Genomic DNA, 57524 nt, shown 5'->3' on the forward strand with positions numbered 1-57524 from the left:
TAACGCTGAGCGGTCATCGCTGATACGTTAGTGTTTACATTCACTGCCATGGTGATTTCTCCAATTGATTTTCCGGTATAGCGGTTTCCGACGTCTCGGAAAACCAAGTAGTTCTCTCAAAGTTACTTTTATTAACGGCGCTCAAACTGATTTCTTTAGGGAATTCTTTGGATTTTTTTGAAAAAAGTTCATTTGGAGAAGGAATCGTGATGAAGCAGATAAAAAAGCAAAAAAACGTCAAACTTTCGCTAAAGCTTCTTTTCGAGCTGTCGATACAGGCAGGTTTTGCGTTAAATTCGAGCGAGGTCGATCATTAGCCAAGTAAGGTTAATGCTAGGTTTGGCGCTTGTTTTGCTTGTGCAAGAATAGAAGTACTGACCTGCTGCAAGATCTGCTGCTTCACCATTTGCGTGGTTTCTTTCGCGTAGTCAGTGTCTTGGATACGACTGTTGGAAGCGGCTAAGTTTTCGTGGATGTTATCCAGATTATTGATCGCGTGATTAAAGCGGTTTTGATACGCGCCTAACTCAGCACGATGGCTATCAACGTACTTCATCGCAGTATCTAGGACGGCCACGGCTTGTTGCGCACCACCGACAGACGTAATATCGATGTTATCAACCGCATCGTAACCTTTTAGCTGTAACCCCAGTTCACTCGCTAAGTCACCTGAAAACGATAAAGTGCCTGAAGTTTCTTCTCCTGCCATAAATAGCTGTAACTGACCTTCTTCATTCACCGATGCCGTGACTTTGTCAGTTTGACCATTGATATAAGTCGCAAGCTCTTCGATATCATCGCCAGCTTTGGCATTAATTTGAATGGTTTCCGTCTCACCAAAACGATTCGTAAATGACATACTAAGATCATTCGCACCGTCTTTTACTTTCCAATCAGAGCTTGCACGTCCGTTTGCAATGTAACTAAAGCCGCCCATATCAATGCCATCACTGCGCATCGACTTTAATTCAACTTGCACAGCTTCACCTGACGCTGCACCGATTTGAAATGCCGACTTACCAAAGCTGCCATTGAGCAGTTTACGCCCACCAAAGGAGGTCGTTTCGGCAATGCGGTTTAGCTCATCGTTAAGTGCCGTCACTTCTTCTTGCAGTGCAGTGCGTTCCGCTTTGCTGTTTGAAGCATTGGCTGACTGTAGCGACAAATCACGCATACGTTGCATGATATTGGTCACCTCATTCATCGCCCCTTCGGCGGTTTGCATTATGGAAATGCCGTCATTCGCGTTGCGAACCGCAACATCTAAACCACGCATTTGTGATTGCAAGCGGTTGGAGATTTGCAGACCCGCAGCGTCATCCTTTGCGCTGTTAATACGCTTCCCTGAAGACAAACGCTCCATGGATTGGTTCAGCATGTCAGTTGCACTGGTCAAATGACGTTGTGCGACAAGTGCTGCAACATTGGTATTAACGGTGATAGCCAAGAGACACAGACTCCAAATAAATTAAGGCTTTGGATACTTATCGACCAAATAATCGAAAGGTTTAGTCTTTTTTGAAAAAGTCTGTGGAATAGAAAAGAAGAAAATAAAAGCCCTCCAATTGGAGGGCTTAAGAAATAAAGTCTGAGAACTTACTTGATGGCTAGCTCTGCTAGCATTTCTTGTGATGGAGCGAAGAAGTACGCACCAGTTACCGCTTTTGTGAAACGAAGCATTTGGTCTGTTTTACCATCTGTCACGCCGTACATACTTTCTAGCATCACTTTAATGTTATGAAGTGTATTGCAGTAAGAAATAAACAGCAGGCCATGAGGCCCTGTTACCGTCCCGTATGGCAAGCTATGACGAACAATCTTGAGACCTTTTCCTTCTTCTTTAATATCAACGCGACCAACGTGTGATGCAGCAGGAACGTCTTCTAGCTCGATAGAGTCTGGTTTGGTACGACCAATCACTTTTTCTTGCGCTTTGACATTCAAGCGATTCCAAGCGGCAAGGTTATGTTCAAAGCGTTGAGCCATGACATAACTACCTCCAGCAAATGGGCCCTCTTTTACTAGAGCCACATCAGCGCGAGCCTCCCCTTTCGGGTTTTCTGTCCCATCAATAAAGTCTGTCATATCACGAGCATCAAGGTAACGGTACCCATACGTTTCGTCCACAATGGTGACATCTTCTGCCGTCTCTTCTAGAAACTTACGCAGAACATAAAAGTGCAAGTCGTGACGAGTAGAGTGACAGTGAATCAGCACATCGACATCCGATGCAGGCGCTACGATGTCCCCTTCGCCAAGTTGAGTAAAATCAATAAGCTCTTCTGGCGCGTCTACATTGAGGTGTTGCCAAAACGATTTTGTGAATGCGATAGAAAGGGTCAGCGCCGCGCCTGGCTGAGTAATATTTAACTCTTCCACTAACTTTGGTAGTGCTTTCAGCTTATCCAATACGTTTTCACGGTTTTGGTTCACTTTAAGTTGAGTGTACAGTGCAAATGGCCCTGCTTCTGGCACGATCGCCGTTTGAGCTTGTGACATTGAGGTTTCCTCTATACTTTGCCCCGGTGTGGGAAGTTATTGTTTTTAATTCTTCGAAGGCTGTTCTTCATTGCGCTCCAATTGTGGCACATGAAAACAGTCTTTTACCCATCTTCCATTTAGAAGATAGATCATAAACCAAGCTAATAAGGTAATGGTAAGGGCGTTTGCCCAGTTGAATACACCATGTTCCAGATACACATGATACATGGTCTGAGCCAGTTGGATACCGCACAAGATCAAAGTGATCTCTCGACCATAGCGAGTAATTCTGTTTACCCATCCTCTATCGGGGTGACGGAGCCCCATCAACCACATGAGAAGCAGGCTTGGAATGCCCATCGCCAAACCCAAATACAGCGTACTTGAGTCTGGGTAAACAATAGCGAGTAGCTTACTGCCACTATCACGACTTACGCCTGCCATCGCAAACACAACCCATGAACGCACAAGAAACATCCATCCAAACCATAAAATAATCGGCGCTTTTAAAAATCCATGGGCGTCATATTGGTCAAACGAGTAGCGCACAACATCTTCTTCTTAATGTAATAAGACGCCACTTTAACCTATCATTTCAGAGTTGCAAGCCAGCAAAGATGAGAACTAAAGTTCATTTCATCATCTTACACAGGTAAACTAAACAAAGATTTACAATGACGTTGATGAGAAACATGAAAAAAAGAACTCCAGCTACCCCAGCGCCTTCTCAAGAAACTCAAGCCGAAGCGATGAGAATTGCCAAATCCACACAGAAACCGGGGCAAACCAAAGAGCAAACCAAGCTGATCGCTCAAGGTATCGAAAAAGGCATCGCTCAATATAAGAAGCAGCAAAAAGAGCGTAATCGTCAAGCCGATAAAGCAAAGAAAAAACAGCAACGTGAAAAGCAACGTCAGCATGAAGAAGCTATCGAACAAGACAACATCACCAACGATGTGCCAAACTATGCATCAAGCAAACTGCCTTGGATACTGCTCGCTCTGAGCTGGATTGGCTTTGCTGCTTACATAGTATTGGGGAAATAGCTGATGAGACGCCTGTTACTTGGACTTTTTGTCGTACTTCTCTCTGGTTGCACGATGCCTTCTCACCTTACTCATGCTCAAAGCCAAGATGTTCATATTCGCATTGACGCTCAGTTCAATCCTGATCGATGCGAATACAAAGGCGAAGTCACCGGAAGCGAGGGTCATTGGTATAACTACATTTTCATGACCAATGACGCGATGATGCAAGGCGCGATGAATGATTTAAAAAACAATGCCGCGGCTATCGATGCGGACACCGTTTTTATGGTCTCCCCGCAAGATTTTATCACCTCATTTAGCGTGCTGGGCTCCGCTTACCGCTGCAATGGATGACGCCTTAATATGAAAAAAGCCAGCAATTGCTGGCTTATGCACGAAATCCAAGACTGCTAGCGATATCTCTCTCCCGCTCTAGAACCCATTGGCTATCAAAAGGCCCCCAATCTGAAAGTTGATAATAGCCGTCATTATGACGTCGGCCATCTTGAACGAATATGAGTTCAATGCCGATCCCAGGTAACGCCTTGAGTACATCTTGAATTGTACGACGAGGCCACCCCGTTTTTTCGATCAACTTTGGCACATTCGGCCTTTCTAGGTTTTCCACCAACAAGGCCAAATATAGCCGCCTTGCAAAAACAGGACTCAATTCCATTGACACCTCCTAAAATTGTGCTGATTCATTATTTCGTTTTTGCTCAGCGAGATGTTGCGTTTGATCAATAACTCGACTTTTCCATTTGATTTAGACGATTTTTTATTCGATTTATAGTGCATTCATCGTAAATAAGTTACGTAACATCAGTTATCTCAATCTATCTGAAAATATTTTCCACCGCATTTTGTCAGTTTGATTGCTTCTTGATAGGATGCTATAGCAGCCCAAATAACTTAAGTGCGTCTTAACCGCGCCAGTGAAAAATAGAACAAAGAAAAAAGGAAACACTATGTCGATTACCATGTTTGGTATTCCCAACTGCGATACGATCAAAAAAGCCAAAAAATGGTTAGAAGCTGAGGATATTGCTTACGATTTCCATGACTACCGTAAGCAAGGCGTTGATGTAGCTATGGTAAGCGAATTTTGTCGCGCTTTAGGTTGGGAACAGGTGCTCAACAAACGTGGCACGACCTACCGCCAACTGACAAAAGAACAGAAAGACACGCTTAACGAAGAAAACGCGATCGCTCTTTTGGTAGAAAATCCGGCGATGATCAAGCGCCCAATTTTAAAAGTGAATGATCAACTTCATATCGGTTTTAAAGCTGATCAATACGCTACCATTTTCAACTCTTAAATAAAGGAATACTCAAGGATGACAGACAGTCCAGTATTGGCACTTGCTAAAGATCTGATCAGTAGACAATCTGTAACGCCGGAAGACGCAGGTTGTCAGGATTTGATGATCGAGCGCTTAAAAGCACTCGGGTTTGAAATTGAAGTAATGGTGTTTGAAGATACCACGAACTTCTGGGCTCGCCGTGGTTCAGAAGCGCCACTATTTGCATTCGCTGGCCACACCGATGTGGTACCTGCTGGCAAACTGGAGCACTGGGATACACATCCGTTTGAACCAACTATTATTGATGGTTACCTACACGGTCGCGGTGCAGCGGACATGAAAGGGTCGCTAGCTGCTATGGTTGTTGCTGTCGAACGCTTCGTTGCAGAGAACCCAGACCACAAAGGCTCAATCGGCTTTCTAATTACGTCGGATGAAGAAGGACCATTTATCAATGGTACTGTTCGTGTTGTAGAAACGTTGATGGCACGTGGCGAAAATATCGACATGTGTATCGTCGGTGAACCATCCAGCACCGAAGTGGTTGGCGATGTGGTGAAAAATGGACGTCGCGGCTCTATCACTGGCGATTTGACGGTAAAAGGAACACAAGGCCACGTGGCATATCCTCACCTAGCCAATAACCCTGTGCACGAGTCTCTACTCGCGATTCATGAACTCGCAACAACCGAGTGGGACAAAGGAAATGATTATTTCCCACCAACCAGCTTCCAGATCCCGAACGTATCGGCTGGCACTGGTGCGTCTAACGTCATTCCTGGCGAGTTTCATGTTCAGTTCAACCTACGTTTTAGTACTGAGCTTAACAATGACGCAATTGTTCAGCGTGTTACCGAAACATTGGACAAGCATGAGCTGGACTACGACCTAAAATGGACATTCAACGGCGACCCATTCCTGACCGATACGGGCGCACTGCTAGACGCGGTTGTAGCTGCTGTGGCCGAAGTCAATGCTACGAAGCCAGCGCTACTTACAACTGGCGGTACGTCTGATGGTCGCTTTATCGCTCGAATGGGTGGTCAAGTCGTAGAGTTAGGCCCTGTTAACGCTACGATTCATAAAGTGAACGAATGCGTGAAAGTGGACGATCTAGAAAAGTTGACTGACATGTACGAGAACACGTTGAAACACCTGTTAGCGAAGTAATCAGCGAGAACACCATGACACCAGAGCAACTCACCGGCACCACAGATTCTCATCTGCAATCCACTTTAGTGGGTCAAAAAGCGTTTCTACTCCATCCTGAAGTGGCTGACGATCTGCTAAAGATGATTGAAGCGGCAACAGAAGCAGGTTTTAAAATGGAAATCGCCAGTGGTTTTCGTGACTTCAACCGCCAAAAAGCGATCTGGAACGGGAAGTTTTCTGGTGAGTTGCCAATTCTCGACGTCAACTCCCGCCCTTTAAACAAAGCAGAGTTAAATGACGAAGAGAAGTTAATGGCCATTTTGCGCTGGTCGGCACTGCCTGGAGGAAGTCGTCATCATTGGGGTTGCGATTTTGATGTCTATGCGCGCAATTTATTGCCTACTGACACTAAACTCAAGCTGGAGCCTTGGGAGTACCTTGAAGGCCACCAGCAAGCGTTCTACCAATGGTTAAAAGCCAACCTTGGTCGATTCGGCTTCTTCTTCCCTTATCAGCAAGATTTAGGTGGCGTTTCGATTGAGCCTTGGCACATCAGCCACCGCACTGTCGGGCAACAGTGCATCGCGCAATTGACGCCTGATGTACTCAGAAGCCAGTTGATTCAGCAGAATCAGACCGACAACATTGCAGGGATTGACGTCATACTGAATAATTTAGATAACGTCGTTGCCAAATTTATTCACAATATCACGCCGCCGGAGGCTCTATGATAGAAATACTCACCAACCCTTGGGTCATTATCATTGTAGTGTTGAGCGTGGTCATTGGTAACATTGCCGCACTCAAATACACCGCAAAAATGAAGTTTGGTCAGATGGATAAAAGCCGTAAGAACGATTTAGATAAGCTGAACACGTTGGATAAACAGCGCTCCGCTGACGAGGAGAGCAACAAAGACGAGCCTCGTTAGTTAAACACCTACTTTATCCCGACACGCCGAATATAAGCATCAAAAAAGGGACCACTGGGTCCCTTTTCAATTATTGTGTAAACGTATCGCGTTAAGTTCGCTTTGGTTACTGCTTCACCGTCGCAGCCAATACAGGCGCTAGTGATTTCAAAAACTCTTCTTCTACTGGCTTACCAGAGGAATCCGTAATATTGATAGACGTACGGTTGCCTAAATCGCCAAGTAAGAATGTGTACTTACCAGCGTCTAACTCCACTGGTTTAACGCCGATATCGTTCCAGAATTCATCATCCGGAGACGCATATTTCGCAGTGATTGTGCCCTGAGACTGGCTACGCTCTTCAATCTTAAAGCCCATCTTAGGTAGAATATTAGGCAGACGTTGCCAAAGCATGTTGTATTGCGCGCGCGCGACAATCACAGGAAGCCCACTACGGTCTTTACCCATTGTAATTGGGATCTGTTTAACCAACTCTTGCGCTTTACGTTGTGCTTCTTCACGTACTTCTTGATCGTAGCGAGCGGTTACCAAGTTCGTCATGAACACATTGTAGCGCTCACGGTTGGTCGCCGTTACTTCTTTCACTTGATTGCCTTCACGCCAGTCAATAAGACTAACTTTAAAGCCGTGTCGACCATTTGCTTCAGCACGTACGATCTCATATCGGCTACCAATTTCCAGCTCTTCGTCTGGCGAATCCCACGTCACCCAACCCGTCTCGATGCGAGAATCTGTTTGGCTTTCAACTGGAATCTCGTTGGCCGCGACCATGTTTTGTACCGTTTGCCAAACTTTATCTAGTTCATCTTTACGAAGTAGCCAAAGTGTCACTTCACCATCACTACTGCGGTCCAGACGTGCACCAGGAATAAGCTCTAGGACTTGTTGAGGTGGACGAATGTCGACATCTTTACCTACACCACCAGCATAGTTACCCTGAGGGATCTCATAGTTCGGATAAAACTGTGGCTGTGCGCCTTGTGGGACATTCCACTCACCCAAATTGGGGGAGTTCAAATACTCGAAGTCATCTTTTGCTTGACGACGTTGATTGGCACCACCTGAACAGGCAGTCAATACGAATACAGCTAATGAACTTAACACTAACTGGCTTGAAAGCTTCATCTATACTCCTAAAACACCGAGGGCGCTTTGGCCCCCAGTATGAACTTCAATCCTAGTAACTCAATCTTAATAGCTCAATTTTAATAAATACCGGCGTCGGTTAACGCCTGTTCAACGATCGGCTGCGATTTTTCAGAAAGTGTGGTTAAAGGAAGACGCAAACCACCTTCTTCAATCAAACCAAGCTTTTGCGCTGCCCATTTTACTGGGATAGGGCTTGCTTCAATGAAAAGGTTTTTGTGTAGAGTCATCAAGCGTTGGTTAATCGCTTCTGCTTCTTCATACTTACCTTCACTTGCCAAATGGAACATGTCTGCCATGTCTTTAGCTGCAATATTGTTCGTTACCGAGATAACACCATTGCCACCAAGTTTCACAAAATCGAGACCCGTCGCATCATCGCCACTTAGTAAGATAAAATCTTCGCCACAAAGTTCACGGTGAATTGCAATTCGGTCCAAATCGCCCGTTGCATCTTTTAAAGCCACGATATTATCAAGCTTTGACAAGCGTGCCACTGTTTCTGGCTGCATATCAACAGCAGTACGGCCTGGTACGTTGTATAAAATTAGAGGCACATCACTCGCTTCAGCAATTGCCTTGTAGTGCAAGAACAAACCTTCTTGAGTTGGTTTGTTGTAATACGGTGTCACACTCAGGAAGCCAGCAATACCAGAATCAGCCAGTAATTTGCTAAATGTTACTGCCTCGTGGGTTGCATTTGCACCCGTGCCAGCAATCACAGGGATGCGACCGTCGGCAAACTCAACAGTTTTATTAACGACCTTTACATGCTCTTCAATGGTCAGTGTCGCTGACTCACCTGTTGTGCCTACCGCCACAATACCGTCTGTACCCGCTTCAACGTGGTACTCTACTAGCTTTTGCAGACTGTCAAAGTCTACTTCGCCATCTGCTTTGAATGGCGTAATCAGCGCTACGATACTTCCTGAAAACATGTTTATCTCCCTCATTTAACTCTTTCTGCATGGTACTGTAATGCGATTGAAAAACACAAGAGCGTAAACTCGCTTACAAAGTACAAATGAATGAATAATTATCAGTTGTTAGAGGTCTAGCAACTTAATTGCTCTATTTGGTTTGATTAGCGGCAATATTGATAATCGTGTTGGGCTTTCGAGTGACTTTAGAATCTATCAGTGATTTGGAAAATACTGAAGTGCACAAGCCAGGAAAATATACTCTTTGGTCGTGCTCACCAAGTCAGACCTGAGTGAATAAAAAGACCAAACAACACGCAAGCACATCATGCAAACGTTTTATTCCCTCAACTCCCTCGTTTACTGCTTGCCTCCAATCGTTCACCTCAAGAGCCAACCTGCTTTTTTGTAAACTAAAAAAAGAACTGACTCGATATTTCTCCGCAATATCTGTGCTAACATCTCTCTATTGAAGAAAGGACAAGAAGCTCATTTATGAAGCAACATCTGGTACTTACAGCAGTTGGAACGGACCGTCCAGGCATTTGTAACCAAGTCGTACACCTCGTTACTCAAGCCGGTTGTAACATAGTCGATAGCCGTATCGCTATCTTTGGAAGTGAATTTACGCTGATCATGCTCCTAACTGGGAACGCCAGCAGTGTGACTCGAGTAGAAACGCAATTGCCCCTACTTGGCCAAGAGCATGACCTGATTACGATTATGAAGCGTACGTCGGCGCACGAATTGCTCGACAACAGCTACACAATGGAAGTGTTTATTGAGTCTGAAGACCGCCCAGGTCTGACTGAAAAGTTTACTAAGTTCTTCGCGGATCAACAGATTGGTTTGGACTCTCTTAGCGCCCAAACTATCAGTAAGTCGAAAATTCAACTTGATGCCGACCAATTCCACATTGCGATTACCGCATCAGTAAGTGCGGATTGTAACTTAATGCAATTACAAGAAGATTTCGATGAACTTTGTCAGTCGCTCAACGTACAAGGTTCTCTGAATTTCATTAAAAACACACTATAAAGTAAAGGAAATCACCATGAATACGCTGACAGCAGGCTCGCCAGCGCCAGCCTTCTCTTTGCTCGACCAAGACGGAAATACCGTTTCTCTTGAAGACTTTAAAGGCAAGAAAGTACTTTTCTACTTTTACCCTAAGGCGATGACGCCGGGTTGTACTACACAAGCAAAAGGTCTACGTGACATCAAAGCTGAATTAGATGCGCACAACGTGGTTGTACTTGGCGTAAGCATCGACCCTGTAAAACGCCTAGGCAAATTCATCGAGCGTGATGATTTAAACTTCACCCTGCTTTCTGACGAAGATCATGCCGTTGCAGACCAATTTGGCGTTTGGGGCGAAAAGAAATTCACCCTTGGAAAAAATCTATGACAAATAACCTTGGGTATTATCTATGACATACTGACTCTCGGTTAAACTGTCTTCTTGGTCACAATGGTCGTAGTACTTAAATCTTAAATAAAGCGGGACTGTTCTAACAACGTTCAACATCAGTAATTGTTCACTTCTCGGCAATATAAAACCTTCCTTTTTTCAACTCATAATCAATCGCTGTATATTACATATTACACGATGAGCGCAAAGTTTGAGTTTGAGCACGTTACAGGTTTCAATTCTTTGATATCTTGAGGCTGGGTTTTTCGCCACCTAGACTTGGCTCACTGGTCAAGGCGAACATATTTTATCTTCCTTAGTCTAATTGGGTGCTTTGCGTGAGAGCCACATCGCAAACGGTGAACGCCCACTCGGATATGAGGTAATAGAATATGTACACGCAGAAGCTTCCTATCTTCCCATCCCAGTTAACTGACTTTAAAGTTAAAGCTAAGCAATTCTCATCAATCATTGAGGATATAACTGGGTGTAAACGAATTTCATCATTCAATCGCAACGATTGGCTGGCAGTAGCCATTGGGTACAAGGGCCACAGCGATCTCGTTCAAACATCAAAGCAGCGAACTCTCACAGACAGAAGCTCTCAACTAGTTATTTTTTCGAAAAGTCACTACTTTTCTTCGAAAATTAAATCTACTTTTGCCTCACAATTATCTGCTACTCAAGCAGAAATAGAACTTGCTGTGACAAAAATGGGGCAGATAGAACGTAAGGAACTCTTGTTATCAGGCCGATTAGCTGAGCGAGCCGCTCTCCTTCTCAATCAAATAAAAAATGACAATCCGGATTCTATTTTTCCATTCGACTCAGGCTCAAAAGCAAATGCTGCTCCAATAAGCGCGTCTTACGCAATCAAATCATTTAAGAATCTACCTAAGGGGCTCTGTCAAAGCATAACTGCACAAAATGCAAGAACCACTGACATATATTATTGTCAGCGAGGGCCTGCAGAAAACCTCTCAATGTCAGGTTTATTATGCCATAACTGCGTGAACACGGTGAAGCACTCGGTAACCTAAAGTCAAAGCCCTATAGGCACAGGCAAGGCGAGTAAGAACTTCTAAAGAACTCCCATTTTATCGCACGTAAAGCATTCTAGATTCACGCTCTGAGGCACACTGAGCATTAGCTGGCAGGTGTTTATGTATATAGAACACAAAAGTGACAATCAAGGCCCTGAAAATGATTTTTGGTTGCTAGAAATAGCAGTTGATACCCTTGCTAAACTAAAAGTCACGGAGATTATAAAAAATGATTCTGGGGAAGTGGTCTTGACGCCACAGTTGTCCCCATCCAACCTACAGTCACGCCTAAAGAAAACCAATATCATCATTGCACCTGATGGGGTTGTTGTTTACCCACAATCTCTTTACTTAGTATCTAAATTGCGTGGTAAAGGTGCGGTCAAAGACACTGACTCAATGGCAAAAGGCTTGCTAGCTTTTACTCGTTATTTAGATTCGACTAACCGCTCTCAAGTTGATGAAAATGGTAACGAAATACCACCTGAATATCTAACTTATAAAACCCTATCAAAGTATGAAGAAGAAGGTGCGCCTTGGCGATTTGCTGAACACCTTTTAGCAAACTGCCGAGCCAAAGGGGAAGCTACTGGTGACGAAGCATACTCGCTTAGCTCTGCAAGAAGTTATATGGGCGCTGTTATTGGTTTTTATAAGTGGATGCAAAAAAACGGCTACCTCAAAAATGATGACGAACATGTTCTGACACACTTCAGCAAGGTTGAGGTTTACGAAGGCGCGCCCGATCAGCACGACATGCTTACCCATACCAAGCCTACCCAAAAGCGAGTGTATGAAATATCAAACATCATGAAGATGTTCCCAAAAAACGATCAAACGCCTACTTATCAAAAGTTGAAGCCTATGTCGCTCAATCACAAAGAACTTTTCTCTCAACACCTTGATGCGTTGCCTAAGGCCATTTCCCTAATGCTGAGGTTGTGTGAAGAGTCAGGGCTTAGGATTGATGAAGTCACCCATTTTCCTGCTCGTAATATTGGTGACAAGGATTGCAGTGAGCTAGACGTTGTGCCAGTACACATTACACATACCAAAGGCAGTAAGCACCGCACGATTGAAATCCCTATTGCGCTGTATGAAGAACTAGAGCAATTCAAAGAAAGCAATCAGAGACAAAAGAGCCTAACTCGCCGAAAAGCGCTGATCGACTCTAAACAAGAACAGGACACCACTGATTACCTCTTTGTCTCCAACAAAGGGCGGCCATACACAGAAAATACTTTGGAAGTGTACTTTAGCGTACTGAGAAAGTGCATACGATCAAAAGAGCCTAGCTGGTACTACCGAATCCATGATCTGCGTTCAACCTTTGCCACACATTGGCTTTGGAATGAGTCTCAGGAACGACAGGTTGACTATGAGTACTTAATGGACGAGTTAGCCTTGTTAATGGGGCATTCAAACACAGCCACGACGGAAAAGTACATCAAGTTCATAAATAAATTTGATGAGCAGTTAAGGGTAGCAGAGAGCAAAAATAACAAGATCAACAAAGGATTGTAGTATGGCAAAAAGCCCACTAGCTAAGAACTCAAAGACGGTTAAACACGTCAGAAACAATAAGAATATTATCCCGTTTAACTTCCTAATTCCATACAAAAACATGAAGCAAAGTAAGGTAACAGAGTTTGATATTTCTCACTTGTTGCACTTAAGAGCAGATAAAAACAACTGCAAAATTGAAAGTCGCACACCTTATTTAAAAAACTTTTGTCAAAAAGCACAAAAGTACGTTGATAACAATAAGTCAGCATCGTCAGTAACAAAGGCTTATGAAAACTTAAAGCCCTTCATTGTCTTTTGTGATTCAGTGAACGTTAATCCATTCTCCGAGGAAGGATATTTAAAATACGCGGGGAATGATGGTGAGCTACGACATCGCATTAAAATGTATACCCCGTCAAAAAAATTATGGGAAAGACACCACGGAGATGAACTTGGTATTAAGGAACCAACAGCTGCTAGTTCCCTTACACAACTTCGCATTGCACTTACTTGGTGTGGCTTACCCGCTGATTCATGGACAAGGCACCATAGGGGATTCTCTCGTTGGCCTACCCCCAAAAAAGGCTACTCTGAAACCGAAGAAGAACTCCTTGTCACTCGTTTGAGCGAGGTATTTTTCACATTAGCACCACAGCTTATTGCAGCCAAAAAGGAGAACTTAGCACTACCAGAAAAGTTACTTGTTGTTATTAATTTAGGTAGATATCAAGAAGTAATTTCGGTCCAAACTTCTCTAAAAAGCCAAACACTCGGGCAAAGTAAGAACGGTACATCAGTAAACCACAGTGCTGCATTTAACCTAGCAATGGGGGCAGCTTATCACCTAATGTGTTTTTTCACCTCATTGAACGACAGCAATATTAGAGCCATCGCCCACCCAATTACAATTCATACTGATGAACGTGATAAAAGCATAAAGGTAGTTAAGGTATCGAGTTTTAAAGCGCGATCAAATAAAGAAGTAGACGCAGTTCTAACCAATGAGAGTTACGAGACATTTGATGTCGAAAAGCGTGATGGAGTGAAGTTTATTAAAACTCTGGAGAAACTTTCAGAACTGTACGGTAGTGGTAAGGAAGGTACAGAGTTGATATTCACTCTCAATAATAAGGGTAATATAAACGACAAATTCAATTTGGTAAGATTAAACAAACATCTAATGGTGATGTTAAACCTTCTCTCACCCACCCGAGCATCCATTCTTCCTTGGCTAAAAGAACTGTTTTATAGCTATAAAAACCAACGAGTCATCGAGCTTAGTAAAGAAGTAAATGATATTGGTAGAAGCGTGGTACGCAAAGTTATTCGGCCGTGCAGTAAAACTGGAGCATTTCGAGGCGCAACCAATACCGCCTACTGTATTTTATCGTGTTACACAGACTTACCCCTCAAGGGCATATTACTGCCGCTGACTTATTCGGATAAAGACGCTGAGGGCAACATCATAATTTCGTTCAAATATCGGAATGGAGACAGCAATTACTTCTCTATTCCTGCCACTGACAAACCGTTAGTCCAAGATATTGAGCAATACGCCACTAAGTTAGCAGATAAGCAATGCTCAAAAAAGCATGAACGATTATTATTCAAAAGAGGTGGAGCAAATCATACCCCTCAGGACTGGGAAGGGATAAGCCCGATCTCATCCAGCCAAATGTTAACGTGGTCAATTGAACCAAATAACTACTTTATTTCACTTCAGTCAAGCCGCTGGCGAGAAATGACCAGTAACCAAGTGTACTCCGTGAGTGGCGCTGGCGGCGTTCAAAACCTCCTGCAAAACCTCCTTCAAACCATTGAGAAACACTATGCCAATGGCGACCCAAGGCTCAACAAAATCATCGTCTCACAATCTCTACAAGTGATGGAACTATTGGATGAAGAGACGGGTTTAGAGCAAGCAAAAGAGATAGTTGCAGCCAAACTTGGCATCACAATGCTGACGCATGATGAATGGAAAAAGAAGCAAGAGGAAGAAAGGGCAAAAACCAATCCCAATGGCATTCATTGCAATGGGAAACAAATCATTGCAGGTGGAAAAAACACTCAGCGTGAAACCAATAACGCCATCAAGCTACAGCTACCTTGTGCTGAGTACGACATGTGCCATAAATGCCAATCAGCCAAAGCCGTCAATGAGACTCAACACATCTATAAACTTATCTCTTTCATTGATGTACTAAGGGAGGCAGTAAACCTGTACCCTAACGCGCAAGAGGAAGTCCATGAAAGAATCGCCGCTTTTGAGTTTACCCTCGATGGTGCCAGCAAGAATGTGTACGACGGTGCAATGGCATTATTTAACAAAAACGGGCGTCACCCTCGGGTATCTATGGAGCACGCCATTTTAGCCCTACAACATTGATTGGGAGCCAATCATGATAAAGCTACCTAAGTACAATATTGACCAACAAGATGCCCTGTTAAGCGCGCAAAATCATGTTGGAGGCTACACAAACTACCTGAAGGATGTGTTAGAGCCTGCCATTAAATTGGGAGAGTGGGATAACTTTGAAGCGCTAGATATTGGTTTTAGCGTCACAGGAGAATCATTGGGTAAGGTGGGTGACAACGATGCTTGGAGAAAGCTTCAACTCTTTTTTGAACCTAACGCTACCAAAATTAATACATTAAACTTTGAGATAGATGAAAAAGTAATCGAGAGAAATCTGAGAAACCAATTAAAAGCACTCGCTTTAAAAATGATATGGCTATCACCTAAAAATTATTCATTTCAGTCTATTTATAATACCATCGTCGCCTTAAAAAAGCTTGTTCCCCCACTACTCGATGAAGGGGAAAACTGCTTAGGTTCCGTAGACTTTGAGCGGCTAGAAACATGGGTAATTACAGATTTTACTGACATAGATTTTGAACGGGAGAGCATCTATACCGCACTTAATAAATTGTACACCGAGGCAGAAGGTTTGCCTTTTGAAGTGCCATTAACTAAACGATTGACTCCCTCCATTTTTGGGTTAACTTTTAGAGAGGCTGAACAATACACCGTTATCCCTCAACGCCTATATTATATGGGGCTACAAAAGTCAGAAGCATTGGTAAATGAGCTATACCCTATTCGTGACAAACTTAGTCAGCTATCTTGTTATATTTCGACTTACTTTGATAAAGTTTATGAAGGTTATGCTAAATACCTTTTAAGTGATAAATCAAAAACTAAAAAAGGTAAAATCCATTGGCTTTTAGGCAAGACTAATACCCTTAATAAAGAAAGAACCATTGCCTTTCAAGAAGCCTTTTTAGCATTAAACTCCCCATCCGAAGCAAAAACCCTTAAGTTACTAAAAAGGTATAAGCCAGAAGTCAAAAGTAATTATATTGACCAGTTTCACCCAAATAACGAATTGAGTATTGGAACAAGGAAAATCACACATATTAAAGAAGCTCAATCACTATTTAGACATCTTAACGGTGGTTGTTGTTGGACTTTAATGTCTCGCACAGGTATGCGCTCTGATGAACTCTATCATATTCATACAGCTAACGGATGCACAACGGAGATCATATCAAAGCAAACAATTCACATTATTCATGCTGATCTATCGAAAACTATTAGAGGTTCTCAGTCAAAGCAGGATGAGTTTGTTACAACAGAAGTCGGTAAAAAAGCTTACGAGATACTACAAGCTTTACATACACCACTTAGAGAGCACAGCCCTGAAAGCTATGCGTTTTTCCACAAAACAAAAGGGGGCTGTAGTGCTATGGGGGCAAAAGATCCCAGTAGGCATGCTAAAGCTTGGTTTGAAAACGAATTGAGTGAAGAGCTTGCACTTACCAATGGCGATTTAATTGATTTGAAGGTCTCCGATCCTAACCTTTCGTTTAATGTGGGGGATGACTATAACTTCTCAGGACATCAGCTCCGCCGCTCGTTTGCCTACTACCTGATCGGCTTCGAGCTTTGTGCGTTCCCCCAACTCAAGCAGCAGTTCAGCCATGTATCGATGGCGATGACACGCCATTACGCTAAGAACGCCAGTAAATTCCAGAAAATGAGAAAGAAAAAGGAGAACTTGGCTCACGCCATTGATGAAGAAAGGATTGATCAAAAAGCGCAGGTGTACCTCAACATCTACAAGAAGCTCGCTAACAAAGAACGTGTCGCTGGCGGCAAGGGCAAAGAGTTTGCCAAAAACATGATGAAGGCTAAGCGTAACCAGTTTAAAGATAAGGTCGATGACGACATGCTCTCGCTCAACTACTGGAAAAAGCAAATCCGAGATCAAAAGCGCCACATTCATGCAGTAGCCCCTGGAATTTACTGCACGTCGACAGGCTGTAGTCTGCGCACACAGGTAAATCTTCTTGAATGTGTTGACTGTAAGAATGACTACATTGTTGATGCTGTTTTTGCGGAGTCTAAACGTAAGGAGGCTGAAATCAATATGCTATGGGATATTGTACATGATGAATTAACGCCTCAAACGGCATCAGAAGCGTATATAAAAATTACGGCTGCGGAGCGCATTATGAAAGACTTAGGCATCAACTTTGAGCCTGTTGAGCTCCCACAACAAGCTAAAGATCTTTTAATTCTTTACGAGGTAACTCAATAATGACAAAGGCGACCAAACACAAATTACTGGAAGCCCTAGAGCGACTATTAGAAGGCAAGCCTGAAAATCGTGAACTGAGGAAAAAAGCTCGTGAAGGTAGGCTAAAAATTAACAATAGTACCGTTGAGAAGGAAGCCGGCCTCTCGGTTGGCTCACTGCGCAGGCATGAAGACGTTCGAGTCATGATCAAGACTAAACTTCTTGAAGCTCGGGGGGCACAAGACGGCTCTAGCCAAACACCTATTGATGTATTACAAGCTGATATTAAACAACTAAAGCAAGACAAGACTCAAGCGAATAAAAAGAAAAAAGAGTATTACGACGAAGCTCAAAGCCATAAGGAGGCATTAGCTGTTCAAGCTGCCACTCATATCAAAATAGTTCAAGACCTAATGGAAATGCTTCCTGCTTCAGAGCGAGAAAAAGCTATAGATAAGGTGGTTAATGCCAGACCAGATAATATCGTTGAAGGTAATTTTAGAAAGTAACTGAGCCTCGTTTAAAGTTACTACTAGACAGCACTAGCAAGCATAGATAAAACTAGACATAAAAAGAAAGCTCGATTTAGAGTAAAGTTAAAGAAAGTAAGGATAACCCATGGCTATCGAAGCAGGACAAACCGCTCCAGATTTCACATTAAACGATCAAAACAACAACCCAGTAACCCTCTCTGAACTGAAAGGAAAAAAAGTACTACTCTATTTCTACCCACGCGCTTCAACGCCTGGGTGTACAGTCCAAGCTCAAGGACTTCGTGATACTAAAACTGAACTAGATGCTCACAATGTTGTTGTGCTTGGTATTAGCCCTGACACCCCAAAAAAGCTGACGAACTTTATCAACAAGCAAGAGCTTAACTTCACTCTACTAGCTGATGAAGAACACGAAGTTTGTGAGAAGTACAGTGTATGGCAACTCAAGAAGTTCATGGGCCGTGAGAATATGGGCGTTGTAAGAACAAGTTTCTTGATTGACGAGTCAGGCAACCTCGAACATGTATTCAACAAGTTCAAGACCAAAGATCACCATGAAGTTGTATTGGAATATCTAAACAGCAAGTAGCCAATTCAAGCTCTAACCGGCACATTCTAGTAGGGGCTACCAAGCCCCTACTCAAACAAATACTTCTAAAACCCAACAGACGTGCCACTGATAGCGGCAGGCGATCCAAGCAACCCATCTGCATCACTTATGGTGTCGTACTGAGCTGAGTTCGACCAGATTACGCATTTTTTCACAGCCAGTTCTTGAACACCATCCACAATGTACTCATCTAAGGTGAACTCAATAAACTCTATTTGAACAGGGGTAAACTCGCCCGAAATATGCACTTGGTCTATCTGAAGCGACGAGTTCTGTAATTGTATGTGTTTCCCTAGCATAAGTGACAGAACGTCGCTAATGTTCAAAAATTCACATTACTCAATTTTTGTAAGCGTTCCCCGCACAGTGAATAGCTAACAAATTGTTACCCAAGAGTGTGCTGTGCATTAATGGCAAACCTTTCTTGATTCCTTCTACGAACTAAAAAACGTATCACGCAGGTTGCGTGACGCAACTTGCGTGATGAGTTTGCTCTTATTTGTGGAAAGGACCAAGTAATAACTAAGTAAAGATATCGTTACAATCAATCAGGTTTATATTGTCTTTTTCTCTATTGGGCGCGTCCTCTAGACTAAAGCGCCTCCAACGCTTTAGGTGCTAACAGGTTCCTGGACAAGCAAAATTGATACAAATTGGTTGAAAGGAGATTGCATCCTGCATTTTCTACATGCGATACCAAAATTTATGCATACTTTTGGTATATATACTAAATTCAACGTTACTTTTGGTATTTGCGCTCAAATACACGACCAGAAAAGTGTGAAATACCAAAACTAGAGTTAAATTTTGGTATTGGTTTTAAATCGTAATACTTTAGGGAACACCTTAATTAAAATGTATGTACGCTAGACGTGTTGCTTCTTGGCGCTGATAATTAACACCATAAAAATTGATTCAAATATGTATTTTGACGTTAGACCACAAGGAGCACCTCAATGCGTGACCCTAAACGAATAGAAACTACGCTTTCACTTTTGAAGGAACTTTGGAGCAACAATACTGACCTTCGGTTCAATCAGTTAATGTATAACCTTCAACGAGAGTTTTCACTCGAGAACGATGGTAAAGGGCAAATCACGGAAATCTCGCAAGAGGGTATTCAGCATGTTGGTTATGATCTGTTTTACATAGAAGATGACATTTTCATTCAATTTCTAGAGAGGAAGCTAACGCAATAATAGCGCTAGTTTTTGGCTAGATAACAAAACACCTTTGAAGGCTGTGAAAGAATTATTAGTGATTGCTATTCAGCGTGAACTGCCTTAGTAAATGCAACGCACATCTGTTGTATAACATTACGGCGGACTTTCTTGATCTTGGGGGCACGATGCTCACTGACAATAACTCGACTCATCAAGCGAGTAACTGCTTCACGACGCTGTTGGTCGGAAAGGTGAATTTTTTTAGTTTCTTGTTTCATGTCATATATCTTAGATGGCGAGCCGCGGATTTCATCCGATGACGATGATAAGTAAATATAGCTTTGACATTGTTACGTGTCTACACTCATCTAAACAGGTTCAATAGGAAGCGTCTCCATTAGTTTAAAGTCCGTGATATACCATTTTTTGTCAAAGCTCATCTACATCACTTAAGTTTAGGTTCGGCAATTGGATTTTTTGCTAATTCAGCGTGAAAGTTATTGATGCAGTAGTACATGCATCGTCTTTCGTAAATCTTCTTTGCCCCACAACTTTTCAGGAAGCATAGTTCTGGCAATAGAATCAGCTTATGTGCAAAACATGCACATTGCCTATCAATCAACGATCGAGTATTCCTCGGCAGTTGAACTGTTGCAATATATGCAATATATGCAATAGTTGCCTGAGCGAGGAGAAATTTCAGTGGTTGCAAAATCAGCAACAACTACCACTGACTCCAATTGTGCAACAGCCAGTTGCACAAATTAGCCTGAATCAAAAATGTCCCTTTCTGCGCGTTAGCGTGATTACCTAGAGGCAGACCGTACCGCTGGAATCGCATTACTTTTTTTTCTAATCTCAATGTTTCGCCATGCTTTGCTAAATATTGGGCAAATTCCTTTTGTATATAACATCTTTAGAAAAAGATTTAGAACAATGGTGCAATTTTTTACTTAAATCAAAACAGCGCGTTAAAGCACTAGAATGCATAAGGGGAGTGTGAAATCGATTCGCCATGTCAATGGATTGCATGGATGGGAATCATTCATGAAATAAATGTTAGAGCGTATCATAATTAATATTTTGACAGTGTTTAAAATATCATACTATTTTTGTTTCATATTGTGTTCGTTCACTTATCATTTGGACTGTATTTACAATCGGAGAATTATTGTATGGCAAGATGTACAGCACCAGTAAATGGTCACCGGACAGCAAGTGCTAGAGCTAACTGTCCTGCGTGTAGTGGCAGTGGTCGTGGAAGTTACCGTTCATTTTCATCATACCCATCGTCTTCGTATTCTTCGTATGAAGGTAGTAGTAACAGGTCAAGCGGCTCAATCTCAAGTAGCCCTAAGCCAAGTTGGTCTAGTTCCGGTTCTTCTATTATTTATACTTCAGCTGAAATCAGAACTCTTACTCCAGTTCGGAAAAATGTAGAAAGGCGCGCTTCTAAACCAGACCTTCGTGATATTTTCCTATGTCACGCTTGGGATGACCGTAAGGGAATTGCCAAAGAACTACATGATTTACTAGAAGCGAAAGGTGTTTCGGTTTGGTTTAGTGAAAAAGATGTTTTACTTGGCTCTAACTTGATGCGTGAAATCGATAAAGGTTTAGCTAAATCTAGAATTGGTATCGTCATGGTCACTCCTTCGTTTTTGAAGCGTATAGACGGTGAAGGTATTGCAGATAAGGAACTATCAGCTCTACTTTCTACTGATTTACTTGTACCAATTGTACACGGTACAACATATGAAGATCTTCGTGATATAAGCCCGTTACTTGGTTCTCGAAGTGGTTTAGATACAGCGGAAGATCCATTAGATAATGTTGCTGGTAAACTTGCAGAGTTAGTCGCGCTTTAACAAACGCTTCACTGTGGCCTGAAATGCGGGCGTTATACGTAAGGAGAGGATGATGTCATTACCAAGGACTTTTGTAGGATTCAGTAGCACCGATATTCACTATTGGCGTCTGATGCAAGCGTGGAAAGCCAATAAAAATATTGATTTTAATTTTGCTAATTGCCAACTTCAGACTGAAGTTAACTCTGTAAATGAAGCTTACATTAAGCGAAAGTGTAGAGAACGAATTAATATGGCAGGAAAATATGTCCTATTAATCGGGCAAGATACTAAAAGCAAGCATAAATACGTTCGTTGGGAGGCAGAGGTTGCCATAGAAAAGGGCTGTACGATTATAGGGGTTAATCTAGATGGTTCAAGATCTATGGTTAGAGATACATGCCCTCCTATTATCAGGGATATAGGAGCTATTTTTGTCCCTTTTTCACCCGCAATAGTAGCTCACGCAATCCAGAATTATGAAATGCATAATGATAACAACAATTATCACTACAAAGATCATGTATACACAAGCTTAGGATATCAATTGTGACTATAAATGAGGAAGATTTTCCAGCACTGTACAATTCTGCGGATAGTGCTTCTTTAAAAGCTCAAAGCGCATATTTTAACGCTTTAAGATGCTATCTTATTCTTTTAATCATAGCTGCACTCGTGTCGTTTTCTTATCCGGCAGATGTATACGCTGCTATAGCATCTGCTTTGTTATTCCTGATTACTTTAGGTATTCTAATTTGGCTAAAAGTTCAGAAGCCGGAGGACACTTGGTACAACGGAAGGGCTGTCGCAGAATCTGTTAAAACACGGACGTGGCGTTGGATGATGAAAGCTGAGCCATACGAATCAGATGGACCAAATCAGCAAGTTCAAACAGAATTTCTCAATGACCTTAAAGCAATTCTAGATCAAAATAGGGCATTATCACATGAACTGGAATGGACTCCCGATTTAGGAGAGGCAATTTCAGATGTAATGATTGATGTTCGATCGTTACCTTGGGAAAAGCGTCTAGAAGTATATGTTTCAGAAAGAATTGATAACCAGTCCCTCTGGTATTCAAACAAATCTCAACTCAATAAACATTTAGCAAAAAAATGGTTTGTTTTTTCTATAGTTTTGCATTCCTTGGCAATACTATTGCTGCTCTATCGTATCAAGGAGCCATCAACCTTCTTACCAATTGAAGTCGTTGCTACTGCAGCCAGTGCTGTTCTTACTTGGGTGCAAGCAAAAAAACATAATGAGCTTAATTCCTCATATGCTTTGGCTGCTCACGAAATTGTCCTGATAAAGGGAGAATCTGTTTCTGTAACAGAGGAGAGCCGTCTGTCCGAGTTTATAATCAATAGTGAGTATGCTTTCTCAAGGGAACATACACAGTGGGTTGCGAGAAAAAACGTATAACAGATGCCGGCAGCAGGACGCCCACAAGCTCGCACTTCTGCTGCGAGCGTCATGCATGATTGGAAACTATGTATAGGAAGATTAATGTTTAATCTGATTGTTAACGGCGGAGGTTGGGCAGAAAGTCGAGATACTTTTACCCTTGGCCGCATGCTCGAGTACACATCTGACGATCTAGTCGCTCGTTTCAAGCCCAATGGAGTTCTAGATTTTGAGGCGATACGAAGTCTCCCTACCTTATTTATGGAGGAGTCTTGGGGCTCGGAGCAACAATACGCAAGAGTCGGGAGAATCATTGAAGTATCTGAATCTAGAGGCACTATATCCCTTGAGTATTTCTATGATCCAGAAATAGCTCCAATCTCCAATGAAACTCTAGAGCGAATTGCAAGGGAACTTGATATAGCTGATTTCGAGTTCAGCCGCACTCATTGGGCAATAAAAAGCCAAGATCTTTTTCGAGTGCTATTACGGCATGCGAATCCAAAAAGAAAACAACCAAAAGTCTTTACTCTAAGTGATCCTGAGCAGATCGAGCCCCTTTTGGTTTCTGCAATGATGCCATTCTCCCCCCAGTTTAATCAGGTCTATTCAGCTCTCCAACAAATATCCGAACAATATGGTTTGAAGTGCCGTAGAGCCGACGATATTTGGGAAAATCCAGCTGTGATGCAAGATGTAGTCTCACTAATAGACAAATCACGAATCGTGATTTGTGACTGTACGGGTAGAAATCCAAATGTCTTTTATGAGGCAGGCATTGCACATGCTCTTGGTAGATAAGTTATCTTAATCACACAGGTAGAGAGCGATATTCCTTTTGACCTAAGGCACTTGCGTTACGTCTCGTATCTGAATAATGGTGAAGGTCTACGAGACTTACAATTAAAATTAGAACAAAGAATTTCATCATTAGTGGGAGCGTAGCAATAAGTCGCTGAACTTCATTATGACCCCAAAAAGAGTTAACTCGTTGTCTGTGGCGCGGTCAAACGCAGACTTTCTCGCCTACAAATTTTCATCCATTTCACTCAAATGTTGCAATTCTTTGCAATGCCTAAAAGTTGGGCAGGCATGCAGTCATATTGAAATTATGACGATTTTTATCTCAACTTCGTGCGCGTTTTTCCAGATGGTGAATTTAGCAAAATACTGATAAGTTCATTACATACAGATAGTTAACTGTGAGGGTTTTCACTAGTCCAATAAGGTAAACGCGCATGCGCACTAATAAAATGTTAGATTCAATCGAGGAAAGTGATGGCATCGGAACAAGTATTAGAAATTTTAAAATCTGGCGCTGAAAATTGGAATAAGTGGCGCCTCACTGAAGAAGGAAGAAGAGCAGATCTAAGTGACGTGGATTTCGTACGAGCTTGCCCAAGTGATGGTGGATTCTATGACCTTCCTGAGTTTCATGGGTTTGATTTTTCCCACATGAATCTAAATCGCGTATCTATGAGGAATAGTACTTTTATAGAATGTGACTTTACTGATAGCCATTTTCATTTTTCAGATTTGGTGGATTCATACTGTTTAAAATGCAACTTTAGTGGCGCTGGTCTAAATGTATCGAAAATTGGGTCAGCAAATTTCATAGAGTGTAATTTTACTGGCGCTGATCTTTCCTACTGTAGTGCTGAGGAGACAAATTTTACTGGTTCATATTTAGTAAACACCAATCTAAGTAATATGAGCTTGGTAAAGACAAATTTTTCTAATGCACGAATAGAAAATTCTTGCGCATATGGTATTTCTGCCTGGGATTTAGTCCTAAATGACTGTAAACAATCAAATATAGCCATATCCGAAACTAGCAATTCAATTACAGTGCCTACCATTGAGTTAGCACAATTTATATCCTTGTTAATTAAGAGTAAAAATCTTCGGCAAGTCATCGAAACGATAACATCAAAAGTAGTATTAATCTTAGGTAGATTTACTCCCGAGAGGAAGGCTGTTCTCGACGAAATTAAAAGTCAATTAGATGAACATGGTTATCTTGCTGTTCTTTTCGATTTTGAGGTTCCATCTAGCCGAGACATAACCGAAACGGTTATTACCTTAGCGGCATTGTCCAAATTCATCGTTGCTGACTTGTCCGACCCTAGAAGTATTCCCCAAGAACTAACTTCTATTGTTCCACACCTCCCATCAGTTCCGGTGCAGCCTATCTTAGAGTTAGATGACCAAGAGTACGGAATGTTTGAACACTTCAAAAATTATCCTTGGGTTCTTCCAATCAAGACATATGTATCGAGTGATTTATCTTCATTGGTTGAGCAAGTAGTTTTAAGCTGTGAGGAGCATTTAGAATCATAAATCTAACAAGTGCGTCAATTAAGACGCTCGCCAGCTCGCGCCTATTACGCAGGCGTTAAGCCATAGACATTTTTATCCGAAATTCTCCTGATAGTGCCGACGCCCTAACTCAGATATGTCCATCTTCGAGCTAGCTGATGTGGCTAGCTCAGATCTGCCCCAAAACGATTTTGAGGCATAGTTATAGTTTGTTGGAGTGCACCTAGGTTGAATTAATATTTCTTATGAATTGCACCTGTTTTGCCGAAATTTTCCCTGTCAATCATCACATCGTTTGCAGCTTTTCTTCTTCTCTTAACGTGAGAACCTCATATCCTGTACCAGTGACAAGTACTGTATGTTCAGATTGAGCTGAGAGTTTTTTGTCTCTAGTGACCACCGTCCAACCATCTTTTTTGGTTTTTATCTTAGCAGTGCCCTGATTCACCATTGGTTCGATAGTAAAAATCATGCCCTCTTTTAGTGTGAGTCCACTATTTGGCTGACCGTAATGAAGTACCTGTGGTTCTTCATGCATTTCACGACCTATTCCATGTCCACAATATTCCCTTACGATACTGTATCCATGGGATTCTGCATGTCGCTGTATCGCATGACCGATGTCACCAAGTTTTGCCCCAGGTTTTACTTGCTTAATACCTTCCCACATAGCCTTATAGGTTGTTTTTACCAGTTGAATAGCAAGCGGTGATGCTGAAGGCATTACATACATTTTACTTGAATCGGCAATAAATCCATTCTTTTCTAGAGTAATGTCTAAGTTGATAATATCGCCACTTTTTAAAATCTCAGTCTCTTTAGGAACTCCGTGGCACACAACTTCATTAATCGATGAATTTAGTACATATTGATAATCGTATTGACCTTTACTTGCAGGTCGAGCATTGAGTTCATTAACAATATACTGTTCAACTTTATTATTAATATCCATCGTAGAGATGCCAGGTTGGACGTATTCGTCGAGCATCTTAAAAACCTGCGCAAGTAACTTGCCGGATTCTCGCATTAACGAAATATCTTCTTCAGACTTAATCATTACTTGACTATGCATCACAATGTTCTTCAGTTGTTGAGATGTTTGTTGCGGAAACATTCGCGGATTGCATCAGATTCGCCATGATTTGATTGAATGAAAGTTGAGGATGTAGCTCAGCCAACATGCCCATTTTGATCCAAAACTCTGCTTGTGAGTTTATTGAACGTGACATGACCGAACTTGCTTTACGAAGTTCTTCATGCAGTTCTTCTGAAATTTTAACAACACCCATAGATATACGTTTTACATATGAAACATATACGCATTGTATTTTTTAGGAGTTGTCGTGTCAAATCTGTCGGAGATTATAGGATCTCATGATTAAGTTGATATGTATCCATTGACTAGCTTTTGCCCCATTGTGAGTTGAGACGAAACCTCACTAGAAAACGATAGCAGTGAGGTTTCAATACATTTTCTTATGACTATTTCTATAATACTTCCGAAAATGTTACTAGAGGTACTCGAGGTGATGCTGCATTCAAAGCAATTTTATGAATCATCGAATCTGTAGTTGTGCAACAATCTTCAATAATTGAAACTTTATATTTTTCTGCTTTCTTTGATATAGCAGTATGCGTAACGCAATTTTGTGTCATCATCCCGCATATCAGTAACTCATCAATATCAAATTTTTCCAGTGATTTCTCTAAATGAGTTTGATAAAAGCTATCTGCATGCTGTTTCTGTATGACTTCTGCATTAGGACATATCGCGATTATTTCTGGGTGGATATTCGCTCCTTCACTACCTTTTTCAAAGAAAGGTGCCATTCCCTTAGGAGCTGAAGATACGTGTTGGATAAGAAAGACAGGAATATACTGTTGGTTAGCTTTAGCAATTAATTCTTTAATGTTTATCAGGATCTTATCTGTATTCCATAATGGGAGTTTACCTTTAGGAAAGTAATCATTTTGTATATCAATTATAAGTAATGCAGTTTTGTTCATTTTTGATTTCCTTTTGTTTTAACTTTTTGCTCAGGAAAATTATGAGCGACTTGATGTAGTCTTTTTAGTGGTTAAAATGACATAAAAAGGGCAAAAACCGACATATGTAGAGAGTCGTATGACAAAAATATCCATTGGAATTTGTGAGTATCCTTCAGTATTGAAGTCTGCGGTTTTTGGTCTTGAAGAGATGTTTTTGCTTGCAAGCAGAGTTTGTCGAGAACAAGGGATTGAGGTCTTATTTGAACCAGTCATTATTTCGCATGAAGAGTTGATAGAGGATAGTTTTACCGTTGTTTTGCTACCGCCAGCTTCAATAGACGATTATTATTTAGCTCCTGATGCCAAACTTATTGAATGGCTTAGAAAGCAATATTCCAAAGGTGCAGTTTTATCATCTGCTTGCGCTGGGGTATTTATTCTCGCCGCAACGAACTTGCTTGGTAAAAGAGAAGTGACAACCCATTGGGCGTTAGCAGAAACATTTGCCAGAACGTTTATGGAGATTCCTCTTAACAGCAATAAGATATTGATCGATCACGGTGACATAGTGACGGCAGGTGGTATGATGTCGTGGCTGGATCTCGGGTTTGAACTGGTCGCTAAATATTCGTCTCCTCGGGTTGTTCGCCAACTTGGTAAAACACTTGTTATCGATACTGCGCAGAGAGAACAGAGCTATTATCAACAATTCAAACCATCGTTCGCTCATGGTGATTTGGTGATTGTTTCGGTTCAACAAATAATGCATCAAGGTTATACGGAACCGTTATTGATACATCAGTTAGCGAAGCAAGTAAACCTTACTGAACGTACTATGCAAAGACGGTTTCTAAAGGCTACGGGTTACAACCCAAATCAGTATTTGCAGCGTCTCAGAATACAGAATGCATGTGACTACCTGGAAAGTACAAAACATTCATTTGAATGGATATCCAACCAAGTTGGTTACGAAGATATCAGTGCATGTCGAAAGGCTTTTATCAATATTGTTGGATTAACTCCACGAGAGTTTCGAAAGAGATTTTCCTGATTCAGATTTTCCAGATTTAAATTCAGTTTCTTATAGCTGAATTGATTTTGCCCCAAAATCATTTGGTGCAAATACTCTTTTAAACTTTGAAGGCATATGTTTTCCATACTAAAAGTTATACGAATCCTAAATATAGAAAAGTATTGCGTTGTGGGCTGCCACCTCATTTCTTAAATAACTATTGACTGATTTTGTATTGAAGAGCAGAGTGAAAAAACTGCATTTTTAGATCAGAAAGTGATTTGTTGCTAAAGAGAAATCATAAGATCTGACTAACGAATCTTTTCATTGAGTAACTTAAATTAGGATATGATATTTTGAATACGGCCCCAATACGACGCCTTAGACGCCTCCGCAGTTCCGAAGCTATGCGAGATTTATTAAGAGAAAATTATGTGCAGCTAGGTGATTTAATTCATCCTATATTTGTCGAGGAACATATAGAGCGAGCTGTGCCAATTTCTACTCTACCTAACATAAGCAGAATCCCAGAGTCTCATTTAGCGGATGAGGTCCGAGAACTTTATGCTTTAGGTATACGCTATGTGATGCCTTTTGGTATATCTCATACTAAAGATGCGCAAGGAAGCGACACATGGAATGATCATGGTTTACTTGCACGTATGATTAAAATAATAAAGTCTGCTGTGCCAGATATGATGGTCATTCCAGATATTTGTTTCTGTGAATATACTGATCATGGACATTGTGGAGCAATAAAGAGTAGTAAAGTGTGTAACGACCTTACGGTTGAAAACTTGGTCAAGCAAGCTTTAACAGCAGCTCGAGCGGGTGCTGACATGTTAGCCCCTTCAGCAATGATGGATGGTCAAGTAAAAGCGATTCGTCTGGGTCTTGATGCTGCCGGTTATCATGACGTGGCAATTTTGGCACATTCAGCTAAGTTTGCTTCTTCCTTTTACGGGCCATTTAGAACAGCAGTAGATTGTGAACTCAATGGTGATAGGAAAGACTATCAACTTGACTATGCCAACGGTCGACAAGCTTTACTCGAAGCTTCACTTGATGAAGCTGAAGGTGCTGATATCCTTATGGTCAAACCAGGTACACCTTATTTAGATGTGCTTTCCCGCTTAAGACAAGAGACTCATTTACCGTTAGCGGCTTATCAAGTAGGTGGAGAGTATGCGAGTATTAAATTTGCGGCTCTGGCTGGTGCTCTAGATGAAAAGTTAGTGGTGAACGAAACTTTTATTGGGCTAAAACGAGCTGGAGCAGATTTAATTGTCAGCTACTACACCAAGCAGTATGCGAAATGGTTAAGTGAAGAAGTTTAGCTGAATATTTGACTATGAATTTTAATAAGTAACATAAGTTCTCTGCCGTAACAGGACTGTGGACTAAAGGAATGCTCTTTGTCCACATTACTCAACTTTCAGATGTGGCATATTCGCAAGTGTTTAAAGCTTTAAGGTTTCAGCCCGTTCTGGCTGAAACACTTCTGCCCCGTTATCAGTCAGAGTAAAAGCTCATTCATATCGTATTAACGGGATTTTGGATTAGTTTTAGTTATACCTTTAACCTTAGTCTTTGCCACCTTGTCTTGTCAGTAACAAAATGTCACCACGAAAATGACACAATATGCATAACCAAAGTATAATTGTCTAAGTTTTTAGGCTTCATGCTGAGTGAAAGTAGGAATGCTTATTAATAAGCTGTTAGCACACAGACGTAAATTTAAATTAAGGAGAAATAATGAAAAAGGTATTTATCGATCATCTGTTTAGCAAGATAGTTGAAGGCAGATATGAGAAAGCTTTATCAGCTGCGGCGACTAAAGCAAAACTAGAGCAACTCGAAGATGTTCGCAACGCTATTCACTCAACTTACGGTGAAGAAGCCGTTCAAAATGTTCTTTGGTATCGAGAAGTTAAACGCTCATTAGAACAATGTTTAGAGTATATCGAAAACCCTCACTCGTTAGTCACTGATGCGGATTTTGTTATCTACTTAGGGTATGCAGAAACGCAGCTAAAAGAAGCAGAAAGAATCATTGACTCAGAACTAAGTGAATTAGACCTGTAATTATCTTAAGCCACTGTGTGCTGAGAAATTGTTCAAGAAGAATTCGCAACGCATGGAATTTTCACCATGCGTTGGGTTTAGTGTTTAAGGTGGTTTGCGGGGGCTTCGGTATTGCGTTACTCACCCCTTAACAAGCGTTATATTTCTAGGAGAGTTATGAGTTTAAGTTATTTTTCATATGACCAAAGCAAGAAGTTAGCCCTTCCTAGTATATCTTTGCTTTCGGAAACAATTCCTATTCTTGAAGATGAGTGGGTGCCTTTCCTTCGGTGCGAATTATGCGGTCGAAATACACATTGTCCGTATGCTGAAAGGTATGAAGATGGTGACTATGTCGGCTTCAGCGAAATCAAATGCGGTGTAATTGCTCAGTCATTAAGAGGCTTAGTCAAACTAAGCGAAAATGAATTCTCAAACTTAAGTCTAGAGAATCAGCAAAAGTATCTCGATGCGCTTTATTACTTTACTCAGTACATTATTGATTCTGATAGTTTATTCTCATCCCTTCAATCTCCTGAAGAGTTGGTAGAAAACTATGGCTCTAAAGTTGGACTGAGAATGATTGGTGGTATTTCACGCACACGTGACAACTTGAATAAAGCTTGCGCTTTGCTTCAAGGCATCCCTTTTGTTAGCTCAAAAAGAATCATGCTTTTAGTTGAAGGGGCTTCTGAAGCTGCGTTCGTTTCTCGACTGCTTATTCGCGATTCTTACTTGCTACATAATGTAGAAGTTAAAAGCTATGATTGCGAATCAAACAAAAAATACAATGTAATTAGGCTATTAATTCAAGAGTATCAGAGTAAAGGGTATCAAGTGCTCATTCAAGTAGATGTTGACGGTAAGCCTGATAACCTCAATGAAGCTAACTATTGGGGATTGAAAGAGCATGTGAGTAAAGGTTTATTGCAAGGCGATGATATTTTCCCATTTAGTGAAGATTTAGAAGCCTCATATCCACCAGAACTATTGTCCGAGTTGTTGGCAGAAACTATGGGACTAGAGCAGCACCAAATATACAAAGCGATCTTTGAACCTAAGTCAGATAAGAATACTCTGTATAAAAGATTGAAAGATGATCTTGGTTTTATGCCTAGTAAACCGAAACTCGCAAAGGATATTGCAGATTTAATCTCAGATTACGATTTAGTACATGATCTGGACTTTACTGATAATGAGCTTGTAAAATTTATTAAGTTTCTAGAGAGTCGTGCAATAGAAATATAGCAAATAAGGATATGTGTTGCGCCGTTAACAGCTGTCCGAAGTGTTGGACAAGCCCAAGCCACCATATAAGTAAATATTGGAAATATTATGAAAGGTAAAACAGAAAAGAAATTAAGAGTTACCCTTACTTTTCCTAATATCTACCAGCTTGAATAGAGCAAACCATCTAACAAGCATTTGTCCAAAAGCGAGTTGGGTGACAAGTATATGTGATCACCAAGCGCTCCCATCGTAATGACTATCAACTTCAACTTATAGCAACGACTTAGTTTTTATGACAAGTTTGCACTTGGAAAAGCGTCAAAATGAGCCCAATTTACAAAAAATTATGACAACTGCTATAATTGAGGTTCAAAAAGAGAAATTATCAACCTAACTTACTGTTAAATATAGAGTTTGTTGAAAATCGTCAAAGATTTAGTCTAAAAAAATTTCCAAAGGTACAGTTCCATGGGTAAAGTATACGATGGTCTTCACCGCATTAGCTTCCTGATCAATGAAGAAGGCGTGATTGAACACGTGTTCAACAAGTTCAAAACCAAAGATCACCACGAAGTCGTATTAAATTACCTGAACGAAAACGCATAAGCGCGATCCGTTCTCAAATAACAAAAAGCCCAGCAAACTGCTGGGCTTTCTTTTGAGCATTGTACTTTGGTAACGCCTACTCTTGTTCGACTGGTTCGTTTTCTTCCGTACTTGGTAAGGCATGCCATACGGCTTTAACTAGTGTCGCCAACGGAATGGCGAAGAATACTCCCCAAAAACCCCACAAGCCACCGAAGACTAACACTGCCACAATGATGGCAACTGGGTGTAGATTTACCGCCTCAGAAAACAGAACAGGAACCAACACATTACCATCCAGCGCTTGGATAATACCGTAAGCAAGCAGCAACCAATAAAATGGAGGCGCAAGACCCCATTGGAACAGACCAACGATGGCGACAGGCACGGTTACAGCTGCCGCACCGATATAAGGAATTAACACCGATAGACCGACAGCTACGGCAAGCAGCGCCGAATAGCGAAGATCTAAAATGGCAAAAGTCACGTAGCTCACGCCACCCACGATTAAAATCTCGAGCACTTTACCGCGAATGTAATTGGAGATCTGCTCGTTCATTTCATGCCAAACTTTATTCGCGAGTTTACGGTTTTTCGGCAAAACACCACTCGCGATTCTTAGCATCTCTTCTTTGTCTTTCAGTAAGAAGAAGATAAGTAGTGGCACTAAAATCAGGTATACCGCTAGCGTCGCAATACTGACTAATGACGCAAGTGAGCCTTTTACTACACTCTCACCAAGTCCCAACGCTTGGTTTTTGGCATTTGTCACCACGGTTTCTACAATTTCTAAGTTTGCTAACTCAGGATGACGTTCTGGTAACGTGACAATAAACTTTTGTAACCCGTTGTACATGTTTGGAATATCGTTAATTAGATTACCGACCTGAGTCCAAATCGTCGGAACCAAACCAAACAAAGCGATCAACATCAATCCGACGAACATTAAGATCACGATGATGACTGACAAAGTGCGCGGCACGCCCATGCGACACATTTTTACGACTGGCCATTCAAGTAAATAAGCCAAAACGATCGCGACAAGCAATGGCGCAATCAAATGCCCAAAGAAGTAAATGGTGATAAAACCAAACAGCAAGATCGCGACGAGACTTACTGCATGAGGGTCTGAGAAACGTCGTTTATACCAACGACTAACCATTTCAAACATCTTATGCGGATTCCTTATTGAATACAGTCAATGTGTAGTGCTCTGATGTAGATTGGCAATCAACTGAGTACCCTTGGGCACTGAGATAGTTCACAATGTCTCGTTTAGAGCTGTTATCCACCACTTGAATAACAAGTTGATGATACTGCTGCGTTTCTCCTTGAAAGACTTCAGCAGCGTGACGCTTTGCAAGTAACAGTGCCATAGGGCAACGTTGTTCACGCAAATCAAGTAACATGGATTCCATTGTATTGCTCTGCACTTATGATAGGGTTGTATTGTAACGGCTTTTTGAGCTGGTGCTAGCACTTCTGACATGATTTAACCACATGCTGAAATGACTCGGATATAAAATAATTTACGAAACCAATTCATTTATTTCCGGTCTTATTGCTAGCTTATATCCTCGCGGATAACCAAAACGCATGTGGCGCTGTTGAGAGGTTCTCAGCCTCTAACCACATGCTTATGTATTTTGGAGAACCTTTTAAACGTATGTTAAAACGCACTCGCTCGCTAGTTTGCTTATGTCTTGCAGCTGCAATCAGTTCGCCGACAACCTATGCCAATAGCATTGACTTGCCAGACATTGGTACGGCTGCTGGTGGTACGCTCTCAATAGACCAAGAGTTGATTTACGGCGACGCCTATATGCGTATGCTCAGAGCCAGTAAACCTATCGTTAATGATCCTGTTATCAATGAATATATTGACGCTCTCGGGCACAGACTAGTAGCCAATGCGAACGATGTAAAAACGCCGTTTCACTTCTTTATGATTCGCGACCGCAATATTAACGCGTTCGCGTTTTTTGGTGGTTACGTAGCGTTGCACTCTGGGTTGTTTCTTCATGCACGTTCAGAAAGCGAGTTAGCCTCTGTTGTTGCTCACGAGATTGCGCACGTCACACAACGCCACCTTGCGCGCAGCATGGAAGAGCAAGCACGTCGCTCTCCGGCCACATTGGCTGCACTCGCTGGCGCATTACTGCTTTCGATAGCCTCACCAGAAGCGGGGATGGCTGCAATTACGGCGGCAACCGCAGGTAACATGCAAAGCCAAATCAACTACACTCGCGCAAATGAGAAAGAAGCGGACCGCTTTGGTATTTCGACACTGGCAAAAGCTGGTTTTGATGTTCAAGCAATGCCACGTTTTTTTGGCCGTCTTGCAGATGAATATCGTTATGCGAGTAAACCGCCGCCAATGCTACTGACTCACCCACTACCTGAAGATCGAATTACCGATAGCCGTGCGCGAGCAAGGACCTATCCACCAATGCGAGTAGTGCCTTCAATAGACTATCACCTAGCGCGTGCGCGCATTGTTGCGCGGTACGCCGGCATTGACGGACAAGCTGCTTTAGGCTGGTTTGAGCGAACTCAAAAGAAAGCCTCTGCGGACATCACACCTGCTTTTGACTATGGGCGAGCACTCGTACATTTAGACAGCAAACGCTTGTCTCAAGCGGAACCTATTTTGAAAAAGTTGCTGGAGCAGGACCCAAGTAACCCGTTCTACCTGGATGCTATGACGGATTTATATATCGAGAAGAAGCAGCCAGAAAAAGCAACCGAGATGCTCCGTAAAGCGTTATCTCGGAACCCTCAAAATAAAGTATTGACCATTAACTATGCCAATGCACTACTTGAGGACAATAAAAACGATCAAGCCACGCGAGTTCTTCAAAGATACACTCATGATTATCCTGAAGATACAAATGGCTGGCACCTAATATCGAAGAGCTACCACGCGCTAGGACGTAGTGATGAAGAGTTGGCTGCGCGAGCGGAAATTTTGGCGTTGCGAGCAAACTGGAATAAAGCAATTCAATATTATAGCGAAGCAAGTAAAATGGCCAAGTTGGGCAGCTTAGAGCAAGCTCGATACGATGCCCGTATTGACCAACTCATGATCCAAAGAGATCGATTCATGGCATTACAATAACGAAATGGAGAAAACCATGTCAGTCGTGATTTATCACAACCCTCGTTGCTCAAAAAGCCGTCAAACACTTGAACTGCTTGAGCAAAATGGTGTTACACCGGAAGTCGTCAAATACCTAGACACACCACTTAACGTAGATGAGCTAAAAGCGCTGTACGCACAACTTGGCTTTTCATCTGTACGTGAAATGATGCGCACCAAAGAAAGCGAATACAAAGAACTTGGCCTAGGCGAAGACTCTGTTAGCGATGAGCAATTGTTCGAAGCAATGGCGAAAAATCCAAAATTATTTGAGCGTCCGGTGGTAGTTGCCAACGGCAAAGCGAAAATTGGTCGACCACCAGAGCAAGTGTTGGATATTCTATAAATGGATTGCCAGATCCTTATTTTGTATTTCAGCCGTCACGGCTCGACAAAACAACTGGCAAGACAGATAGCAAGAGGAGTCGAATCGACTCCTCAATGCCAAGCAATTTTGCGTACAGTTGAAGAATTGTCACCTCACTCACACTCCCCTTCTGATCCAATTGTTACTCTAGAGGAACTGAAAACGTGCGACGGTCTAGCGTTTGGCAGTCCCGTCTGGTTTGGCAACATGGCTGCGCCTTTAAAGCACTTCTGGGATCAGACTACATCTTTATGGGTCAGTGGTGACTTAATCGATAAGCCAGCTTGTGTCTTTACCTCTTCCTCTTCGATGCATGGTGGTCAAGAAACAACGTTACAAAGCATGATGACCCCTTTATTGCATCACGGGATGATGGTTTTGGGCATTCCTTATGCCGAACCAGAGCTACACACTACGCAGTCCGGAGGCACTCCGTATGGCGCCAGCAGTGTAGGCCATGAGGCAACCCTCAGCAGTGAAGAGATTCGTCTGGCACAACAATTAGGCAAAAGGCTGGCAACTGCAGCGTTAAAACTAAAAGTCTGTTAGTAAAATCAAGGATAGTTAATCGATGTCTGACTCTTTAGACCAAACACCACTCGGTACACAGGCTAAAACCTATCGTTACCTGGCTTTATTTGGCAACTTAGCCTTATTAGCCTGGGTCGCAATTTGGCAGCTTGCGTTGTCCCCTCACCCTCACCTTAGCAGCACAACACTTGCTATTGCTTGGTGTATTCCTCTATTACTTCCGTTGCCTGGTATTTTGGCTGGTAAGCCTTACACTCATGCTTGGGCTAACTTTGTTCTTATGCTGTATTTCTTGCATGCGCTGACCATCCTTTATGTGGATGGTGGAGAACGTTGGCTTGCGGCAGTAGAGTTGCTCCTGACTTCACTCGGTTTCGCTGGCAATATTTTGTTTGCTAGAGCGAGAGGCAAAGAGCTAGGTCTTAAGTTGAAGCGCCTCTCTCAAGTAGAAAAAGAAGAAAAAGCGAAATTCAATAAATAACGCCAATCTCAGTCAATCACTGAGCATTGGTTCGAATACGAATTTAGAAAACAAAAAGAGTCGCTATTGCGACTCTTTTTTACGCTTACCACATTGGTGTTTGATCCTTGCGCTTGACGCCTGGAAAGCTATCAATGCGATTACGATGCCGAGCGCCACTCGTAGATCAAGTCATACTGTTCTCGGACAGGCTCCACAATCATAGGCTGAGTTGGTTGCGTTTCGTCCTTTGCTTCCGCCGCGATATCCGCAGGCACTTCAGACTGCACTTTTTCTACCATAGCTGTATCTTTAGCTTCATTCATCGGAGCAATTGGCTCTGCTTCTTGAGTTAAAGCTGGGGCATCAACTTCACCCAAAGGATCTTCAAAAACCATTAATTGAGAAATAGAAGAAGCTTCTTTCTCAAAAGCTTGTTGAGATGCCAAAAGATGGATGTTGAGCGTCAGCTCATCACCTTGGACACGCTTAATTTCCGTACCCGCAACCGAATTAAGTTGTTTTAACGCATTCTCTAAACGGAAGAAGTCCGTGGCAGACGTTACATTAAGGACTTTCACCGCCAACGCTTTTGAAGATTTTCCAGATACTACCACTGCGCTCTTACTCGCGTAGTAGTCAGCGATGCCATCAACCATCTCAGCAATGGCATTGGCGCCTGATGCGGAACCGTTACGCGGAGAGCGCTGTGCTTCAACAATTCTCATTGGTGATTGATCGTATAACGTCCAGCGAATTTGTTCACCTTGAGCGCGCACAACTAAAACGGCATCCGCTGGGTAGCGCTGGCTCGCTTGGCCAATTGGCTCAATAAAGCCGCCCCAAAGATCAGAAACATTAACACCAGTTACATCATCAAAATCACCAACCGGGATCGTGATCGGCAAGCCTCTCGATTTCGCAGCACTGCGAAGTGCTACAGCGTTTGAAGAGTCGGAATGCTCCCAAGCAATATTACGATCGTATCCCTGTTCTTCCACCATCCAAACCAAAATATTGGCACGATTTGGCGACCAAGATGGCAATTGAGCTTGTGTTAAAAGCGAGCTGATTTGGTCACTGTTAAACAACATTTTTAAGCTCGCTTTTCCATCAACCTGCCCATAGCTCAGTTGGGAAATGTAACGCGCACTTGAACCAAGTGCCTTTTTAATCACTGGATTGCTTAAAGAGGATTGAGAACCGGTCGCTCGAACAATCACATCCTGCATACCTTGTTGACGAGCCAGAGACTCACCGTCGTTCTGCTCACTGTCGATAACCACTTCGGCACGATAGATATCCACCTGAGTTAATGCATATACTGGTAGGGACAACCAACCTATCAGTAAGAGAGCTAAATAGCGCATAGTTTTTATAATCCTCTGAACAAGAACCCGAATAATAAGCAACTATCAAATCTTGAGCAAGGTAAGTACTGAGTAAATTGTCTGTATTACGACCAGCTTTGTTAACTCGGGTCTCAACGAGCACTCTAGTGTTGTTTTTCATAATAAACTCATTGCTTATCCAGCTATCTCAACAAGTTAGACAGTTCATTTTTCATCGTCACGCAAGACTCGTAAAAGAGGCCAATTTGCAAGCAACTAACTCTCAAAAACGCTATTTATGGGAAAAATTCAATCGAAAGTTTGATCCATGCAACGTTGCAAACGATTGCAGGATGATAGTATTCGCCGGATTTGTCTGCGTATCTTGAAAATAGGGAATTATTATGAAAAACGCGTTACAAGGCGCTCAAATGCTCTTTGTCGCTTTTGGTGCTTTGGTGCTTGTGCCGCTGTTAACTGGCCTTGATCCAAATGTCGCCCTCTTTGGTGCCGGTGTCGGTACTCTCCTCTTCCAATTAATGACTAAACGTTCTGTTCCCATCTTCCTTGCCTCTTCTTTTGCGTTTATTGCTCCTATTATGTTCGGTATCCAAACTTGGGGTATCGGCGCAACGATGGGCGGCTTAATGGCAGCGGGCCTGGTTTATGTGGCTTTAGGGGCGATGATCAAAGTGCGCGGTGTTGGATTCATCCATAAAATTCTCCCGCCTGTTGTCGTTGGCCCTGTGATCATGGTGATTGGTCTTGGCCTTGCTCCAACAGCAGTGAACATGGCGGTAGGTAAAACCGGTGATGGTGCTGCACAGCTTGTTAATGGTGATGCTGCGATCATCATCTCGGCGGTCTCACTGCTCACAACCATTGTACTAAGCGTTTTTGCAAAAGGCTTCTTGAAGCTCGTTCCTATTGTTGGTGGTATTCTTGCTGGTTACTCTGTTTCTCTATTCTACGGGGTGGTTGATTTCACTCCTGTAACACAAGCGGCTTGGCTAGCTATGCCAAACTTCACCGCGCCAGAGTTCAACATAAACGCAATCTTGTTCATGATTCCTGTCGCTATCGCACCTGCGGTAGAGCACGTAGGTGACATGCTTGCTATCTCAAACGTTACAGGTAAAAACTACCTGAAAAAACCTGGCCTTCATCGCACAATCGCAGGTGACGGGGTGGCAACTATCGCAGCCTCGATGGTGGGTGCTCCACCAAACACCACTTACAGTGAAGTTACAGGAGCGGTAATGCTAACCAAAGCATTTAACCCTGTGATCATGACTTGGGCTGCGATCACTGCAATCGTACTTGCATTGGTAGGTAAGCTAGGTGCGGTTCTTCAAACAATTCCTGTGCCTGTCATGGGCGGCATCATGATTCTGCTTTTCGGCTCTATCGCCACAGTAGGCCTCAACACACTGATCAAGAATAACGTTGATTTACATAAGTCTCGCAACCTAGTGATCGTTGCCGTAACACTTGTATTTGGTATTGGCGGTATGGCTTTCGGTATTGGTGAGTTCAGCCTACAAGGTGTGAGCCTATGCGGTATCGTGGCAATTATTCTTAACCTTGTGTTACCAAACGATTTAGGTGAAAACCACGTTGTAGATAACGCACAAATGGAAGAAGAGAACGCGAAATAGTGCGTCTGCGCTGCTTTACTGAGTGGCGCATTTTATTCTTCTCGTATTATAGATATAAAAAAGGCTTGGTTTTCACCAAGCCTTTGTTTTTTCTGTTCAGTCGTAGTAATACATTAAAGAATTACTTAGTACCGAAGATCTTATCACCTGCATCACCTAGACCCGGTACGATGTAGCCTTTGTCATTTAGCTTCTCATCGATTGCCGCAGTGTATAACTCCACATCTGGGTGTGCTTTTTCTAGCGCTTCAATACCTTCTGGTGCAGCAACAAGTACCAACACTTTGATTTGGTTACAACCTTTCTCTTTTAGAAGATCGATCGTAGCAATCATAGAACCACCTGTTGCAAGCATTGGGTCAACAACAAGCGCAATACGCTCATCGATGTTAGAAGCAAGCTTGTTGAAGTAAGGAACTGGCTCAAGTGTTTCTTCATCACGGTAAATACCAACAACACTGATACGTGCGCTTGGCATGTGCTCAAGAACACCGTCCATCATGCCTAGACCTGCACGTAGGATTGGTACTACGGTTACTTTTTTACCTTTAATTTGGTCTACTTCTACCGGACCGTTCCAACCATCAATGGTCACTTTTTCTGTTTCAAAGTCTGACGTTGCTTCGTAAGTAAGTAGGCTACCGACCTCAGTCGCTAACTCACGAAAACGTTTTGTGCTGATGTCACCTTCTCTCATTAGACCAATTTTATGTTTTACTAGAGGGTGCTTTACTTCAACAACTTTCATGTCCATCTCCGGCTATAGTTGGCAATATTTAAACAAACCTTCAGATTATACATGATTTTTACAGGGATATCAGGATAAATCACTAAAGAAAAAAACAGACGCAAACGTTTGCTATCTATGTTTAAGCACTGTTAGAATAGCGCCGTTTTCATATCCAACTTAATACCGAGGACTTCCCTGTGAGTGGTAACAACTCTTCTCTTAGCTATAAAGACGCTGGTGTAGATATTGATGCAGGCAACGCGCTTGTGGATCGTATTAAGGGTGCGGTAAAACGTACTCGTCGCCCTGAAGTTATGGGTGGTATCGGTGGTTTTGGCGCGCTATGCGAATTGCCAACCAAATACAAACAACCTGTACTGGTTTCTGGTACTGATGGCGTAGGTACTAAGCTTCGCCTAGCACTGGATATGAACAAGCACGACACTATCGGCATCGACCTTGTTGCGATGTGTGTAAATGATCTTATCGTGCAAGGCGCAGAGCCACTGTTCTTCCTAGATTATTACGCAACAGGCAAGCTAGACGTTGATACCGCTGCGGATGTTGTTTCAGGTATCGCGGAAGGCTGTATTCAAGCAGGTTGTGCCCTAATTGGTGGCGAAACTGCGGAGATGCCTGGCATGTATGAAGGCGAAGACTACGACGTAGCTGGTTTCTGTGTTGGCGTAGTCGAAAAAGAAGACGTGATCGACGGCACGAAAGTCGCTGCTGGTGATGCACTTATCGCTGTTGGCTCAAGCGGTCCACACTCAAACGGTTACTCCCTTATCCGTAAAATCCTAGAAGTATCTGGTGCAGATAAGAACGAAGAACTAGCAGGTCGCACTATCGGTGAGCACCTACTAGAACCAACGAAGATTTACATCAAATCAGCACTTAAGATGATTGAGAAACACGACATCCATGCGATTTCTCATATCACTGGTGGTGGTTTCTGGGAAAACATCCCACGTGTGCTGCCTGAAGGTACAAAAGCAGTTATCGATGGTAGCAGCTGGGAATGGCCAGTGATCTTCAAGTGGCTACAAGAGAAAGGCAACGTCGACACACACGAAATGTACCGTACGTTCAACTGTGGTGTGGGTCTAATCGTTGCACTACCTAAAGACCAAGCGGAAGCCGCGGTTGCTCTTCTTCAAGAAGAAGGTGAAAACGCATGGGTGATTGGTCAAATCGCGCAAGCTGAAGCGAATGAAGAGCAAGTTGAAATCCAATAATTTGCAAATCGAGCTCACAAGATAAAAAGAATGAGGACACTAGATGACTAGGTCCTCATTTTGCTATCTAGAACAATAAAAACCATTCTATTAGTAGGTAGTTTAGAAGCTACATAACTCTAACCTACAATACCAAGGCACTCTCGACATCATGAAAAACCATACCCTAAAAAACATTGTGGTCCTCATCTCGGGTAACGGAAGTAACCTGCAAGCTATCTTGGAAGCTTGCGAAAACAGCATGCCAAACGCACGAGTGGCAGCCGTGTTCTCTAACAAAGCAGATGCTTTTGGTTTAGAACGTGCAAAAAAGTTTGATGTAGACGGTCACTTTGTCGACCCTAAAGCATTCGACTCGCGTGAAAGCTTTGATGCAGAGCTAATGAGTCAAATCGATGAATACCAACCAGACGTGATTATTCTGGCGGGCTACATGCGTATTCTGAGCAGCGAGTTTGTTTCTCATTACATGGGTAAGATGATCAATATCCACCCTTCTCTTCTACCAAAATATCCTGGGCTACACACACACCAGAGAGCAATAGATGCTGGCGACAAAGAACATGGTACGAGTGTGCACTTTGTAACGGAAGAGCTTGATGGTGGCCCTGTCATACTGCAAGCAAAAGTTCCGGTATTCGAAGACGATAATGCTAGTGTACTTGCAGCGCGTGTTCAGGCTCAGGAACACCGAATCTACCCTATGGTGGCTAAGTGGTTAGTAGATGAGCGCTTAATCATGAAGGATGGTAAAGCCTATTTAGATGGTGCAGAGCTTGGCACACACGGCTACGCCTCCGATGAGTAGTCCTGAATACCAAACTCCAAACACAAAAGAGCAGCCTGAGAGCTGCCTTTTGTTATTTTGAAACATATAAAACTGATTCAAGAAAGCCGTAGTGAGACTAGAAACCTAAAACCCAACATTCTAAAAAATCCCATAACCACTTGAGTAACACGACACTCGGAAAGTAGATTCTGAATCTGGTTCGTTCCTCACCGTTCAGAATGACGTGGTGTTTTATGAGAAATTTCTATCAGTTACGTCTTTCCGGCAAGCCTTAGCGAGACTAGGAAGCTAGAAAGTATGAGAGTTCACCAGTATCCGCATTCGGTTTAAAACGCATCAAAATAAAGCTCGCGATTAAGCGAGCTTTATTTTTATATTCAGAGTAAGAAACCATCACTCCAACGGTTCGGTTGGCGCTTGATTGCCCGGTTTCGCCGCTGCAAACGGCACATTCACCAGTTCAGAGGCATTGTTTTTCACTAGTTCACCTAGGTGAAACAAGCCGTACTCGCCAGGTTTCATCCGCTGCCAAGCTTCGTTACCCGTTAAAGGTTGAGTCGCGATCACAGAAACAATGTCATGTGGCGTTGTTTCTTCTTGGAAGTTAATTTCCACATCTTCATCAAGCAAAGCGGCTTTTCCAAACGGTGCGCGTCTTGTGATCCAATACAAATGATTGGTGCAATACGTCATTACATACTCACCATCACTCAGAAGCATGTTAAATACACCCTTCTCTCTTAGCTCATCACAACATTTAGCAACATATAAGAATACCGACTCCATATCCTTTGGCGGCTCAGGATATCGATCTTCCATTTGCTTCAACAACCAGCAAAATGCCAGTTCGCTATCTGTCTCGCCGACAGGTCGGTGTCGACCCGTATGTAAGTCTTGATAGCCTGAGAGCTGACCGTTGTGCGCAAACGTCCAATACCTACCCCATAACTCACGTGTAAAGGGATGAGTATTTTCTAAATTAACACCACCACGATTCGCCTGTCGGATATGACTAACGACAGCACGACTCTTGATAGGATAATTTTGCACTAACTCTGCAATTTGCGACTCACAACTTGGCTTGGGATCTTTGAAAGTTCGAAAACCTTTCCCTTCGTAGAAGGTAATTCCCCATCCGTCACGGTGTGGGCCAGTTCGACCTCCACGCTGCATGAGCCCGGTAAAACTGAAACAAATATCCGTCGGAACATTAGCGCTCATACCGAGCAATTCACACATGATTTAAAAAACTCCCTAACAACACAGCTCGAAAAGGTGGCCGTGAAACGACTATTCCATCTCTTTTTCAATCAACTGAATGATGATATGAATAATCTTAATATGAATTTCCTGAATGCGGTCCGCATAACCAAAGTGTGGCACGCGGATTTCAATATCGGCAAGCCCTGCCATTTTGCCGCCATCTTTGCCTGTTAGCGCAATCGTCTTCATGCCTTTCGCTTGCGCCGCTTCAATCGCTTTAAGGATGTTACCTGAGTTACCTGAAGTCGACAGACCAAACAGGACGTCACCTTTTCGGCCAACCGCTTCTACATAACGGGAAAACACGAAGTCATAACCAAAGTCATTACTCACGCAAGAAAGGTGGCTTGGATCTGAAATAGCAATACCAGCATAGCCAGGACGGTTTTCTCGGTAACGGCCTGTTAACTCTTCGGCAAAGTGCATCGAATCACAGTGAGAACCACCGTTACCACATGACAGTACTTTACCATCTTGCTTGAATGAGTCAGCAATCATTTTCGCCGCTGCTTCGATTTGCGCAATGTTATGGTCATCGCTTAAAAATTTGTTGAGCACTTCAGCAGCTTCGTTTAATTCACTTCTAATCAGATCATGGTACATAAGACGTTCTCTTTATTATTTCGGCTTCAGTCAGTCCTAGATTCACTGAGCAAATTGTTCTGATACCAATTTGGTATCGGACATTTCATAAACCTGAACTCGGGTTTGATTACTCTGAGTTTACCCACAAACGAGAATTAGTGTCGATAGTGAACCAACAGATTTAGATTGGTGATGGTAATAAACTTGTCAACTTGCTCATGAAACCATCACTCAAATCGCACTTTAGAACTTTAACTCTACTTAGATCACTTTTTATCCAATCTTATGTTTTACATTTCCTTAATATTTTGATTACACTTAAACCAACTGGTTGGACCTCTTACCTAACATACAGACGTACAACACTTATAAAGTCTGAAAAGGAAAATACATATGGACATCTTGCTCTCAATCATCACGATGACGGTCGTGTTAGGCATTACGCTCTACCACCGCATGTCTCTCGTGAAATCTATTAGTTTACTCACAGCAGCTATGTTAGCGCTTACAGTAACAGGCGCGGTTGGCGTTACTGGTTGGACGATTTACGTTCTTGCTGCCGCTGTATTCGCGGTTCCTGGCGTACGTCAGTCTTTGATAAGCCGCAAAGCATTAGCGCTTTTCAAGAAAGTGCTGCCAGCTATGTCTCAAACCGAAAAAGAAGCGTTAGACGCAGGTACCGTCTGGTGGGAAGCCGAACTATTTAAAGGCAAACCAGAGTGGCAAAAGCTACACGCGATTCAAGCACCTAAGTTAAGTGCGGAAGAACAAGCCTTTTTAGACGGCCCTGTGAATGAAGTGTGCGCCATGGTGAGTGATTTCCAAGTGACCCATGAACTCGCGGACTTACCGCCAGAAGTTTGGCAATACCTGAAAGATCACAAATTCTTCGCCATGATCATTAAGAAAAAATACGGTGGTCTTGAGTTCTCAGCATACGCTCAATCACTAGTACTACAAAAACTAACGGGTGTTTCTGGCGTTCTATCGTCTACCGTTGGTGTTCCTAACTCTTTGGGCCCTGGTGAGCTACTGCAACACTACGGTACTGAAGATCAGAAAAATCATTACTTACCGCGCCTAGCTGAAGGTAAGGAAATCCCTTGTTTCGCCTTAACGAGTCCAGAAGCAGGCTCTGACGCTGGCTCTATTCCAGATTACGGTGTGGTTTGTAAAGGCGAATGGGAAGGAAAAGAAGTACTGGGTATGCGCCTGACTTGGAACAAGCGCTACATCACTCTAGCGCCAGTCGCAACGGTACTAGGCTTAGCATTTAAACTTCGCGATCCTGAAGGTTTGCTAGGCGACAAAGAAGATCTTGGCATCACTTGTGCGCTTATCCCAACTGATGTCAAAGGTGTTGAGATAGGTAACCGACACTTCCCGCTCAATGTGCCATTCCAAAATGGTCCAACGCGCGGTAAAGACATCTTTGTTCCTATCGATTTCATTATCGGTGGTGAAAAAATGGCGGGCCAAGGTTGGCGTATGCTGGTTGAGTGTCTATCGGTTGGTCGTGGTATCACGCTACCTTCAAACTCAACAGGTGGCATCAAAACTGCGGCAATGGCAACGGGCGCTTACTCACGCATTCGTCGCCAGTTCAAACAACCTATCGGTCACATGGAAGGCGTAGAAGAGCCATTGGCACGTCTTGGTGGTAATGCTTACGTGATGGATGCAGCAAGCAACTTAACCGTGGCAGGTATCGACTTAGGTGAAAAGCCATCAGTAATCTCAGCTATCGTGAAGTACCACTGTACTCATCGCGGTCAGCAAAGCATCATCGACGCAATGGACATCGTAGGCGGTAAAGGTATCTGTATGGGACCTTCTAACTTCCTAGCGCGTGGTTACCAAGGTGCGCCAATCGCGGTAACGGTTGAGGGTGCAAACATTTTAACACGCTCAATGATCATCTTTGGTCAAGGTGCGATTCGTTGTCACCCTTACGTTCTTGAAGAAATGAACGCAGCATATTCTGACGCTGGCGATGCAGTTGAGAAGTTCGATAAAGCGCTTGCGGGTCACGTGAGCTTTACCATGAGTAACCTCGTACGCAGTATCTGGTTTGGTTTGAGCGACGGTTTAGGTTCTTCATCACCAACCAAAGATGCAACCAAGCGTTACTACCAACAATTGAACCGTTACAGTGCAAACCTTGCTCTGCTATCGGATATCTCAATGGCAGTGCTAGGTGGCTCTTTGAAGCGTAAAGAGCGTCTATCAGCGCGTCTTGGTGACATTCTAAGCCAGCTATATTTAAGCTCTGCGGCGTTGAAACGTTTTGAGCAAGATGGCCGCCCAGTCGAAGATTTACCATTAGTACACTGGGGTCTACAAGACAGTTTGAAACAAGCGGAAGTGGCGGTAGACGAATTCTTAGCAAACTTCCCGAACAAAGTGATTGGTCGTGCACTGCGCGTGTTAATCATGCCATTCGGTCGTGTACGCAAAGCGCCAAGCGATAAACTAGACAGCAAAGTGGCGCGCATTCTACAAACGCCTAGTGCAACGCGCTCACGCATTGGTCGCGGTCAGTACCTTGAACCAACCGAGCACAACGCAGCAGGTAAGATTGAGCTTGCATTGTCTGTGATTCTTCAAGCTGAGCCTGTGTTTGACAAGGTATGTAAAGCGCAAGGTAAACGCCGTCCATTTATGCGTTTGGATATGATTGCTCAGGAAGGGCTAGAGCAAGGCTTGATCACGCAAGAAGAAGCCGACCTACTAAGAGAAGCTGAACAGCATCGTCTGGATACAATCAACGTTGACGACTTCGAGCCGGAATTGCTCGCCGCAAAGCCGCTATACCCTCAGATGGATAGCGTTGCCTAACTCTCTAATCTGAAACCATACAACGGGAGTGACAACTCCCGTTTTTTATTGCTACCAAAATAGCGTTCATAACACCTCACACCACGAAGAACCTCTGTGCAAGCGCAATAAAATCCACGCACTCCGACCCTTCCCCCGATTTCCAGTGATAACTAACTCACAGACGTTCCAAGCAAGCGGTGTATACTTTTAAGTAACTCACTCACATATATGGTAAATCCGTTGGCTAAAATATTATTCGCACAGTGGTTCCCAGGGCTTGTTCAGCTTAAGCATTATCAAAAAGAATGGTTTGTTAACGACTTTAGAGCCGCCTTTTCTGTTGTCGCGGTTGCCCTGCCAGTTGCCATAGCTTATGCACAGCTAACCGGTGTATCTGCAATTGTCGGTCTGTACTCGTGTGTACTGCCAATGTTGGTATACGCCATGATGGGCACATCTCGACAACTCATTGTCGGACCTGATGCAGCAACCTGTGCAGTGATTGCCGCCGTTGTTACGCCGCTTGCCGCGGGTGATCCTACAAAACATTGGCAGTTAGTCATGACCATGACAGCGATGACGGGGATTTGGTGTGTACTGGCCAGTCGTTTCAAGTTAGGGGTGTTTGCAGATTTCCTTTCTCGCCCGATTCTTTTGGGTCTACTCAACGGTGTTGCTCTCACGATTATCGTTGGTCAGTTTGCCAAAGTGGTCGGTTTGAAATACGAACAACGTTATTTGCTGGAACGCTTATGGGAGGCTCCACAACGATTAACCGAGCTTCATTGGCCTACCGTAACTCTGAGTATCGTGACGGTTGTCGTTTATTTACTCACCAAACGCTACCGACCAACTTGGCCTGCTGCCATGCTGGCGATACTCGTGACTACCGCGTCAGTTTGGTTTTTCCATTTACAAGAGATGGGCGTATCCGTAGTTGGGCTCACTCAAGGTGGTTTCCCTCAGTTTCAAACGCCGGAGTTTGAGCTAGGTGAAGTTCGTGAGTTAGTGGTCCCGGCGCTCAACCTTGCGATTGTCAGCTTTGTTAGCATGATGCTCACCGCGCGCAGTTTCGCCGCTAAAAACGGTTATGATATTGATGCAAATAAAGAGTTTCAGGCGTTGGGCTTTGCTAACATTGCCTCAGCGTTTTCGCAAGGTTTCGCGATAAGCGGCGCTGACTCACGCACAGCGGTAAATGATGCAAACGGCGGTAAATCTCAATTAGTTTCGATCGTCGCCGCAATCACCATTGCCATTATTGCGGTATTTATTTATGAGCCTTTACAGTTTATTCCCATCGCATCACTTGGTGTCGTGTTGATCATCGCATCCTTGTCTCTGCTCGATCTCAAAGCCATTTGGAAATTAAAATCTCGTGACAAAGATGCATTTTATCTGGCCATCATTACTTTTATTTCTGTGTTGATCGTGGGTGTAATACCGGGGATCACTTTGGCGGTACTGCTAGGGCTGTTTCAATTTTTACGTATTGTCATGCGACCGAGTGATCAGCTACTTGGCTTGGATGAAAAAGGCACCATTCGGACCATCGACGACTCAGGAAAAGCTTCGCCTATTCCTGGAATGGTGATTTACCGCTTTAACTCGCCGCTGACTTACTTCAACGCACCTTACTTTAAACGCCGAGTGTTAGAGCAAGTAGAACATCACAAAGACGCAAGTTGCGTTGTCATCGACGCCGTATCGAGCTTTACTCACTTAGATCTCAGTGTGATGGCAACACTGTCAGATATTCACAATACTTTAAAAAAGAGAGGCGTACGCTTAATCCTCGCAGGAAGGAAACGACGCTTACGTCAATGGTGTGAGCTTACTGGTATCAGCACCAGTGAAGGAGGCATCTTACTGCGAGCCGATATGTACCTTGCCATTAAACTTAGTGGCTGTTACATCAGTGCTGTGGGTGAGGGACAAATTCCTACTGTTCAAAAAGAGCCTGATTTAGAGCAGCCACCCAAACCAATTCCAGAAGTGGCTTAAGTAGAAGTTTAATATAGAAAACAGGAAATTAAACTCCTGTTTTCTATTGCTTATTTGCACAGCTGAATACGTGTTACGCCTTCGGCTTAAACTTTTTTGTCATCCCTTGGCTTTTAGGAGCCACCAGCCTATAACCAAGCTTTTCGTAAAAGACCGGTTCATCAGCAATCATAGAAACGTAAGAGCCTTCAAGTGCAACAGAAGAAAGATAACCGTCGATGTATTCCATGACTTTTCTACCTAACCCGTTACCTTGATAATCAGGGTCAACGGCAACGTCGACAATTTCGAAGTTACACGCCCCGTCACCAACAATCCGGCCCATTGCAATGAGCTTTCCTTCATCCCGGACAGATACGCCATACAACGAATTGGGTAGACCAATTTCAGCAGCTTTCAACGATTTGGGTGATAGCCCGGCTTTGACGCGCATATCACAGTATTCTTTCGGGCTTGGCACGTGCTCTTCATATCTTATTGTCATTATGTACGACTCCTTTGTATCACCTTGGAGCTTACATAACCAAACTGTATAAATAAACAGTTAAAATTGGAAAGATGTTCCCATTAAGCACACAAAGTGTCGGGTCTGGAAAAGAAGCCACCGACAACTCTGACGCCATAGTAGATATAAGTCGCTCTGAAGCTAGACATTCCTTTTTCTAAACATATTTCTCTCAGCAACATATCCGCATGCTTTCGAGCACTTTGTGGCAACACCTCTTCCCTCATGAGTTGGTAAACAGCATCATGCACTAAAGAAGCTTTCATAATGTTTTTTGTGTCTAATGCTGGCCCACTCGCTCCATCCCAAGCATAGCCCTTTTTAATCGTTAACACGCCTTGTTTGGACAAACTAAGAAAAGGGCAGTCATACGCCTGACTCACTGAAATGCGAGTCTCAATCTTTTCTTCAGAATGGAGAGTGTATTTGTACTTCTGACGTTTTTTGTATTTCATAACCTAACCGCCTAACTAACATGAGTGGGAGGAACGGGGATAACTCTCAAATTAGAGTTTCTCAGAGAGTTTTTTCAGGTAGGACTTAGCGAGATCATGGTTATCTCTGCTCAACCACTTAATGCAATCAAAGAGTTCCCAAATCAGGCCTTGATCACCACTGGTATAAACTGGGAAATCTTCATGCTTTGGCGCAGGTTCATCAGTAACCATGCCAGCAATCACATCAGTTTTATCAAATAAAACCTTAAATGGCTTAGAAAGTTTGAAAGGCTCACAGAGATCTAAACAATGAATCTCTGCACTGGTTAGATCATTAAAAATGTATTTTTTGAAGCACGCATTTTCGTTGTGCTCTCCCTCAAGTCGATAAAAAATGTCTTTATTAGCTTCAAACTGGGTAAAGCAAGGCTCTGAGGCTTTATGGAAGTTGTTTTGAGTAAAGACAACAACATCAGCGTCCGAAATACGGTCACCTTTTCCTGATGACAATGAACCAAGCAATACCGCAGCAACAACGTCTTTTTTAGAATAAAAGGCATCATAAGCAGACTCAACCAAGGCCTTTTGTCGTGGTAGATGTTCTAGTTCTAACGCTCCAATTGTCATAACTCACTCCGTAGATACGCACTAAAATCAAGTCGAAACGTAAAGAGTATCATGCGAGCTTTATTATGATTAATCAACGTTAAATCATGGTGTTACTTTAAAATAAAATGATTAATGACCATTAGAAACATCAAATTCTGCCTCAAACTTAAACTGAAAAAAAACGGAGCCGATTGGCTCCGTTTCTCGCTTCATGTGTTACTACTATTTCTTTGGCACTTCTAACTGCATCTCTGGCATGGCATCGCGCTTCGCTTTAATTTTGCGCCAGACTATCCATGCAATGATCACAATCAGCAGCATTATCACGTTACCCACCGCGATAATAATCATGCTGCGCTTACGCTCAGCCTCCCGCTCAGCGATAATTTGCTTTTCCATTTCAATACGGCGCTGCTCGGCTAATTCAGCTTCTTTTGCAATTCGAGCGACTTCTAGATCAACTTCATCAACAACACTGAAGGTTTGCTCTGGAATAGGAAACACCAGTGGACGTTGAGTCGCAAAATCAGTGGCAAAGATCTCGCCACGCCATGCGTACTTACCTAGCTCAGCATCGTTATTGAGGTTCAGCGTGGTTCTCATTCCATCTTCAGACACCTGCCCTTGGCTGTAGCTAACGAAGCCATCGGGTGCATCTTGTTCCACCGTGACTGCGATTGAGCCTGGCGCGATCATACCTTGCTCACCACTCACCACCAATTGGTGTGGTTTGTCAGGATTGCGCGCCTGAATAAAAGTACGAGAAATGGGGTTCGGATAAACCAAGATGACTTGCTCTTGCGCTCGTAAGAATACGCCATTACCAGAGGTGATTCGCGCACGGTACTTACCGGGCTCAACGTCTATTGGTAGTTGGACAGTGAACACACCATCCCCTGCTTTTTCATCCAAGCCGCGGCCATCATCAGCAAACTCACCCACAACCATCGGCACTGGACGTGCTTCTTTGATCAACTCATCTTCATTTTCGACAAACTTGGTAAATGTCACGCGTAGATTCACGCGGTCAAGGAAGTCGCGCAGTACGAGAGGTTTGTCGTCGGAGGTTAGGCGAGCTGTAAACTTAAGCGCTTCCCCATTATATAATCGGTTTGGGAACACATCCGTGCTGAGCTTTAAGTGAGAAATTAAGCGGATGTTATTTTTAGGAGTGACTTTCCCCACAGCCTGCCATGGACCTGGCATAGGGTTGTCAACGGAGATAATATCGAGTGAGGCTTCTTGGTACCAACGTACATTGTCGTAGGCGTCCCAAGCATAGTACTTTTTACCGTCAGGGCGGACTAAAACAACTGGCTGAGAACTTTGCTCACGATAAACTAAAAAAGTGATCTGCTCGATGGTTGGATCCACTCGAAAGCGATTGTCTAACAAAGACATAGCAGATTCACTCGATGCACTCGAGAGACTACTCCATATCGCTAAAAACGCGACCAACAAAGCCCTCAGCATAGCTTCTCCTATTGATGCCAAATACAGTCGTTCACCAACTCTAATCTTTTTTGGTGAGCTTCTAGTTCATCGGCACTTGCGCGCAAAACCTTTAGCGCTTTTCTTCCTTCAATACGGCGAATGGTTTCTACCCCACCCTCTTGTTTATTCGCGTTAAACTCTAGACTCGTTTGACCACCCGTCATAAAGAGGTAAACGTCGGCTAGAATCTCCGCATCGAGCAAAGCTCCGTGGAGTGTACGGTGCGAGTTATCAATACCGTAGCGTTCACATAAGATATCAAGGTTGTTTCGCTTGCCAGGGAAGATTTTCTTCGCCATAGCAAGGGTATCGGTCACCTTGCAGTAGTCGTCCGTTTTGCCGATGTTGGGATCGAGCATGCCAAACTCGTAATCCATAAAGCCCGTATCGAAGGGTGCGTTGTGGGCAACAAGTTCTGCGCCTTTAATAAACTCAAGAAACTCTTGGTGCACGCTCGCGTATTCCGGTTTATCAACCAAGAATTCATCCGTAATACCGTGAACTTCAACCGCTTCTGGTTGGATTTCACGATCGGGTTTTAAATAAACGTGGAAGTGACGACCAGTCAGCTTACGGTTGATGATCTCCACGGCACCGATTTCAATAATGCGGTGTCCCATGTAATGAGGACCACCCTCGCGGTTCATACCTGTGGTTTCGGTATCGAGAACGACAATGCGGTTATATTCAGAATTGCTGCTGGTATTCATAAGGTTATGTATGTCAGACTATGCTTTATTAAATGTTTCGGCTAATAGTACCAAAAAATATGACCAAACACGTTGAGATTTTCACTGACGGTTCTTGTTTAGGTAACCCAGGACCAGGTGGTTACGGCATTGTATTGCGTTACAAAGACGTAGAAAAGACGCTTTCCAAAGGCTACACGTTAACCACCAACAACCGCATGGAAATGTTGGCGGCTGTCGTCGCGCTGCAGACGTTAAAACAACCTTGCAAAGTCACTTTAACGACTGACAGTCAATATGTGCGCCAAGGTATTACTCAGTGGATCCATAACTGGAAGAAGCGTGGCTGGAAAACAGCGGATAAAAAACCCGTTAAGAATGCCGATCTATGGCAAGCTCTAGACAAAGAAACCGCACGCCATCAAGTTGAATGGCACTGGGTAAAAGGCCACGCTGGTCATCGTGAGAATGAAATTTGTGATGAGCTAGCCCGTACCGCCGCAGAAAACCCAACCGAGGAAGATACTGGTTACCAACCCTCTTAACGAGATTCTTTCCTCATAGTATTGCCCTCTCGATTCATCACCCCTAGTGGTGTGAGCTTTTTCTTCAAACGCCAATGCGGTTTGATAGGCTTGAGAGGGTATGTTCGTTTCCTTGCCACAATGTAATACAAACTCCCTGCAGGTGACGCCCAATCACCGAGACTGTTTTCCAACCATGTCCACATCGTGCGGTAACGCTTCATCGGAAACAGCGCGTAACGATCGCAATGAATCACTTGATAATTAAGTAACCCTAACCAGTCGTTGATGCGGTTCGACGTAAACATTCGTCCACTCCAAGGCAAATTATGTTTACGCCATGGAAGCAAACTCGCTAATCCAGTCAAACTTAGTGGGTTAAATCCAGTGATTATCAAATAACCATCATCCATCATCACTCTATCGACTTCCCGTAGCAAACGGTGTGGATCGCTTGCATAGTCGAGCTGATGAGCGAGTATCACAACATCAAAGCTTTTTTCCAAAAAGGGCAATTCGTAACCATCTGCAATCACATTATGCAACGGGTTCTGGATATCTACGTTGACTTGGTGTTGAATGTTACAATTACAGCTGGTTAGCTCACAGCTCAACCCGCCCAGTTTGAGCATATGGTAACCGAAGAGTTTCGGACACCATTCATCAAGTCGGGTCTGGATTGACTCAAGCACCCACGGACCGTTGTTCATTGCTGACCAAGTCGACGGGTGTGGTATAGTTTTGTTGCTGAGTGCTGGTTTCATTAACCACCTGACTAAAATGGGTGACGGAGAACGAATCGTGTTAGAGATCAAAAGCATACCCGCATTTAATGATAATTACATCTGGCTGATACAAAATAGCGATAAGCGTTGCGCAGTCGTTGATCCGGGCGATGCGAAGCCAGTGTTAGAATACTTGCAGGCTAACGAATTAACTTTAGAAGCGATTTTAATTACGCACCACCACAACGATCACATTGGTGGCGTTCCAGACTTAGTGCGTGCCTTTCCTGAAGTCGCCGTTGTGGGCCCGAAATCTGAGCCAATTCCGACCCTAACCACCCCCATGGAAGAAGGCGACAAACTGGAGTTATTTGGCGAAATCTTTTTAGTGCTAGGTTTACCAGGCCATACCTTAGGTCATATCGGTTACGTTGGAGACGGAAAACTGTTTTGCGGTGACGTGTTGTTTTCCGCAGGCTGCGGTCGTATTTTTGAGGGTACGCCAGAGCAAATGTTTGAGTCACTAAACAAGCTAACGTCTCTACCAGAAGAAACTCAAGTCTTCTGCGCGCATGAATACACCGCGAGTAACGTGGCGTTTGCTTTAGCGGTTGAGCCTGATAATGAGCAGCTACGTCAATATCGCGATGATGTAAACCGACTGCGAGCCCTAAACATTCCGACACTTCCAACAACAATACGCAAAGAAAAGTGGATTAATCCGTTCTTGCGAACCACCAATCCTGACGTGGTTCAATCTGTTGCTAGTCGTATTAAAAATAGCGATCCATGCTCGGTTTTTACTGCTTTGCGTGAGTGGAAGAACGAATTTTAACCATTTTCTGCTTGTAAGTTTGCAAGACCCCAGTATTATCAGGGGCTGATTTTTCGAGAAGCGCCACTGGCGCTTCTCTTACGTTTGGGGGTTGATATAAATCTATTTGAATTTCTCCCCATTGCATAATTTAGAAGCTCTTTGCCTCTATTAATTAGTTAGTGTTTAAAAGATGTCTATTATCTTGCGACTGCCACGCACATTGTGTTGCGCGACAGGCAGGTGAAGATAAAAAGGCCCTAAATAGGCTGAATCCATGCGTTTGAAGTATACCTGGGCGTTGGCGTTGTTATTATCTGGCTGTCAATTGACTCAGTCAGACTCAACGTCTTCTACACCAGAAACCAATAAATCTGAGCAGACTGCAAAACAAAATGCAGCGAAGGCTCAACCGGGCAACACATCGTCTTTAGCAAAAAAATCCGCTAACGACGCGCCTAAAGTTCTTTCCCCTCAGGAACAAGAAGATGTATGGCAACGTATCGCCATGCAACTTGAAATGGATATCCCAAACCATAAGAAAGTGGACTACTACCGTACGTGGTATCTAAAGCACCCGAATCACCTTTACACGGTGTCTAAGCGAGCGACTCCTTTTCTATACATGATCACAAAACGTATCGAAGAGCGTGGACTTCCAATGGAGCTTGCTTTGCTTCCTGTGGTGGAAAGCTCATTCGATGCCTTTGCATACTCACACGGTAGTGCAGCTGGATTGTGGCAATTTGTCCCTGGCACCGGAAAGATGATGGGACTAGAGCAAAACTACTGGTATGACGGTCGCCGAGATGTGGCAGCAGCAACGGATGCCGCACTGGACTACCTTGTACAACTAAACGAGCGTTTTGATGGTAGCTGGGAGCATGCAATTGCTGCTTACAACAGTGGTGGTGGCCGTGTTTCTAGCGCAATTCGTAAAAATAAAAAGCTCGGTAAACCTATCGATTTCTTCTCATTGGACTTACCAAAAGAGACCAGCAGTTACGTACCTAAGCTGCTAGCCTTGGCTGACGTCATCGCAAACCAAGACAAGTACGGACTTAATATTCCTGCGATTCCAAACAAACCTGTTCTAACGCTTGTCGATCCGAAAGAACAGCTTGACCTGGCCATTGCAGCAGATTATGCCGGCATTGGTGTGAAAGAGTTACAAAGTTACAACCCTGCATACAACCAATGGTCGACTGCGCCTGAAGGTCCGCACCAACTTTTGATTCCGGTAGAGAAAAAAGAGACTTTTCTCACTAAGGTGGAGAAAAACCGTGGTAAAGGGATGAAGGTCGCTCGCTACAAGGTGAAGTCTGGTGACTCTTTAAGTGTGCTAGCTAATAAATACGGCACAACCACAAAAGTGATTCGACGTGCAAACGGCCTGTCGAATAACAATATTCGTATTGGCCAGTACCTACTGATTCCGACGTCAACAAAAGACGATGCGAAATACGCACTAACGGCACAAAATCGATTAAGCAAGACTCAATCACGTGCTCGTGGACAACTCAAGCTCACTCATGTCGTTCAGTCTGGAGAGAGTTTGTGGTCAATCGCACGTGAAAATAAAGTGTCGTATAAATCGTTAGCAAAATGGAATGGCATGGGCCCTAAAGATCCATTGCGCGTTGGTCAAAAGCTCGTGATTTGGAAGGACTCAGACAAAGGTGCTGTGATCCGTACCGTTTTCTACAACGTTCGCTCTGGTGACACCATTAGCGGCATTGCAAGCAAGTTCAAAGTAAAAACGAACGACATCGTGAAATGGAACTCGCTACACAAGAAAAAATACTTACAACCAGGTCAAAAGCTTAAGTTGTACGTTGACGTAACGAAGGTAAGTGTATGAACCCATCAAGCAACCCACTTGTGATGCTGTTGGACATTTTTCGTTCTCCAACATCTTGCTTTCTAGCACTTTACCAACGCGGCGGATGGGGATGGCAACCGTTCATCTTCTTGATGCTTAGTCCGTTTTTATTTTGGGGTGCTTACTTTTCGAATGTCGATTTCAATTGGCTCAGTGACCAACTTGCTGCGCAGTTTCAGCAAATCGACCCAAAGCAGATTGATCTATTAGAGCCAAACACGCTAATGGCCAGTGCGATCATCAATGATGTATTCAATCGCTTTGCCACCTTACTGTTGCTTGCGCTTTGGTTCTTTCTTGCAACGAAGGCAAGCAAGCAACAATATGGTTACTGGAAGTGGTTTGCCGCGTCGTGTGCAATCTTATTCCCAGCAGTACTAGGCGATATAGCAAGCTACGCGAGCCTATTGCTCAAGCATGGCCAGGTGATGACTTACGCAGCAGATTTAAACAGCCTCAATGGTCTATTAAAACTGCCACTCACCAACGAGTGGTCGCATTTTGCCAGCTCACTACCACTACTGCTGCCTTGGTACATTGTACTGGGCTACGGTGTTGTGCTTACTTGGACTGAGTTTGAACGTGGGCAAGCCTTGGTGATTGCAAGCCTGCCATGGGTATTCTTCTACGTTATTTGGGCGCTTTATATTGTGGTGACCTAAGCTAGTCATCTAACGTAAATGACAGTAACAATGGGTTATGATCG

The 57524-nt window shown here is 43.2% G+C and carries 60 protein-coding genes and 2 pseudogenes (1 of these 62 running past the window's edge); 38 read left to right on the forward strand and 24 right to left on the reverse strand.

Going from position 1 to position 57524, the window contains the following annotated elements; translation table 11 throughout:
* Positions 1–313: 313 nt before the first annotated feature.
* The 3 genes from ACWYVB_RS15700 to ACWYVB_RS15710 form a co-directional block, all read right to left on the reverse strand.
* On the reverse strand, positions 314–1447 hold the full coding sequence (locus ACWYVB_RS15700; protein ID WP_457529417.1) for a flagellin: 1134 nt from the start codon (positions 1445–1447) through the stop codon (positions 314–316).
* Between the two features lie 149 nt (positions 1448–1596).
* Positions 1597–2499: a Dyp-type peroxidase gene (locus ACWYVB_RS15705; RefSeq protein WP_258686326.1), complete on the reverse strand. Its 903-nt coding sequence runs from the start codon at positions 2497–2499 to the stop codon at positions 1597–1599.
* A 45-nt stretch (positions 2500–2544) separates the two neighbouring features.
* Positions 2545–3030 (reverse strand): DUF2919 domain-containing protein, encoded by a 486-nt coding sequence (locus ACWYVB_RS15710; RefSeq protein WP_012841521.1) that lies wholly within the window; start codon positions 3028–3030, stop codon positions 2545–2547.
* A gap of 143 nt (positions 3031–3173) precedes the next feature.
* Here ACWYVB_RS15710 and ACWYVB_RS15715 point away from each other — a divergent pair, with 143 nt between their 5' ends.
* A complete protein-coding gene (locus ACWYVB_RS15715; protein WP_170903167.1) occupies positions 3174–3527 on the forward strand; it encodes a DUF2956 domain-containing protein in 354 nt (117 codons plus the stop codon).
* Positions 3528–3530: 3 nt separating this feature from the next.
* Entirely contained in the window at positions 3531–3863 is a 333-nt protein-coding gene (locus tag ACWYVB_RS15720) for a DUF4156 domain-containing protein (protein ID WP_081441201.1), read from the forward strand.
* Positions 3864–3897: 34 nt separating this feature from the next.
* On the opposite strand, the gene ACWYVB_RS15725 is transcribed toward ACWYVB_RS15720, so the two are convergent.
* Entirely contained in the window at positions 3898–4185 is a 288-nt protein-coding gene (locus ACWYVB_RS15725; RefSeq protein WP_005380433.1) for a winged helix-turn-helix domain-containing protein, read from the reverse strand.
* A 292-nt stretch (positions 4186–4477) separates the two neighbouring features.
* Between ACWYVB_RS15725 and ACWYVB_RS15730 the strand changes: the two genes are divergently transcribed.
* The 4 genes from ACWYVB_RS15730 to ACWYVB_RS15745 are packed head-to-tail and all read left to right on the forward strand — an operon-like array spanning position 4478 to position 6896.
* A complete protein-coding gene (locus ACWYVB_RS15730) occupies positions 4478–4828 on the forward strand; it encodes an ArsC family reductase (RefSeq protein WP_256899697.1) in 351 nt (116 codons plus the stop codon).
* An 18-nt stretch (positions 4829–4846) separates the two neighbouring features.
* Entirely contained in the window at positions 4847–5983 is a 1137-nt protein-coding gene (dapE, locus tag ACWYVB_RS15735; protein WP_256956217.1) for a succinyl-diaminopimelate desuccinylase, read from the forward strand.
* Positions 5984–5997: 14 nt separating this feature from the next.
* Positions 5998–6696, forward strand: coding sequence for a M15 family metallopeptidase (locus tag ACWYVB_RS15740; RefSeq protein ID WP_395222190.1), 699 nt, complete (start codon positions 5998–6000; stop codon positions 6694–6696).
* Positions 6693–6896 (forward strand): DUF2897 family protein, encoded by a 204-nt coding sequence (locus ACWYVB_RS15745; protein ID WP_012841517.1) that lies wholly within the window; start codon positions 6693–6695, stop codon positions 6894–6896. The genes ACWYVB_RS15740 and ACWYVB_RS15745 overlap by 4 nt, the downstream gene beginning before the upstream one ends.
* Positions 6897–7002: 106 nt before the next feature.
* On the opposite strand, the gene bamC is transcribed toward ACWYVB_RS15745, so the two are convergent.
* Positions 7003–8022 carry an outer membrane protein assembly factor BamC gene (bamC, locus tag ACWYVB_RS15750; protein WP_006741687.1) on the reverse strand — a complete coding sequence of 340 codons (1020 nt, stop codon included), beginning with the start codon at positions 8020–8022 and terminating at the stop codon, positions 7003–7005.
* A gap of 80 nt (positions 8023–8102) precedes the next feature.
* On the reverse strand, positions 8103–8981 hold the full coding sequence (gene dapA, locus ACWYVB_RS15755; RefSeq protein WP_012841516.1) for a 4-hydroxy-tetrahydrodipicolinate synthase: 879 nt from the start codon (positions 8979–8981) through the stop codon (positions 8103–8105).
* Between the two features lie 477 nt (positions 8982–9458).
* On the opposite strand from dapA, the gene ACWYVB_RS15760 reads away from it, so the two are divergent.
* The 8 genes and pseudogenes from ACWYVB_RS15760 to bcp (ACWYVB_RS15795) all read left to right on the forward strand — a co-directional run bounded on the left by ACWYVB_RS15760 (position 9459) and on the right by bcp (ACWYVB_RS15795) (position 18586).
* Positions 9459–10001 carry a glycine cleavage system protein R gene (locus ACWYVB_RS15760; protein WP_012841515.1) on the forward strand — a complete coding sequence of 181 codons (543 nt, stop codon included), beginning with the start codon at positions 9459–9461 and terminating at the stop codon, positions 9999–10001.
* 16 nt (positions 10002–10017) lie between these two features.
* A pseudogene (bcp, locus tag ACWYVB_RS15765) lies at positions 10018–10362 on the forward strand (thioredoxin-dependent thiol peroxidase); the annotation flags it as partial.
* A gap of 404 nt (positions 10363–10766) precedes the next feature.
* Positions 10767–11414 carry a hypothetical protein gene (locus ACWYVB_RS15770; protein ID WP_193229132.1) on the forward strand — a complete coding sequence of 216 codons (648 nt, stop codon included), beginning with the start codon at positions 10767–10769 and terminating at the stop codon, positions 11412–11414.
* Positions 11415–11537: 123 nt separating this feature from the next.
* Entirely contained in the window at positions 11538–12941 is a 1404-nt protein-coding gene (locus tag ACWYVB_RS15775) for a tyrosine-type recombinase/integrase (protein WP_395222191.1), read from the forward strand.
* A gap of 1 nt (position 12942) precedes the next feature.
* Positions 12943–15309 (forward strand): hypothetical protein, encoded by a 2367-nt coding sequence (locus tag ACWYVB_RS15780; RefSeq protein WP_193229130.1) that lies wholly within the window; start codon positions 12943–12945, stop codon positions 15307–15309.
* A 13-nt stretch (positions 15310–15322) separates the two neighbouring features.
* Positions 15323–17524, forward strand: coding sequence for a site-specific integrase (locus ACWYVB_RS15785; protein WP_395222192.1), 2202 nt, complete (start codon positions 15323–15325; stop codon positions 17522–17524).
* Positions 17524–18012 carry a bacterioferritin comigratory protein gene (locus tag ACWYVB_RS15790; protein ID WP_395222193.1) on the forward strand — a complete coding sequence of 163 codons (489 nt, stop codon included), beginning with the start codon at positions 17524–17526 and terminating at the stop codon, positions 18010–18012. Before ACWYVB_RS15785 ends, ACWYVB_RS15790 begins: the two co-directional genes overlap by 1 nt.
* Positions 18013–18121: 109 nt before the next feature.
* Positions 18122–18586 carry a thioredoxin-dependent thiol peroxidase gene (bcp, locus tag ACWYVB_RS15795; RefSeq protein WP_193229128.1) on the forward strand — a complete coding sequence of 155 codons (465 nt, stop codon included), beginning with the start codon at positions 18122–18124 and terminating at the stop codon, positions 18584–18586.
* Positions 18587–18651: 65 nt separating this feature from the next.
* Here bcp (ACWYVB_RS15795) and ACWYVB_RS15800 read toward each other — a convergent pair whose 3' ends face one another.
* Positions 18652–18933 (reverse strand): hypothetical protein, encoded by a 282-nt coding sequence (locus tag ACWYVB_RS15800; protein WP_457529424.1) that lies wholly within the window; start codon positions 18931–18933, stop codon positions 18652–18654.
* A 630-nt stretch (positions 18934–19563) separates the two neighbouring features.
* Here ACWYVB_RS15800 and ACWYVB_RS15805 point away from each other — a divergent pair.
* Positions 19564–19806 carry a DUF1040 family protein gene (locus ACWYVB_RS15805; RefSeq protein ID WP_193229127.1) on the forward strand — a complete coding sequence of 81 codons (243 nt, stop codon included), beginning with the start codon at positions 19564–19566 and terminating at the stop codon, positions 19804–19806.
* Positions 19807–19871: 65 nt separating this feature from the next.
* Here ACWYVB_RS15805 and ACWYVB_RS15810 read toward each other — a convergent pair whose 3' ends face one another.
* The gene (locus tag ACWYVB_RS15810; protein ID WP_153904563.1) at positions 19872–20048 is read right to left on the reverse strand and encodes a hypothetical protein; all 177 of its coding nucleotides are present in this window, start codon (positions 20046–20048) and stop codon (positions 19872–19874) included.
* Positions 20049–20945: 897 nt separating this feature from the next.
* Between ACWYVB_RS15810 and ACWYVB_RS15815 the strand changes: the two genes are divergently transcribed.
* The 5 genes from ACWYVB_RS15815 to ACWYVB_RS15835 all read left to right on the forward strand — a co-directional run bounded on the left by ACWYVB_RS15815 (position 20946) and on the right by ACWYVB_RS15835 (position 25364).
* A complete protein-coding gene (locus ACWYVB_RS15815; RefSeq protein ID WP_193229126.1) occupies positions 20946–21638 on the forward strand; it encodes a toll/interleukin-1 receptor domain-containing protein in 693 nt (230 codons plus the stop codon).
* 49 nt (positions 21639–21687) lie between these two features.
* Positions 21688–22170: a TIR domain-containing protein gene (locus ACWYVB_RS15820; protein ID WP_202633874.1), complete on the forward strand. Its 483-nt coding sequence runs from the start codon at positions 21688–21690 to the stop codon at positions 22168–22170.
* On the forward strand, positions 22167–23042 hold the full coding sequence (locus ACWYVB_RS15825; protein WP_202633873.1) for a DUF4231 domain-containing protein: 876 nt from the start codon (positions 22167–22169) through the stop codon (positions 23040–23042). Before ACWYVB_RS15820 ends, ACWYVB_RS15825 begins: the two co-directional genes overlap by 4 nt.
* A gap of 84 nt (positions 23043–23126) precedes the next feature.
* Complete coding sequence (locus ACWYVB_RS15830) at positions 23127–23825, forward strand: hypothetical protein (RefSeq protein WP_395222196.1); 699 nt, start codon at positions 23127–23129, stop codon at positions 23823–23825.
* A gap of 477 nt (positions 23826–24302) precedes the next feature.
* On the forward strand, positions 24303–25364 hold the full coding sequence (locus ACWYVB_RS15835) for a pentapeptide repeat-containing protein (protein ID WP_395222197.1): 1062 nt from the start codon (positions 24303–24305) through the stop codon (positions 25362–25364).
* 265 nt (positions 25365–25629) lie between these two features.
* Here the strand turns inward: ACWYVB_RS15835 and map are convergent, their stop codons facing one another.
* The 3 genes from map to ACWYVB_RS15850 form a co-directional block, all read right to left on the reverse strand.
* The gene (map, locus tag ACWYVB_RS15840; protein WP_457529427.1) at positions 25630–26415 is read right to left on the reverse strand and encodes a type I methionyl aminopeptidase; all 786 of its coding nucleotides are present in this window, start codon (positions 26413–26415) and stop codon (positions 25630–25632) included.
* Positions 26408–26632: a ParD-like family protein gene (locus ACWYVB_RS15845; RefSeq protein WP_395222199.1), complete on the reverse strand. Its 225-nt coding sequence runs from the start codon at positions 26630–26632 to the stop codon at positions 26408–26410. The genes map and ACWYVB_RS15845 overlap by 8 nt, the downstream gene beginning before the upstream one ends.
* 199 nt (positions 26633–26831) lie before the next feature.
* On the reverse strand, positions 26832–27350 hold the full coding sequence (locus ACWYVB_RS15850; RefSeq protein WP_395222200.1) for a cysteine hydrolase family protein: 519 nt from the start codon (positions 27348–27350) through the stop codon (positions 26832–26834).
* A 118-nt stretch (positions 27351–27468) separates the two neighbouring features.
* Here ACWYVB_RS15850 and ACWYVB_RS15855 point away from each other — a divergent pair, with 118 nt between their 5' ends.
* From ACWYVB_RS15855 to ACWYVB_RS15875, 5 genes and pseudogenes are all read left to right on the forward strand, one after another.
* Complete coding sequence (locus tag ACWYVB_RS15855) at positions 27469–28383, forward strand: GlxA family transcriptional regulator (protein WP_157629832.1); 915 nt, start codon at positions 27469–27471, stop codon at positions 28381–28383.
* A gap of 317 nt (positions 28384–28700) precedes the next feature.
* Positions 28701–29681, forward strand: a complete 981-nt coding sequence (gene hemB, locus ACWYVB_RS15860; RefSeq protein WP_203498726.1) for a porphobilinogen synthase — start codon at positions 28701–28703, stop codon at positions 29679–29681.
* A gap of 418 nt (positions 29682–30099) precedes the next feature.
* Positions 30100–30429 carry a hypothetical protein gene (locus ACWYVB_RS15865; protein WP_395222201.1) on the forward strand — a complete coding sequence of 110 codons (330 nt, stop codon included), beginning with the start codon at positions 30100–30102 and terminating at the stop codon, positions 30427–30429.
* 156 nt (positions 30430–30585) lie between these two features.
* Entirely contained in the window at positions 30586–31656 is a 1071-nt protein-coding gene (locus ACWYVB_RS15870; RefSeq protein WP_395222202.1) for a hypothetical protein, read from the forward strand.
* Between the two features lie 450 nt (positions 31657–32106).
* Positions 32107–32244 (forward strand): annotated as a pseudogene (locus tag ACWYVB_RS15875) (thioredoxin-dependent thiol peroxidase); the annotation flags it as partial.
* A 76-nt stretch (positions 32245–32320) separates the two neighbouring features.
* Here the strand turns inward: ACWYVB_RS15875 and ACWYVB_RS15880 are convergent.
* Both ACWYVB_RS15880 and ACWYVB_RS15885 read right to left on the reverse strand, forming a co-directional pair.
* Positions 32321–33394, reverse strand: a complete 1074-nt coding sequence (locus tag ACWYVB_RS15880) for an AI-2E family transporter (RefSeq protein ID WP_006741685.1) — start codon at positions 33392–33394, stop codon at positions 32321–32323.
* Between the two features lies 1 nt (position 33395).
* Positions 33396–33632, reverse strand: coding sequence for a sulfurtransferase TusA family protein (locus ACWYVB_RS15885; RefSeq protein WP_046875522.1), 237 nt, complete (start codon positions 33630–33632; stop codon positions 33396–33398).
* Between the two features lie 257 nt (positions 33633–33889).
* Between ACWYVB_RS15885 and bepA the strand changes: the two genes are divergently transcribed.
* The 4 genes from bepA to ACWYVB_RS15905 are packed head-to-tail and all read left to right on the forward strand — an operon-like array spanning position 33890 to position 36741.
* A complete protein-coding gene (gene bepA, locus ACWYVB_RS15890; RefSeq protein ID WP_012841513.1) occupies positions 33890–35341 on the forward strand; it encodes a beta-barrel assembly-enhancing protease in 1452 nt (483 codons plus the stop codon).
* A 16-nt stretch (positions 35342–35357) separates the two neighbouring features.
* Positions 35358–35708 carry an arsenate reductase (glutaredoxin) gene (gene arsC / locus ACWYVB_RS15895; RefSeq protein WP_005380410.1) on the forward strand — a complete coding sequence of 117 codons (351 nt, stop codon included), beginning with the start codon at positions 35358–35360 and terminating at the stop codon, positions 35706–35708.
* On the forward strand, positions 35709–36278 hold the full coding sequence (wrbA, locus tag ACWYVB_RS15900; protein ID WP_012841512.1) for an NAD(P)H:quinone oxidoreductase: 570 nt from the start codon (positions 35709–35711) through the stop codon (positions 36276–36278).
* 22 nt (positions 36279–36300) lie between these two features.
* Complete coding sequence (locus ACWYVB_RS15905) at positions 36301–36741, forward strand: DUF2069 domain-containing protein (RefSeq protein ID WP_012841511.1); 441 nt, start codon at positions 36301–36303, stop codon at positions 36739–36741.
* Between the two features lie 140 nt (positions 36742–36881).
* Here the strand turns inward: ACWYVB_RS15905 and ACWYVB_RS15910 are convergent, their stop codons facing one another.
* Complete coding sequence (locus ACWYVB_RS15910; RefSeq protein ID WP_065645522.1) at positions 36882–38090, reverse strand: DUF2066 domain-containing protein; 1209 nt, start codon at positions 38088–38090, stop codon at positions 36882–36884.
* A gap of 365 nt (positions 38091–38455) precedes the next feature.
* Here ACWYVB_RS15910 and ACWYVB_RS15915 point away from each other — a divergent pair, with 365 nt between their 5' ends.
* Positions 38456–39709: a uracil-xanthine permease family protein gene (locus ACWYVB_RS15915; RefSeq protein ID WP_047008859.1), complete on the forward strand. Its 1254-nt coding sequence runs from the start codon at positions 38456–38458 to the stop codon at positions 39707–39709.
* A 121-nt stretch (positions 39710–39830) separates the two neighbouring features.
* Here the strand turns inward: ACWYVB_RS15915 and upp are convergent, their stop codons facing one another.
* The gene (gene upp / locus ACWYVB_RS15920; RefSeq protein WP_041852906.1) at positions 39831–40457 is read right to left on the reverse strand and encodes a uracil phosphoribosyltransferase; all 627 of its coding nucleotides are present in this window, start codon (positions 40455–40457) and stop codon (positions 39831–39833) included.
* A gap of 179 nt (positions 40458–40636) precedes the next feature.
* Between upp and purM the strand changes: the two genes are divergently transcribed.
* Both purM and purN read left to right on the forward strand, forming a co-directional pair.
* Positions 40637–41677 carry a phosphoribosylformylglycinamidine cyclo-ligase gene (purM, locus tag ACWYVB_RS15925; RefSeq protein ID WP_046875517.1) on the forward strand — a complete coding sequence of 347 codons (1041 nt, stop codon included), beginning with the start codon at positions 40637–40639 and terminating at the stop codon, positions 41675–41677.
* A 151-nt stretch (positions 41678–41828) separates the two neighbouring features.
* On the forward strand, positions 41829–42485 hold the full coding sequence (gene purN, locus ACWYVB_RS15930) for a phosphoribosylglycinamide formyltransferase (protein ID WP_170903176.1): 657 nt from the start codon (positions 41829–41831) through the stop codon (positions 42483–42485).
* Positions 42486–42860: 375 nt separating this feature from the next.
* On the opposite strand, the gene ACWYVB_RS15935 is transcribed toward purN, so the two are convergent.
* The gene (locus ACWYVB_RS15935) at positions 42861–43706 is read right to left on the reverse strand and encodes a class II glutamine amidotransferase (RefSeq protein WP_006741678.1); all 846 of its coding nucleotides are present in this window, start codon (positions 43704–43706) and stop codon (positions 42861–42863) included.
* Between the two features lie 51 nt (positions 43707–43757).
* Positions 43758–44333, reverse strand: a complete 576-nt coding sequence (gene lpcA, locus ACWYVB_RS15940) for a D-sedoheptulose 7-phosphate isomerase (RefSeq protein ID WP_005380392.1) — start codon at positions 44331–44333, stop codon at positions 43758–43760.
* 375 nt (positions 44334–44708) lie between these two features.
* Between lpcA and fadE the strand changes: the two genes are divergently transcribed.
* Both fadE and ACWYVB_RS15950 read left to right on the forward strand, forming a co-directional pair.
* Positions 44709–47153, forward strand: a complete 2445-nt coding sequence (gene fadE, locus ACWYVB_RS15945; protein WP_395222203.1) for an acyl-CoA dehydrogenase FadE — start codon at positions 44709–44711, stop codon at positions 47151–47153.
* Positions 47154–47363: 210 nt separating this feature from the next.
* Positions 47364–49139, forward strand: coding sequence for a SulP family inorganic anion transporter (locus ACWYVB_RS15950; RefSeq protein WP_006741676.1), 1776 nt, complete (start codon positions 47364–47366; stop codon positions 49137–49139).
* 73 nt (positions 49140–49212) lie between these two features.
* Here the strand turns inward: ACWYVB_RS15950 and ACWYVB_RS15955 are convergent, their stop codons facing one another.
* From ACWYVB_RS15955 to dnaQ, 5 genes are all read right to left on the reverse strand, one after another.
* The gene (locus tag ACWYVB_RS15955) at positions 49213–49623 is read right to left on the reverse strand and encodes a GNAT family N-acetyltransferase (protein WP_145532712.1); all 411 of its coding nucleotides are present in this window, start codon (positions 49621–49623) and stop codon (positions 49213–49215) included.
* 83 nt (positions 49624–49706) lie between these two features.
* A complete protein-coding gene (locus ACWYVB_RS15960) occupies positions 49707–50099 on the reverse strand; it encodes a DUF1353 domain-containing protein (RefSeq protein ID WP_145532711.1) in 393 nt (130 codons plus the stop codon).
* Between the two features lie 51 nt (positions 50100–50150).
* Complete coding sequence (locus tag ACWYVB_RS15965; protein ID WP_395194750.1) at positions 50151–50708, reverse strand: hypothetical protein; 558 nt, start codon at positions 50706–50708, stop codon at positions 50151–50153.
* A gap of 204 nt (positions 50709–50912) precedes the next feature.
* On the reverse strand, positions 50913–52163 hold the full coding sequence (locus ACWYVB_RS15970; protein WP_395222204.1) for a TIGR03503 family protein: 1251 nt from the start codon (positions 52161–52163) through the stop codon (positions 50913–50915).
* 8 nt (positions 52164–52171) lie between these two features.
* Positions 52172–52894 (reverse strand): DNA polymerase III subunit epsilon, encoded by a 723-nt coding sequence (gene dnaQ, locus ACWYVB_RS15975; protein ID WP_005380385.1) that lies wholly within the window; start codon positions 52892–52894, stop codon positions 52172–52174.
* A 59-nt stretch (positions 52895–52953) separates the two neighbouring features.
* Between dnaQ and rnhA the strand changes: the two genes are divergently transcribed.
* Positions 52954–53418 carry a ribonuclease HI gene (gene rnhA, locus ACWYVB_RS15980; protein WP_012841509.1) on the forward strand — a complete coding sequence of 155 codons (465 nt, stop codon included), beginning with the start codon at positions 52954–52956 and terminating at the stop codon, positions 53416–53418.
* Here rnhA and ACWYVB_RS15985 read toward each other — a convergent pair.
* Positions 53415–54161, reverse strand: coding sequence for a class I SAM-dependent methyltransferase (locus ACWYVB_RS15985; protein WP_012841508.1), 747 nt, complete (start codon positions 54159–54161; stop codon positions 53415–53417). The two genes, rnhA and ACWYVB_RS15985, sit on opposite strands and share 4 nt — an antisense overlap.
* A gap of 37 nt (positions 54162–54198) precedes the next feature.
* Between ACWYVB_RS15985 and gloB the strand changes: the two genes are divergently transcribed.
* The 3 genes from gloB (at position 54199) to ACWYVB_RS16000 (ending at position 57480) form a co-directional block, all read left to right on the forward strand.
* Entirely contained in the window at positions 54199–54957 is a 759-nt protein-coding gene (gloB, locus tag ACWYVB_RS15990; RefSeq protein WP_006741673.1) for a hydroxyacylglutathione hydrolase, read from the forward strand.
* A gap of 256 nt (positions 54958–55213) precedes the next feature.
* The gene (locus ACWYVB_RS15995; protein WP_104969700.1) at positions 55214–56797 is read left to right on the forward strand and encodes a lytic transglycosylase; all 1584 of its coding nucleotides are present in this window, start codon (positions 55214–55216) and stop codon (positions 56795–56797) included.
* A complete protein-coding gene (locus ACWYVB_RS16000; protein ID WP_301576304.1) occupies positions 56794–57480 on the forward strand; it encodes a YIP1 family protein in 687 nt (228 codons plus the stop codon). Before ACWYVB_RS15995 ends, ACWYVB_RS16000 begins: the two co-directional genes overlap by 4 nt.
* 1 nt (position 57481) lies before the next feature.
* On the opposite strand, the gene ACWYVB_RS16005 is transcribed toward ACWYVB_RS16000, so the two are convergent.
* Positions 57482–57524: the final stretch of an endonuclease/exonuclease/phosphatase family protein gene (locus tag ACWYVB_RS16005; RefSeq protein ID WP_053809794.1), read on the reverse strand. It continues 803 nt past the right edge of the window; the window shows 43 of its 846 coding nt (coding positions 804–846); its start codon lies beyond the right edge, outside the window; its stop codon occupies positions 57482–57484.

This window comes from Vibrio sp. JZG10, assembly GCF_054064075.1.

Bases quoted from the DNA above. Each gene is read 5' to 3' on its own strand.
- ACWYVB_RS15705 (WP_258686326.1), bottom strand. From the start codon at position 2,499: ATGTCACAAGCTCAAACGGCGATCGTGCCAGAAGCAGGGCCATTTGCA.
- ACWYVB_RS15715 (WP_170903167.1), top strand. From the start codon at position 3,174: ATGAAAAAAAGAACTCCAGCTACCCCAGCGCCTTCTCAAGAAACTCAA.
- ACWYVB_RS15720 (WP_081441201.1), top strand. From the start codon at position 3,531: ATGAGACGCCTGTTACTTGGACTTTTTGTCGTACTTCTCTCTGGTTGC.
- ACWYVB_RS15725 (WP_005380433.1), bottom strand. From the start codon at position 4,185: ATGGAATTGAGTCCTGTTTTTGCAAGGCGGCTATATTTGGCCTTGTTG.
- ACWYVB_RS15730 (WP_256899697.1), top strand. From the start codon at position 4,478: ATGTCGATTACCATGTTTGGTATTCCCAACTGCGATACGATCAAAAAA.
- dapE (WP_256956217.1), top strand. From the start codon at position 4,847: ATGACAGACAGTCCAGTATTGGCACTTGCTAAAGATCTGATCAGTAGA.
- ACWYVB_RS15740 (WP_395222190.1), top strand. From the start codon at position 5,998: ATGACACCAGAGCAACTCACCGGCACCACAGATTCTCATCTGCAATCC.
- ACWYVB_RS15745 (WP_012841517.1), top strand. From the start codon at position 6,693: ATGATAGAAATACTCACCAACCCTTGGGTCATTATCATTGTAGTGTTG.
- bamC (WP_006741687.1), bottom strand. From the start codon at position 8,022: ATGAAGCTTTCAAGCCAGTTAGTGTTAAGTTCATTAGCTGTATTCGTA.
- dapA (WP_012841516.1), bottom strand. From the start codon at position 8,981: ATGTTTTCAGGAAGTATCGTAGCGCTGATTACGCCATTCAAAGCAGAT.
- ACWYVB_RS15760 (WP_012841515.1), top strand. From the start codon at position 9,459: ATGAAGCAACATCTGGTACTTACAGCAGTTGGAACGGACCGTCCAGGC.
- ACWYVB_RS15770 (WP_193229132.1), top strand. From the start codon at position 10,767: ATGTACACGCAGAAGCTTCCTATCTTCCCATCCCAGTTAACTGACTTT.
- ACWYVB_RS15775 (WP_395222191.1), top strand. From the start codon at position 11,538: ATGTATATAGAACACAAAAGTGACAATCAAGGCCCTGAAAATGATTTT.
- ACWYVB_RS15780 (WP_193229130.1), top strand. From the start codon at position 12,943: ATGGCAAAAAGCCCACTAGCTAAGAACTCAAAGACGGTTAAACACGTC.
- ACWYVB_RS15785 (WP_395222192.1), top strand. From the start codon at position 15,323: ATGATAAAGCTACCTAAGTACAATATTGACCAACAAGATGCCCTGTTA.
- ACWYVB_RS15790 (WP_395222193.1), top strand. From the start codon at position 17,524: ATGACAAAGGCGACCAAACACAAATTACTGGAAGCCCTAGAGCGACTA.
- bcp (WP_193229128.1), top strand. From the start codon at position 18,122: ATGGCTATCGAAGCAGGACAAACCGCTCCAGATTTCACATTAAACGAT.
- ACWYVB_RS15805 (WP_193229127.1), top strand. From the start codon at position 19,564: ATGCGTGACCCTAAACGAATAGAAACTACGCTTTCACTTTTGAAGGAA.
- ACWYVB_RS15810 (WP_153904563.1), bottom strand. From the start codon at position 20,048: ATGAAACAAGAAACTAAAAAAATTCACCTTTCCGACCAACAGCGTCGT.
- ACWYVB_RS15815 (WP_193229126.1), top strand. From the start codon at position 20,946: ATGGCAAGATGTACAGCACCAGTAAATGGTCACCGGACAGCAAGTGCT.
- ACWYVB_RS15820 (WP_202633874.1), top strand. From the start codon at position 21,688: ATGATGTCATTACCAAGGACTTTTGTAGGATTCAGTAGCACCGATATT.
- ACWYVB_RS15830 (WP_395222196.1), top strand. From the start codon at position 23,127: ATGTTTAATCTGATTGTTAACGGCGGAGGTTGGGCAGAAAGTCGAGAT.
- ACWYVB_RS15835 (WP_395222197.1), top strand. From the start codon at position 24,303: ATGGCATCGGAACAAGTATTAGAAATTTTAAAATCTGGCGCTGAAAAT.
- map (WP_457529427.1), bottom strand. From the start codon at position 26,415: ATGCATAGTCAAGTAATGATTAAGTCTGAAGAAGATATTTCGTTAATG.
- ACWYVB_RS15845 (WP_395222199.1), bottom strand. From the start codon at position 26,632: ATGGGTGTTGTTAAAATTTCAGAAGAACTGCATGAAGAACTTCGTAAA.
- ACWYVB_RS15850 (WP_395222200.1), bottom strand. From the start codon at position 27,350: ATGAACAAAACTGCATTACTTATAATTGATATACAAAATGATTACTTT.
- ACWYVB_RS15855 (WP_157629832.1), top strand. From the start codon at position 27,469: ATGACAAAAATATCCATTGGAATTTGTGAGTATCCTTCAGTATTGAAG.
- ACWYVB_RS15865 (WP_395222201.1), top strand. From the start codon at position 30,100: ATGAAAAAGGTATTTATCGATCATCTGTTTAGCAAGATAGTTGAAGGC.
- ACWYVB_RS15870 (WP_395222202.1), top strand. From the start codon at position 30,586: ATGAGTTTAAGTTATTTTTCATATGACCAAAGCAAGAAGTTAGCCCTT.
- ACWYVB_RS15880 (WP_006741685.1), bottom strand. From the start codon at position 33,394: ATGTTTGAAATGGTTAGTCGTTGGTATAAACGACGTTTCTCAGACCCT.
- ACWYVB_RS15885 (WP_046875522.1), bottom strand. From the start codon at position 33,632: ATGTTACTTGATTTGCGTGAACAACGTTGCCCTATGGCACTGTTACTT.
- bepA (WP_012841513.1), top strand. From the start codon at position 33,890: ATGTTAAAACGCACTCGCTCGCTAGTTTGCTTATGTCTTGCAGCTGCA.
- arsC (WP_005380410.1), top strand. From the start codon at position 35,358: ATGTCAGTCGTGATTTATCACAACCCTCGTTGCTCAAAAAGCCGTCAA.
- wrbA (WP_012841512.1), top strand. From the start codon at position 35,709: ATGGATTGCCAGATCCTTATTTTGTATTTCAGCCGTCACGGCTCGACA.
- ACWYVB_RS15905 (WP_012841511.1), top strand. From the start codon at position 36,301: ATGTCTGACTCTTTAGACCAAACACCACTCGGTACACAGGCTAAAACC.
- ACWYVB_RS15910 (WP_065645522.1), bottom strand. From the start codon at position 38,090: ATGCGCTATTTAGCTCTCTTACTGATAGGTTGGTTGTCCCTACCAGTA.
- ACWYVB_RS15915 (WP_047008859.1), top strand. From the start codon at position 38,456: ATGAAAAACGCGTTACAAGGCGCTCAAATGCTCTTTGTCGCTTTTGGT.
- upp (WP_041852906.1), bottom strand. From the start codon at position 40,457: ATGAAAGTTGTTGAAGTAAAGCACCCTCTAGTAAAACATAAAATTGGT.
- purN (WP_170903176.1), top strand. From the start codon at position 41,829: ATGAAAAACCATACCCTAAAAAACATTGTGGTCCTCATCTCGGGTAAC.
- ACWYVB_RS15935 (WP_006741678.1), bottom strand. From the start codon at position 43,706: ATGTGTGAATTGCTCGGTATGAGCGCTAATGTTCCGACGGATATTTGT.
- lpcA (WP_005380392.1), bottom strand. From the start codon at position 44,333: ATGTACCATGATCTGATTAGAAGTGAATTAAACGAAGCTGCTGAAGTG.
- fadE (WP_395222203.1), top strand. From the start codon at position 44,709: ATGGACATCTTGCTCTCAATCATCACGATGACGGTCGTGTTAGGCATT.
- ACWYVB_RS15950 (WP_006741676.1), top strand. From the start codon at position 47,364: ATGGTAAATCCGTTGGCTAAAATATTATTCGCACAGTGGTTCCCAGGG.
- ACWYVB_RS15955 (WP_145532712.1), bottom strand. From the start codon at position 49,623: ATGACAATAAGATATGAAGAGCACGTGCCAAGCCCGAAAGAATACTGT.
- ACWYVB_RS15960 (WP_145532711.1), bottom strand. From the start codon at position 50,099: ATGAAATACAAAAAACGTCAGAAGTACAAATACACTCTCCATTCTGAA.
- ACWYVB_RS15965 (WP_395194750.1), bottom strand. From the start codon at position 50,708: ATGACAATTGGAGCGTTAGAACTAGAACATCTACCACGACAAAAGGCC.
- ACWYVB_RS15970 (WP_395222204.1), bottom strand. From the start codon at position 52,163: ATGCTGAGGGCTTTGTTGGTCGCGTTTTTAGCGATATGGAGTAGTCTC.
- dnaQ (WP_005380385.1), bottom strand. From the start codon at position 52,894: ATGAATACCAGCAGCAATTCTGAATATAACCGCATTGTCGTTCTCGAT.
- rnhA (WP_012841509.1), top strand. From the start codon at position 52,954: ATGACCAAACACGTTGAGATTTTCACTGACGGTTCTTGTTTAGGTAAC.
- ACWYVB_RS15985 (WP_012841508.1), bottom strand. From the start codon at position 54,161: ATGAAACCAGCACTCAGCAACAAAACTATACCACACCCGTCGACTTGG.
- ACWYVB_RS15995 (WP_104969700.1), top strand. From the start codon at position 55,214: ATGCGTTTGAAGTATACCTGGGCGTTGGCGTTGTTATTATCTGGCTGT.
- ACWYVB_RS16000 (WP_301576304.1), top strand. From the start codon at position 56,794: ATGAACCCATCAAGCAACCCACTTGTGATGCTGTTGGACATTTTTCGT.